Origin of the sequence: Streptomyces sp. NBC_01244, from assembly GCF_035987325.1 — a bacterium.
GTDB lineage: Bacteria > Actinomycetota > Actinomycetes > Streptomycetales > Streptomycetaceae > Streptomyces.
Genome location: NZ_CP108488.1, coordinates 1,435,287 through 1,492,040, shown reverse-complemented (window position 1 = coordinate 1,492,040; position 56,754 = coordinate 1,435,287). Strand labels below are relative to the sequence as shown.

Sequence of the window (56,754 nt, the reverse complement as noted above, 5' to 3'; positions counted from 1 at the left end):
CCTCCGTCAGCCGGGCGCGGCCCGTCTCGGTGAGGACGGCGTATATCCCCCGGACGTCGGAGGGGCAGGTGCGGCGGCGGACGAGGCCCGCCTTCTCCATCTGGGTGACCTGGTAGGTCAGGCCGCTCTTGGAGTTGACGAGCCCGTTGGCGAGCTCCGTCATGCGCAGTTCGCCCTCGGGCGCCCTGGCGAGTCGTACGAGGATCTCGTACTGCGGGTGGGAGAGTCCGGCATCGTCCTTGAGCTGCTGATCGAGGCGGCGGTTGACCAGGGCGGAAGCGGCCAGGAATCCCTCCCAGGCCCGCATTTCGCGGTCGTCCAGCCATTTCGTCTCAGCCATGGATCCAGGCTACACGTGGCGTTCCAATTTGAATCAGCGGCGCATGCCGGGCTAGGGTCGGCGGGAGTGGTTCGAATTTGAACAACCGACCCTCGGGCCGCCCGACCGGAAGGACCCCCCATGAGCCGCCCCACGACCAGCCCCTCCGTCACCACGCCGAAGCCGCGGTCCGGTGAACCGGCCGCGCCCCGCACGCGCCTCTCGGGCGCCCCGGCCCTCTCCACCCCCGCCCATGACGCCGGCCTGCTGCTCCTGCGCGTGGTCCTGGGCCTGACCATGGCCGGCCACGGCACCCAGAAGCTCTTCGGCTGGTTCGGTGGCGGCGGCATCAGCGGCACCGGGCAGTTCTTCACCGCCAGCGGCTACCCGGCGGGTGACGCCATGGCCGTCCTCGCCGGCCTGACCGAGACCCTCGGCGGACTCGGCCTCGTCCTCGGCCTGCTCACCCCGCTGGCGGGCGCCGCTCTGGTCGGCACCATGATCAACGCGATCGCCGTGCACGGCGCCGGCTCCTTCTTCGCCCCGCAGGGCGTCGAGTACGAGCTCCTGCTCGCCGCCGGCGCCGCCGCCCTCGCGCTCACCGGCCCCGGCCGGTACGCCGCCGACCGCTACCTGCCCGTCCTGCGCGGCCACCGACTCGCCCACGGCGCCCTCGCGGTCGCCCTCGGCGTCGTGACCGCGGGCGTGCTGCTCCTCGTACGGAACTGAGCCGCACCGGGGGCGGCTACGCGGGGACCCGTACGGGCTGATTGAGTGCAGGCATTCGGGGGAAAGTGCCCTAAATGACACAACCCATCGAAGACTACGCACTCATCGGCGACCTGATGACCAGTGGGCTGGTCGGCCGCGACGGGTCCATCGACTGGCTGTGCCTGCCGCGCTTCGACTCGGCCGCCTGTTTCGCCGCCCTCCTCGGCGACGAGGAGAACGGCCACTGGCGCATCGCCCCGGCCGCCGCCCCCGATGCCGCGCGCTGCGCCCGCCGCGCCTACGTCGACGGCACGCTCGTCCTGGAATCCTTCTGGGAAACCGAGGACGGCGCCTCGTTCAAGGTCATCGACTTCATGCCGCAGCGCGACACCGCGCCCGACCTGATGCGGATCGTCGAAGGCCTCACCGGCGAATCGACCGTGAGCAGCACCCTGCGCCTGCGCTTCGACTACGGGCACGTCGTGCCCTGGGTTCGGCGCGGCGGCAACCGCGAGGGCGACCGCGTCGCCGTCGCCGGGCCCGACGCCGCATGGCTGCGCAGCGAACCTTCCGTGCACACGTGGGGCGAGGCCATGAGCACCCGCTCCGAGTTCACCGTCGCCGCCGGCGAGCGCGTCGCCTTCGTGCTCACCTGGCACCCCTCGCACGAACCGCGCCCCGAGCCCCTGGACCCGTACGCCGCCCTGGAGCAGAGCCTCGCCGACTGGCGGGAATGGACCGCGCAGTGCACGTACGAGGGCCCCTACCGGGAAGCGGTGGTCCGCTCCCTGATCACCCTCAAGGCCCTCACCTACGCCCCGACCGGCGGAATCGCCGCCGCCGCGACCACCTCCCTGCCGGAGGAGCTCGGCGGCGTCCGCAACTGGGACTACCGCTACTGCTGGCTGCGCGACTCCACCCTCACCCTCGGCTCGCTGGTGGCCACCGGGTACCTCGACGAGGCCCGCGCCTGGCGGGAGTGGCTGCTGCGGGCCATCGCGGGCGACCCGGCCGACCTGCAGATCATGTACGGGATCGGCGGCGAGCGGCGCATCCCGGAGAGCGAGCTGCCCTGGCTGAAGGGGTACGCGGGCTCAGCGCCCGTCCGCGTGGGCAACGCGGCCGTCGACCAGCTCCAGCTCGACGTCTACGGAGAGGTCCTCGACTCCCTCTACGTGGCCCGCTCCGCCGGACTCCCCGCCGAATGGCACTCCTGGAAGATCCAGCTCGCGCTCCTCGACTTCCTGGAGCAGAACTGGCACCGCCCCGACGAGGGACTGTGGGAAGTGCGCGGCCCGCGCCGCCACTTCACGCACTCCAAGGTCATGGCCTGGGTCGCCGCCGACCGGGCGGTGCGCACCCTCGAACTCAACCCCAAACTCCCCGGCGACGTGCACCGCTGGCGCGCCATGAGGGAGGCGGTGCACCGCGACGTCTGCGAGAACGCCTACGACGCGGAGCGGCGCACCTTCACCCAGTACTACGGCTCCCGCGAACTGGACGCCGCCACCCTCCTCATCCCGCGCATCGGCTTCCTGCCGCCCGACGACCCCCGCGTCATCGGCACGGTCGACGCGGTGCGCGAGGAACTGGGCCGCAGCGGCCTGGTCCGCCGCTACAGCACCGAGGGGCTTTCGGTGGACGGCCTGCCCGGCGACGAAGGAGCCTTCCTCGCCTGCTCGTTCTGGCTGACCGACGCCCTGCACTTGACCGGCCGGGAGAAGGAGGCGCGGGAGCTCTTCGAGCGGCTGCTGGCCGTACGCAACGACGTGGGACTCCTCGCCGAGGAGTACGACCCCGTCTCCGGGCGCCAACTCGGCAACTTCCCCCAGGCGTTCAGCCACGTCGGCCTGGTGAACACCGCACTCACCCTGGGAGGTGAGAGCCGGGCGGTCGTGGCGGGGTGAAGGGGTTCCGGTCAGTCCGGGCGCAGCGCCCGGGCCAGCCGGCCGCGCAACCGCGCGAACTCGGGGGAGGCGCGCAACCCCGCGACGTCCGTGGCCGGATCGCGGGAGAGCGGCACCGGGAGGTCCGCCACCACCCGGCCGGGCCCCGCTGCCATCACCAGGACACGGGATCCCAGCAGCACCGCCTCCTCCACGGAGTGCGTCACGAACAGCACCGTCGTGCCGAGCCGCCCGGCCAGGGAGCGGACCTCCTCCTGGAGGCGCTCCCGGGTCAGCGCGTCCAGAGCGGCGAACGGCTCGTCCATCAGCAGCAGTTCGGGCTCCGCCGCCAGGGCGCGGGCCAGTGCCACCCGCTGCTGCTGGCCGCCGGACAGCTCCCAGGTGCGGCGGCCGGCCATGCCGGGCAGACCCACCCGGTCCAGCAACTCGGCGATCCGGCCCGGCCGCTGGGACCGCGGCACGCCGTGGCGGGCCAGCGCGAAGCCGAGGTTCCCGCCGACGGTGCGCCACGGGAACAGCCTCGGCTGCTGGAACACCACCCCCGCCCCCCTCCCCGGGCGCGGGGCGGAGCCCCGTACCAAAGCGGTGCCCGAGGCCGGACGGGCGAAGCCGGCGATCACCCGCAGCAGGGTGGTCTTGCCGCAGCCGGAGGGGCCGACGAGGACGACGAACTCGCCCGCGCGGACCCGTAGGTCCACCGCCTCGAGCACCGTCACGGGCTGCTTCGCGGGCCCGTAGCGACCGACACCCCGGAGAGGTCCACGGCGAGATCGCCATCGGCGGCACTGGCACCGGCACCGGCACCGGCACTGGTATTGGTATCGGCATCCGCGGCGGCGGTGCCGAAGGGGGGTTCAGTTCGCGGCACGGCCGAGCTCCTCCACCGCGAGGGCCCGGCCGAAGGCGGCCTCGTCCGCAACGGCGTCCACCTTCTTCTGCTCCTTCAGGAAGACGGCCGCGTCGTGCAGGGTCGCCGCCAGCTTCCCGGGGGCGCCGGGCGTACCCCCGCAGGGTCGCGATCTGAACGTCTTCCGCGTGCACCGCCGCTGGGGCATGGTCAACATTCCCAAGGTGGGCCGGGTCCGGTTCCGGTGGGCCAAGGACCTGCCCGTCGGCAAGCAGGCCGACGGGGAGAATCGGATCACTGGGGCCCGGCTGATCAAGGACGCGCTGGGCTGGCACGTCGCCTTCCGCGTCCAGAGTCTGGAGGCCAAGCCCCCCGCCCGCTTGAGGCCGGACGTCGGAATCGATCTTGGCGTCACGATTCCCATTGCCCTCTCCGACGGCGGGATCTACGAGCACGGCACGGCGAGTGGCTGACCGGCGAGGAGCGGGCGAAGCTCTTGCGCCTAGAGCAGCGTGCCGCCCAGCGCAGGGCGCACCGCAAGCCTGGTGAAGGCACCAGCGGCCGGCTGCGCCACACCTACGGTCAGATCGCTGGACTCCGCGCGAAAGCCAAGCGCCGGGCCCTGGACTGGCAGCATCAGACGACCACCGCCATCGCCCGCGCGTACGGCACGGTCGTGGTCGAAGCACTCACCATCACGAACATGGTCAAGTCGGCCAGGGGAACCGTCGAGGAGCCGGGCAGGAACGTCGCCGAGAAATCCGGGCTGAGTCGCTCGATCAGCGGCGAGGCGTGGGGCCGGACGGTCGCCATGCTGGCGTACAAGACCGCCCGGCACGGAGGTGCGTTGCACAAGGTCCCCGCCCCCGGCACTTCCCAACGCTGCTCCGCTTGCGGCTTGACCACGCCTGGGAGCCGGGAGTCGCAGGCCGTGTTCGTCTGCAAGAACGCGGACTGCGGGTGGTCGGGGAACGCCGATCACAACGCGGCCCTGAACGTCTTGCATCTGTACTGGATGGGCCTCGCGCTCATCCCGGCTGCCGGGAGGGCAGTCGTCAGGCGCGCCAAGCGCGTCAAGCCCGCTACCGGAAGGTGAGTGGGAGTCTGCCGGCATCAGCCGGAAGAGCACTTCAAGTGACGACGCGATACGAGGACGGGACGGGGCCATGAGGTGCATCCCCCGTCGGGTGTCCGGGCCTATCGACAAGCGGAGTCCGGATCGTGGGCGAAATCGTCCCGAATTCCGGGCAAGAGTGGGATCGGGGCGGCTACCGACGGCGGTTGAAGGGCAGTCGGCCGAGGACCACGGCCATTCCGCACGTGTCGGTGAGGGCGGAGAAGACCAGCCCGCCCGCGATCCCGGCGCTGAGGAGCTGGAACGCGGGGTGCACCAACAGGCCGAGGAGCAGGCCGAGGAGGACGATCGCGCCGGCGGTCAGCCGGACCTGACGCTCCATGGCCCAGACCCGGCGGGGTCCCTCGGCCGGGTACTCGAGCGGGTGCCCGTGCGCCGACCAGGAGGCGGTGCCGCCGGTCAGGCTGGTGGCGGCGATGCCGTGCCCCGCCATGGTCCGGACCGCGTTCTGCGAGCGGGTGCCCGAGGCGCACACCACCAGCAGCGGCTGGTCCTCTGCCGCCTGGCGGAGCTCGGGGAGGGAACGGCCGATCCGGTCGAGGGGGATGTTCAGCGCGCCGGGGAGGTGCCCGGAGGCGTACTCGCCCGGGGTGCGGACATCGACGATCCGGAACTCGGCGTGACGGGCGTGGGCCTGGCTGACGTCGAGGAGGGCGGGGCTGCTGCTCATGGGGAACGGGCTCCTTCGAGAGGCGGGGACCGGCGGGTGGGGTGCGGACGCGGTCTGCGGATGCGGAACTGCGGATGCGCGACGGTGCGGGCGGATGCGGGGGGACCGCGGGCGCGCGCAGGGGTGACGGGGGCATCGGCGCGGGCGGGGCGGCGGGCGGGTCGGGGCAGGCAGGCGTCAGCGGGGACAACAGGAGCGCGACAGGAGGCGCTGGGTGACGGCCATGGCGCGGAGCATAGACGAAGAAGCCGAGCGGGCAAGGCACCCGTTCCACCATTCGGGACGGGGTACGGGACTCAGCGCGGGAGGCCGGTCCCCGCCCGGGCATCCTCCCGGCGCCGGCGCACGATCCGGAGCCGTCGGCCGTCGCGGACTCCCGATCCGGACCCGGAGGGGCAGCCGGCAGGTACCCGTCCAGCTCCACGACCAGCGCCTCCAGTCCCGGATCCTGGCGTGACAGCAGGATCACCCGGACCTGGTCGACCAGCCCGGCTGCACCCTCGACGGGATGCTCGCGGAGTACGCCCTGCTCGACGAGGCGTGGGCGGTCCGTGTCCCGGACCACCTGACCTGGGAGGAGGCCGCGACCCTGCCGTGCGCCGCGGTCACCGCCTGGAACGCGCTCACCAGCCGCCGTACGGGAGTTGACCGACGGTGGCGCCGACCTGGTGGTGGAGACGGGTGGCCCGGACACCATCGAGCAGTCGATGCGCGCCAGTTCGCTCTACGGGCGGATCGCCCTGCTGATCACCGCCAGTGCCGCGAAGTCCGGCATGGAGATCTCGCACGCCGCGTACGCGGCCGGCCTCGCGACGATCCGGCGCGTGTTCGTCGGCAGCCGGACGCGGTTCGAGTCGATGAACCGGGCGGTCACGACCCACGGGCTGCGCCCCGTGATCGACCGGGTGCTCCCCTTCGAGGAGGCCCACGAGGCCTACCGCGGCTACGCCGAGGACGCGCCCTTCGGCAAGGTGGTCATCCGCGTCGCTCCCTGACCCCGTGTCCGGCCGTACGGAAAGAGGTGCGGGGCCACGGGAGGAGAACCCGTGGCCCCGCACCTCACCTCTGCCGGTCGACCGCTACACGGAGGCGGCCGCAGTCGTGGCCGGAGCCGGGTTCTCCTCGTCCACCGGGATGCTGACCAGCCAGCGGGTGTCCTTGTGCGGGCGCAGGTACAGCGCCCAGTACAGGGTGGCGACGGCGGTGATCCCGCCGGTCCACAGCAGGTACTGGGTCTCCTGCTGGGTGAGGATGTACGCGAACACCAGGATCAGCACGACCGGAACGGCGGGCCACAGCGGCATCCGCCAGGCGGCCGTCTCGCCGTGCGCCCCCCGGCGGCCGGCCAGTGCGGCCACGGCGACCAGCAGGTACATGCCGGTCACCGAGACGCCGGTGACCCCGTAGAGGGTGTCCAGGTTGACGAAGCACATTGCCGCGCCGGGGATGCCGACGAGCAGGGTGGCCACCCAGGGGGAGCCGAACCGGCCGAGCCGCGAGAGTGCGGAGTTGACGGGCGCGGGCCAGGCCTTGTCGCGGGCGGAGGCGAAGAGCACCCGGGAGTTCTGGATGACCATGACGATGCCCGCGTTGACGATGGCGAGGGCCACGCACAGGCTGACGAAGGTGCCGACGGCCGAGTTGGACCAGGCGGTCACCATGGTGCCGAGGTCGCCGGAGGTCAGCGCCTCCAGGTTCGGGGCGCCCAGGGTGATGGCGATGACGGGGACCAGGATGACGGCGGCGGAGATGGCGAGGGTGGCCAGCACGGTCCGCGGGACGTTGCGGCGCGGGTTCTCCAGCTCCTCCGAGAGGTAGACGGCCGTCGAGAAGCCCTGGGTGACGAAGAGGGCGATGGCGAGCCCGGAGACCACCATCATCGCGGTGACGGTGGAGGTCCCACCGCCCTCCGCCGCCACGGTGCCGTGCACGAGGGCGCCCGCGCCCCGCTCGCTGTGGGCGAAGCCGAGTACGGCGACGAGCCCGGCCGCCACGACCTCCAGGACGAGGAAGATGCCGGTGATCCAGGCGTTGGCCCGCAGGTCGAGGAGGCCGGCGAGGGTGGCGAGCAGCATCACGGCGGCGCCGGCGGCCGGGGCCGGCAGGTCGATGACGGGGGCGAGGTAGTCGGCGGTGCCCATGGCGATCACGGGCGGCACGATCATCACGACCAGCAGGGACAGGACGAAGACCAGCCAGCCGGCGAGCCGGCCGGACAGGGTGGACACCATCGCGTACTCGCCGCCGGCGCTGGGGATGAGGGTGCCCAACTCCGAGTAGCAGAACGCGACCCCGATGCAGAGCAGGGAGCCGATGGCGATGGTGAGCGCGGTCCAGGTACCGAGGCTGGAGAAGAGGTCCGGGACCACGACGAAGAGGGTCGAGGCCGGCGTCACGCACGAGAGGGTGAGCAGGGTTCCGCCGACGACGCCGATGGAACGCTTGAGCTTCTGGGGCACGGGACCGGTGGCGGGGGAGAGGGCCTGAGGGGCGCTGATCGTGTCAGACATCGGTGCGGTGTTCCGATCGGCAGATGCGGTGAGTGAGCGCGGGAGCGGTATCGCCTCCGGGGCGGTGGTGGGCACGTCTGGTTCGGTGGCTCCCGGGCCGAATGGAATCTCCGCGAGATCCGCAGGTCAAGACCTGTTAACCTGCGGATTTCGTCGTCCGGCGGCGGGTCGGCCGCCCTGCGCGTCATTAACGCCGTGTCAACGCTGCGCGATCACCGTGTGCGATAACCGCATGTGACCGCGGGTAAATTTCCCTCCGCTTTGCCCACCCGCCGCCCTCCCGTGTCACGGGTGGGCGGGGATCCGCTCCAGAACGCCGCCCGCGAAGACGTCGTAGAGCGGGAGCGTCTCCAGATGGACGTAGCCGATGTGGCAGTCGCAGACCGCCAGGGGGCAGGCGCGCGGGCGCAGCGCGGCCCGGTAGGAGCCGTCGTAGAGGTTGCCCAGCTCCGCCTTGACGAAGTGGCAGCGGCGGACCGTGCCGGCGCCGTCCACCGAGATCACCGAGGCGCCCGTGCGGCACGGCAGGCCCGCCGAGCGGTGCGGGTGGCGGCTGAACGGGAAGAGCGGGTCCAGGGCGGTCCAGTCGGCCGCCTCCGCATCGGTGTACGCGTGCCCCTCGGCCGCGTTGACCCACAGGTACACCTCGGGCGGCAGCGCGGCGCGCAACCGGCGGGCCTCCGCGAGGTGTTCCGGCAGGCCGACGACGCCCACGCTGAACCGCACCCCGGCGGCGGCCAGTTCCCGGCACTTGCCCAGGAAACGGTCGTACGGGGTCTGCCCCGGGTGGTACGTGCACCACAGCGCGAGCGTGTCCCGGTCGGCCTCGGCGGTCCAGCCGGTACGGCCGCTCAGGTTGGTCTGGATCGCGACCCGGCGCACGTGCGGCAGGTGCGACAGCTCCACCAGGGCGCGCCGGTACCAGGAACGGACCAGGCCCTCGCCCCACGGGGTGAACAGGACGGACAGCCGGTCGCCGGTGTTCCCGGCGGCCCAGCCGGTGAACCGTTCCAGGGCGGCCCGGTCGGCGGTCAGCAAGCCCCGGCTGTCGCGCCGCTTGGCGAACGGGCAGTAGGGGCAGTCGTAGTCGCAGGAGGACAGCGGGCCCCGGTAGAGCACGGTCAGGTCCATCGGCGGCCACACGGCCTGACCTGCGGCCCCCGTCACTTGCGCGCGTACGCGGCCATCGAGGCCCGTACGTCCGCCGAGAACAGGGCCGGGCCCGCCGCGTCCGAGTGCGCCAGCCCCTCCGGGGTCAGCCGCAGCAGCTCCGCGTCGTCCACGAGCCAGCCGCGGTCGGCGAAGGCCGCCAGCTCCGCCGGGAAGTCCTCCCGGGGACCGCTCCCGAACCGCTCCCGGTACTCGCTCACCGGCATCCCGCGCGCCTGGAGCAGGGACTGCAGCAGGTGCCGGCGCCGGGCCTCCTCCGCGTCGATCCACCGGCCGTGTTCGGCCCGAGCGAAGTCCGCCTCCGGGCGGCGCACGTAGTCGTCGATGATGCCGCGGATCTCGCTCATGCCGACCGCGTAGTCGAAGGAGTAGTGCAGCTCGGACGTGTAGGAGCGGGCCCCGCAGCCGAGGCCGATCATGCCGTCGGTCTGGCAGGCGCCCGGTTCGATGTCCTGGTCGGCGCCCTCGGCGGGCGCGTCCGCCCGGCGGAACATCCGCATCGACACCTGCTCGTACCCGGCGGCCAGCAGGTGGTCCCGGCCGGCCCGGTACAGCCGCAGCCGCTGCTCGTCCCATCCGGCGGAGGAGGCATCGGCGGGCCTGCGCCCCAGGCCCGTCAGGGGGCGCACGTACAGCGGGTAGAGGTAGAGCTCCTCCGGGCGCCAGGCGAGGGCCGCGTCCAGCGAGTAGCGCCAGCTCTCCTCCGTCTGACCGTCTATGCCGTAGATCAAGTCGATGTTCAGGACCGGTATCGCCGCGTCCCGGATCCCCGACAGGGCCGCCTCCACCTCCGCCCGCTTCTGCGGACGCACGGCGGAACGCGCCTCGTCGGGCACGAAGCTCTGCACGCCCAGGCTCAGCCGGGTCGTGCCCCGGTCGGCCAGCACGGCGAGCCGGTCCGCCGTCGCCGTGGCCGGCGAGGCCTCCACCGACAGCGGCACCGCCCGCAGATCGGCGCCCGCGGCCTTCTCCGCGATGTCGCAGAGCCGTTCCAGCTCGGACGCCGTCAGGAAGGTCGGCGTCCCGCCGCCGAAGGCCGCCGCCGCGAACCGTACGGGCTCCGCGTCGCCCAGCGCCTCCCGGACCGCCCTCGCCTGCCGCTCCAGCGCGTCGAGATAGGCCGTGGTCAGCCCCTGCGGCGCGCCGATCCGGGTGAAGAGGTTGCAGAACCCGCAGCGCACCTCGCAGAAGGGGACGTGGAGGTAGAGCGAGAGGGCGTCCCTGGGCTGGTCCGCCCACAGCGCGCTCAGCTCCGGTCGCTCGGGCAGCGGCCGGTACGCCGTCTTGTGCGGGTAGGCGTAGACGTAACTCTCGTAGGGGGTGGCGCCGTCTATGGGGGACATGGAGGTCATCGGGGGCCGGGCTCCTCGTGGTTCAGGTGGAACTGTGCGTACGGGACCGTCCAGACCGCCTCGTGGGCGAGCCGGTGCCCCGTGTACCCGTCGTCCCCGTACGTGGTCCCGTGGTCGGAGCAGACGATCGCGAAGCAGCGGCGCCGCGACCGCATCGTGTCGAAGAGCCTCCCGATGTGCCGGTCGACGTACTCCAGCGCGGCCGCGTGCGTCTCCCACGAGTCCCCGTCCGCCGCGGTCGTCCCGGGGGAGTGGAACCAGTTCGGCTGGTGCATCGCCGACACGTTCAGGAAGAGGAACAGCCGCCGCTCGTACGGCAGTCCGGCCACGACCCGCTCGGCGCGGGACACCTGGGCCTCGAAGGAGATCGGCGACGCCACCCCGAACTCCGGTTCCCAGTGCGACTCCTGGAACATCCCGGGCAGTACGGAGCCCAGCGCGGAAGCCGTGTTGAAGAAGCCGACGCCCCCCACGCACACGGTCCGATAGCCCGCCCCGGCCAGCCCCGACACCAGGTCCGGGGTGTCGAACACCCAGGTGCGCCCGCCGGTGGTCTCACTGCCGGGGAACCGGGCGGCGAACAGCCGCGGATGCGGGCCCGGCCCGTCGGGGGTGGGCAGGAAGCCCGCGAACATGGCCTGGTGGGAGGCGTAGGTGAAACTCCCCGGCGCGTGGCGCCGCTCCCACACCCCGCCGGGCAGGTGCGCGGCGAGGTTCGGGATCCGTCCCTCCGCGGCCAGCCGCGCGGCCACGTCGTGGCGCAGCGTGTCGAGGGTGACGAGCAGCAGGTCGTCGCAGCCGACGACCTCGTTCATGTCAGGGGCGGACGGGGGCGTGTGCATGCTGTTCCTGTCGTACGGCGGCCACTTGGGCCGCATAAGTGTCCTGGCCTTCGGCGGGCGAGCCGGGCAGCCCCGTCAGCCGGGGCAGCAGGTCCCCGAAGGCGTTGACCTCGCCCACGGCGAAGCTCCGCCAGCCGAGGGCGGGCAGCAGATCGACCCCGACGCACAGCGTGCGCGGGAAGGCGGCCGCGGCCCGCTCGCCGACGGCGAGCGCGTCCCTCTCCCAACTGCCGCCCGCCGCCGTCACGGCGGCCACGGCCGCGTCGAGATCGCCGCGGGCACCGCCGAGGTGCAGGTTCGTGAGCGGACCGGCGGCCGTGCGGACCACGGCGTGGGTGGCCCGGCCCGCTATGACGACCACCCGCAGATCGGCGGAGCGCCCCTGCTGGGAAGCCTTCGGCAGCCACCGCTCGATGTGCAGGCCGTCGGGGGCCAGGGCGTCGACGATGGCGCCGATCTCCCGCTCGTCCTCGTACCGGCGCAGGCGCAGCGAGTTGTGCAGCGCCCCCGAAGGGGCCCGGTCCACGGAGGTGGTCGCGCGGATCCGGCCGCCCGCGCCGGTCTCCACGGCGAGCACCCCGGAAGCCGAGGAACCGTGCGCGAGCTTCACGAACGCCCGGCGGTAGCCGGGGAGGGCGAGCACCGCCCGGACCTCCTCCCAGCCGCGCACCGGGCCGCGGACGGCGTCCGGGCCCGAGGTCGGGGAGGCCGGCAGGGGGACCCCGGCGGCCGCCAGCACCCCGTGGCAGAGCCGCTTGTCGAACAGCACCCCGAGGTCATCGGGGTCGCTCGTCAGCGTGCCGCCGGCCGACCGCACCGCCTGCGCCACCGCGTGCACCGCCCCGGTGAAGCGGCGGTACCAGCGCCCGGTGCCCTCGACCCGGGTGGCGTCGGCGGCCCCGCGCAGCAACCGTTCCACCTCGGGATCCTCGCCGGGGGAATCGATCCGTACGCACTCGCCCGCCCGGAAGACGGCCCGGCCGGTCAGCACTTCCCGCCACGGAACCACCCGTGCCGCGGGCAGCCCGGCGGCGCGCAGGGCTTCCTGGAAGAGGGCGATCCGGCGGTTGCCCGGATTGCCGACGACGGCGAAGGCCGCGGGAGCGGTACGCGTCACTCCGCGACCGCGACGTAGCGGTACTCGGCCTCGTCATCGACGTCCGCGGTCTGCGGGTCGCCCAGATCCACCTCCACGCCGTGGGGGGCGAGCGCCGCGCTCAGCCGCTCCCGAAGCGGTTCGCCGACGTAGTGGTGGTGCAGGTCGAGCTTGGTGAGGTGGGTGAGGGGGCGCCCCGCCAGCAGAGCCTCGACGCCCTCGTCGGTCAGGACGCCCATGGAGAGGTCCAGCACCTCCAGCCGCTCCACGACGGGAGCGGTGGCGAGCGCCGCCGCGACGGCGTCCTGGATCTCGCTGTTGCGCAGCGCGAGCCGGCGCAGGGCGGGCAGCCGCTCGCCGCTCAGGAACGGCTCCAGGTCGCCCACTTCGGCATCCCCGCCGTATCCGGGGGTGCCCAGCCACAGGTCGAGCTCGGTGAGAGCGGGGAACCCGCTCCGCGCGACCCCGGCCACCACCTCCTTCGGGAGCCCGCCGGCCTCCAGGCGCAGCACGCGCAGCGCCCCGTGCTCCACGGGCGGGAAGACCAGCCCCTCGCCGCCGCGCACCGCGAACTCCTCCAGCGCGGGATACGCCGGCAGCAGCGGGCCCACGTCCGATTGCTGGATCCAGGAGATCTCGCACTCCTCGAAGGTGATGTCGCCGACGAACAGCGCCCGCAGGGCGGGGAACTCCGGAGCGGCTTCGACCAGCGCCTCGACGATCACGGCGCTGGACGTCTCGTACGCCTCGGCCCAGCCGCCCACGATCAGGGCCCGTACCAGCCGGGTGTCCACGGATGCGGTGAACCGGGCGAAGGCCTGCGGCCATTCCTCCTCGGCCCCGTAGGTATCCACCGAGATCCGCCAGGCCACGGCCCCGGCCTCCGGCAGCTCGCGCGTGTCCTTCGCCCCCGGGAAGCCGAAGGCCGGCAGGCCGCCCAGCTCGCTCAGGTGATCCCCGATGGTCATGTGCGCTGCTCCTGACGGTGTGGTGGGAGGTGGCCCGGCCGTACGTATCGTCCGACAGCAGTTCTACCAAGCCCCACCGACAGCGCCCGCCGGCTCAGGGCCACCCGGCTGCCCGCATCCGGGGCATCCGGGTCTGCCACATCCGCAGGGTGTCGCACGTCCCGGGGCAGCCGCAGGCGCCCTCGGCGAGGAGCTCGGCGCGCAGTGCCGCCGAGGCGCCGGGGTGGTGGACGGCGTGGCCGCGCACGAAGAAGCCGCCCACGAAGTAGGTGGGCGGCCCGCCCCGCAGGCTCGCGGCCTCCACCCGCTCCTGAACGACCATGGAACGGAGCACCGCGTCGTCCGCCGCCGGGTTCAGCAGGACGCACCACCGCAGGTTGAGTTCCTCGTCGCGGGACAGCCGGAGCAGGGCGTCGGGCGGAGTCGCGAAGTTCATGGCCGTGTAAAGCCGCACGGGGGTGATCTCGTCCGAGGCGAGCTCGCGCAGCCGGTCCGCCGGGGTGCGCCGGTCGCGGGCTTCCTTGACTCGGGCGTAGCCGAGCATCCGCTCCGCCGGGGTGCGGAGTTTCCAAGGGGTCATGCCCCCGATCCTGCCACGGGCCGAGGGGCCCGTACGGGGGAGGGGCGCCCGGTGCTTGAACCGTGCCCTCTGCCGGAGGGCGCCCGGTGCTTGAACCGTGGCCTCCGCTGAAGGGCGCCCTCTGCTGAAGGGCGCCCGCCCCGGCTTCCGTCAGCGCTTGCGGTAGCCGCGCGCGTCCTCGGCGGCGGCCAGGACGGCATCGAGGTCTCCGCCGATCGCCGAGGTCAGCGTGATGGCCACGGCGCCCTCCAGGAACGGCGCGTCCACGATCCGCGCGCCTTCGGGCAGTTGCGAGGGCTCCTCGCCGAGCAGGGCGTTCACCGTCAGCACCGCACTGCCCATGTCGCACAGCACGGCCACGCCCCGGCCCTCGTCCACCGACCGGGCGGCGGCCGTGATCAGCTCCGCGCTGGTGCCGATCCCGCCGTCGGGGGTGCCGCCCGCCACCGCCAGCGGAGCCGGCTCCACCGAGCCGATCAGCGCGCCCGCCAGCGCGGCCACGGACTCCGCGACCGCCTTGCTGTGCGAGACGAGCACGATGCCGACGCGGCCGGTACGGGTCTTCGGTGCCTGCCGCTCCACCGGCTCCGCGGCCACGGCTGGCTCCTCGGGGGCGAGTTCCGCCTCGGGCGCGTCCACCGCGGTGCGCAGCGCCTCCATGAGCAGGGCCACGGAGTTGGCACCGGCGTCCTGGTGGCCCACGCTGCGCTCGCCGAGGTAACTGGCCCGGCCCTTGCGGGCTTCGAGCGGCTCGGTGGCGTCGGCGCCCGCGCGGGCCGCCCGTACGGCCTCGTCCAGGGCCTCGCGCAGCGGCCGGTCCGCCCCGGCGGCTTCGGCCAGCGCCGTCACCGCGGGAGCCAGGGCGTCCACCAGGGTGGCGTCGCCGAGCTCGGCGCCGCCCAGCTTCTGCACCGACTTCAGCCCGGCGCCGAGCGCGGCCCCCAGCTCCGCCACGGTCGGCGCCCCGGTGTCGCCGAGCACCTTGCCCGTGCGGCGCAGCGCGGTGCCGAACAGCGGGCCGGAGGCGCCGCCCACGGTGTTCGTCAAGGTGGTGCCGGCCAGCGTCAGCAGCGCCCCCGGGGTGGCGGGCCGCTGCTCGGCCACGGCCGCGCCGACGGCGCCGAAGCCCCGTACGAGATTGGCCCCGTGGTCCCCGTCTCCGATGACCGCGTCCAGCTCGGTGAGGCGCGCGCTGTCCCGCCGTACGAGCCGGTTGGTCTCGGAGATCCAGCGGCGGAAGTAGGCGGTGTCCATGGCGGTGTCCATGGGGGTGTCCAGCGCGGCGGCCGGGGTCGTGGAGGGCGTGGAGGTGGTCGGGCTGGCGGGCGTGGCGGTCATGGAGAAGAGCTCCTGGAAAGTGTCGGGAGGGGAAGAGCGGGCGGGGTCAGCAGCCCCAGCGCAGGGACGGGGTGTCCACCGGCGCGTCCCACAGGCGCAGCAGCTCCTCGTCGGCGCGGCACAGGGTGAGGGTGCAGCCGGCCATGTCCAGGCTGGTGACGTAGTTGCCGACGAGGGACCGGGCCACGGTGATCCCGCGCTCGCCGAGCACCCGCTCGACCTCCGCGCGCATGATGTACAGCTCTACGGGCGGGGTCCCGCCCAGGCCGTTGACGAGGAGGATGACGGGTGCGTCGGCCGCCTCCGGGAGGTCGTCGAGGATGGCGTCGAGCATCGCCCCGGCGGTCTCGGCGGCCGTCATGATCTTCCGGCGCTCGCGGCCGGGCTCGCCGTGGATGCCGATGCCCAGCTCGATCTCGTCCTCGCCGAGCGTGAAGTTGGGGCTGCCCTTGGCGGGGGTGGTGCAGGAGGTCAGGGCGACGCCGTAACTGCGCGCGTTCGCGTTGACCTTGCGGGCGACCGCGGCCACCTCGGCGAGCGGAGCGCCCTCCTCGGCGAGCGCACCCGCGATCTTCTCCACGAACAGGGTGGCGCCGGTGCCGCGGCGGCCGGGCCCGTGCTCGGTCCGGGCGACGGCCACGTCGTCGTCCACGACGACCTGCTCGACCTTGACGCCCTCGTCCTCGCAGTCCTCCGCCGCCATCGTGAAGTTGAGGATGTCGCCCGTGTAGTTCTTCACGATGTGCAGGACGCCCGCACCCGCGTCGACCGCGCAGGTGGCGGCCGCGATGGTGTCCGGCACCGGGGAGGTGAACACCGGGCCGGCCACGGCCGCCGCCAGCATGCCGCGCCCGACGAACCCGGCGTGCAGCGGCTCGTGCCCGCTTCCGCCGCCCGACAGCAGCGCGACCCTCCCGGCCGGCTCCCCGGCCGCACCGGCGGCCCGCGTGACGATGCCCTTCTCCGCCTCGACGCGGAGCCCCGGGTGAGCGGCGGCCATTCCGCGCAGTGCGTCGGAGACGACACTTTCGGGGGAATTGATGAGCTTCTTCACGGGGGCCTCTTTCCTTGAAACGGGAACGCGGAACGGGGAACTCGTCACGCCGGTCCGGAGCGGAAATTGGAATTGCGGGACGGCATTAACTCGGCGCCGTCGCCGATCCGCCACCGCTTCCGGGGCACTTGGCTGGAACTTTACCCCGGTGAACCTGCGGAACAGGTCGGGTCCTTGGTCCCGGATCGGGGCGCGGAAGGGCCTGTCCACAAGGGGGGCCGTGCATATCTCGGACGCAGTCGAAATCCGTGATAGGGATGAATAAGCAAGCGCAAATGAATTCGCAATGAGGAGGATTCACGTGAAGACCGTCGGTACGCGCATGATGATCAGCCCGCCCAAGTACGTGCAGGGCGCCGGGGCGATGAACGACCTGGGCGAGCACACGGCCCGCCTCGGGACGAACGCCGTGGTCCTCGCCGACAAGGGCGTCTGGGGCTTCGTGGACGCGGCCGTCACCGCTTCCCTCTCCGGAGCCGGGGTCAAGCTGACCAAGGAGGTCTTCGGCGGGCTCTGCACCCAGAAGGAGATCGACCGGGTCGCCGAGGCCGCCCGGGCCGCCGGCGCGGACGTCGTCATCGGCATCGGCGGCGGCACCGCCATCGACACGGCGAAGGCCGTGGGACACGCGCTCGGCGACATCGCCGTCGTCTCCGCGCCCACGGTGGCCTCCACCGACGCGCCGACCAGCGCGCTCGCCGTGATCTACACCGAGGGCGGCGCCTTCGAGCGCTACTCCTTCTTCCAGCGCAACCCCAACCTGGTCCTCGTCGACACCGCGCTCGTCGCGGGTGCGCCGAGCCGTTTCATCGTCTCCGGCATGGGCGACGCGCTCGCCACCTGGTACGAGGCCCGGGTCTGCGTCGCCGCGAACCGGGTCGCCATGGCCGGCGGTCTCGCCACCGAGGCCTCGCTCGCGCTCGCCCGGCTGTGCTGGGAGACCCTCATGGAGTACGGCCCCCAGGCCCGGCTGGCCGCCGAGGCGCACGTGGTCACCCCGGCCCTGGAGAAGGTCACCGAGGCCAACACGCTGCTCTCCGGCCTCGGTTTCGAGTCCTGCGGCCTCGCCGCCGCCCACGGCATCCACAACGGGCTGACCGTCTCGCACAAGGTGCACGGCATGATGCACGGCGAGAAGGTCAACATCGGCACCCTGGCCCAGCTGGTCCTGGAAGGCGCCCCGACCGACGAGCTCGACACCTACCTGCGCTTCAGCCGGGAGGTCGGCCTGCCGACCACCCTCGCCGAGATCGGCCTCGGCGAACCGGACCGCGAGGAGCTCCTCGCCATCGGGCGCGCGGCCACCGCGGAGGGCGAGACCACGCACAACATGCCCTTCCCGGTGACCCCGGAGATGGTCGCCGACGCCCTGATCGCGGGCGACTCGTACGCCCGCGCCTACGCCAAGAGGTAGCGGCAGCAGTCAGGACGCGGGCGGCCCAGGGGCAGCCCGCGTCCTACGGGGCCGTCCTACGGGGCCGTCCTACGGGGCCGTCCTACGGGGCCGTCCTACGGGGCTCCGCGCGCGGGCCGTCCCCCGCGCCGCGGGCCTCGTCGGGGACGGCCCGGTCCGGGTCCAGGCGGTCGGCGTCCGGGCGGTCAGGGGCCGGATGGTCCGGGGCCGGGCGGTCCGCGTGCGCCCGGTCCGGGGTGGCCACCTCCGGGACGGACGTGCGGGACGCCAGGAGCAGGGCGATGTCGTCCGGCCGGTCGGCGGAATGCCCCGCCTCGGAGACCAGCCGGTCCGCCGTCTCGGTCAGCGGACCGGGACCGGCGGCCGCCAGCGCGGCCCGCAGCTGCTCCACTCCCACGTCGATGTCCGCGCCCGGGCTCTCCACCAGCCCGTCGGTGTACAGGGCGAGCACCGCCCCCGGCTCGATCCGCAGCCGGGTCACCGGATACACCGCCTCGGCGTCGACGCCGAGCACCGTCCCGCCCGCGAGGTCCAGCACCTCCGTCCGGCCGCCCGGATGCCGCAGCAGCGGCTGGGGATGCCCGGCCCGGACGGCGAGGGCGAGGCCCGACGCCGGGTCGAGCAGGACGTAGCAACAGCTGGCGAACTGGCCCGGGTCGAGGTCGATGAGCAGCTCGTTCGTGCCGCGCATCACCTGCTCCGGTGTATTGCCGCCGAGCGTGAAAGCCCGTACGGCGCTGCGTAGCTGGCCCATCGTGGCCGCGGCCGCCACCCCGTGCCCCTGGACGTCGCCGATGATCAGCGCGAGCCGTCCGCCGCCCGCCTCGATGACGTCGTACCAGTCGCCGCCGACGTCCATCCCGGCGGTGCCGGGGAGGTACCGCCCCACCGTGGCCACGTTCTCGCGCACCGGCAGCCGGTGCGGGAGCAGCGCCGCCTGGAGCCCGCGGGCCAGCGCCGACTCGCTGTCGTAGCGCCGGGCCCGCTCCAGTGCCTGGGCGATCAGCCCGGCCAGCGCCGTGAGCACCGTGCGCTCCTCCGGGCTGAACCCGCGCGGGGCGTCGAAGCCGAGGATGCACGAGCCGACCGGCCGGCCCGAGGCGATCAGGGGAAGGAAGGCCCGGGCGCCGACATGGGCGTCCAGTTCGATCCCCGGATAGGCGGCGGCCAAGTGCTGCATGGACTCGAAGAACAGGGGGCGGCCCGAGGTGAGCGTCTCCACCCCGGGCAGCCGGACATCCAGTGCCACCCCGTCGAACCGGTCGAGGAACCCCTTGGGGAAGCCGGTCTCCCACGCCAGGTGCAGATGCCCCTCACCGAGCAGGTAGATCGCCAACTGCCGCCCGCCGAAGGCCGGGAGCAGTTCGTCGGTGACCACCATCGACACCTGGCGGGCCGTCACCGCCTCGGTCAGCGCGATCGCCAGTGCCACCGGCCGGTACAGGGCCGAAGCCCGGTCGGCGGGTGAACCCAGGCCCGGGGACCCGAGCCCCGAGCCGGGCCGCACCACCGACTCCGGCGCGTAGGTGGGTGGTTCGGACCCGGAGATGGTGACGGTGACCCCGTCGATCCCGGGGTGCAGGCCCACCGACAGCCAGTGCGGGGAGGGCTCGGGTCCGCGCCGGGAGGCCTGGAAGTGCACCGGGGCGGGGGCGAGGAACACGGCCCGGAAGTGGTCCTCGTAGGCGGGGTGTCCGAGCCAGGGCAGTGCCTCCCACAGCATCCGCCCGGAGAGTTCCGCCCCGTCGGAGCCGAGCAGGGTCGTGGCGGCGGAGCGGGCGACGGCGTTGGTGAAGCCGATCACGCCCTGCCGGTCCACGGACAGGACGGCCAGGTCCAGCCGGTCCACGGCGGCGCGGGCGCCGGTGGCGGGGCTTTCGGTGGGGCCGTGCGGTGCGTCGCCCGCCGGGGTGCCCGCCGGGACCGGCCCGGGGAAACACACCGGGTCGCCCTCCCAGGCCACCGTGGCGCCGCCCGCGGCGAGCGCGGCCAGTTCCCCGGCCAGCCGGGTGGCCACCGCGCGCAGCCGCTTCCGGTCGCCGGGCCCGACCGGGACCCCGGGGGTCGCGGGGCGCAGCACGAAGAGGACGCCGTAGCGCTCGCGGCCGCGGGCCACGGGCTCGTAGAGCGAGCCGAAGGGGAACGGCAGCCCGGCCATCAGCTGGGGGAAGCGCCGCATCGCCGATTCCGCGTCGGGCAGGTGTACCGACTGCCCGGAGCGGTGGGCCTCGGCGACGGGGTAGGGGCGGTTCACGTGCATCCGCCACCAGGGGCGGAACAGGGGACCCGGGAGCCCGGTCACGGCAGCCATCAGCATGAGCCCCTCGGTGCCGGAGCGCAGGTAGACGCCGCCCGCGTACCCGCCGGCGGCCCCCACGGCATCGAGAGCGGCCCGCGCGAGCGCCTGGGCCGTGGCGTCGGTGACGGGGCCGCCGGTGTCCGGTCTGGCCGTCACCCCTCCAGAATGCACTCGGGCCGGTGCTTCCGCACACCCCGCGGACCCTCGCCTTCGCCGCCACATCCGTTTATCGGACGCGTGACGGCGGAATTCGGAATTCCGTGCCCTGAATGGCGGAAGGGATCATGCCGGGTTAGCGTCGGCTGATGATCGCTCTCGTGGCACATGACCAGAGGAAGAATGACCTGCTGAATTGGGTGCGGCGCAATCACCGTGCCGTGACCCGGCACGGACTGGTGGGAACCAGCTCCACCGCACGACTGCTCAGATCGGAACTCGGCTTGCAGATCAGGTCGGTTGAGTCCGGACCGCACGGCGGAGACCAGCAGATCGGCTCGATGGTGATTTCGGGCGACGTCACGTCGCTCGTATTCTTCTGGGACCCCTTGTGGGCCGCTCCGCACGTGCACGACGTACTCGCCCTCGTACGAATTGCAGTGCTCCGCAATATCCCCGTCGCATTGAATCCGGCCAGCGCGGAGGCCATGTCCGAGGACGGATTCTCCTTCGACGGCCGCTCCGTCCAGCCGGTCGCGGCGGGCGCCCGCTCCCACTGACCGGCAGCGCCCGGGCAGCGGGGCGGTGTCCGGCCCCGGCGGGACCGCCCCGGACTCGGCCGATCGGCTGACGCCCGGGCGGGAAGTGCGGGCTGAAAGTCCCCGCCGGTCAGGGACTTCGTCCGGCCTTCGAACCTCCTCGAACTGCTTAGGTTTGCCTTAGTGGAGTCGAACAAGGAGGTCCGGTGCCGTCGCTCAATGACAGCCGTCCAGGGACGACCGTACGCATCACCGGGATCGACCCCGGTCAGGCCGGCGGGAGCCGGCGCCGGCTCCTGGAGTTCGGCTTCGTGCCGGGCGCGGACGTCACCGTGATCGCCCGGGGCGCCACCGGAGGCCTGCTCGTCGGGCTCGGGGACACCCGGGTCGCGCTGGACACCCGTACCGCCGGCGGGCTGAGGTGCGCCGGATGAGCTGTCACGCCACCGGCGCCGGGGCGACCGCCACGGCGGAGCGGCGGACCGGTACGCCGTTCGTCGCCCTCGTCGGCAATCCCAACGTCGGCAAGTCGACCCTCTTCAACGCCCTCACCGGCGCCCATCAGCGCGTCGGCAACTGGCCGGGCAAGACCGTCTCCGTCGCCCAGGGCGACTGGCGCACCGCGGGCGGCCGCCCCCTGCGGGTCGCCGACCTGCCCGGCTCCTACAGCCTGCTGCCCGACTCCCCGGACGAGGCGCTGGTGCGCGACGTACTGACCGCGCCGGCCGGGGAGCGGCCCGACGCCGTGGTCTTCGCCCTCGACGCGGCCAACCCGGCCCGCAACCTGTACCTGCTCTCGCAGATCCTCGACACCGACATCCCCGTCGTGATCGCGCTCACCATGACCGACGTCGCCGCCCGCCGCGGAACGCCCCCCGGCCCGGACGCGCTGGCCCGCGAGCTCGCGCTGCCCGTCGTACGGGTGGAAGGACGCTCCGGGACCGGGCTGGACCTGCTCGCCGAAGCGGTGGGCGACGCCCTGGACGCCGTACGCCCAGGTCAGGGGCGGACCTCCGGCTGGGCGGCCGGCTCGCCCGTGGCAGCCGAACTGGCGGCGCTGGCCGATGCGGCCTCCGGGCTGACCCCGCACCCCGCGCGCTGGCTGGCCGTCAGCCTGCTCTGCGGGGAGGAACCGCCCGAGGTCCCGGCGGCGCTGGCCGAACGGGCCCGGGAGGCAGCACACCGCCTCGCGGCGGCGGCGGAGGCCGCCGGGGAGGCCGCCGGGGAGGGCGCCGGGGAGGGCGATACCGACGCCGAACTCCTCGTCGCCGAGGCCCGCTACGCCTGGGCGCACGCCGTCATCGAACGCGCCGCGCCCCGCCCCGCCGGGGCCCGGCCCACCCTCACCGACCGGGTGGACCGGCTGCTGCTCTCCCGCGGCTTCGGCGTCCCCTTCTTCCTCGCCGTCATGTGGGGCGTCTTCCAGGCCACCACCGTGCTGGCCAAACCCCTCCAGGACGGCCTCGGCGACTTCGTCTCCGGACCCGTCAGCGCAGGCGCCGACCGGCTGCTGGAAGCCGTCCACGCGCCCGGCTGGCTGACCGGACTGCTGGTCGACGGCCTGATCAACGGGGTGGGCCAGCTGCTCACCTTCGTCCCGCTGATGATCATCATGTTCCTGCTGCTGGCCCTGCTGGAGGACTCCGGCTACTTCGCCCGCGCCGCCTTCGTCGCCGACCGCCTGATGCGGACCCTGAGGCTGCCCGGCCGCGCCTTCCTGCCGCTCGTCGTCGGCTTCGGCTGCAACGTCCCCGCCCTCGCCGGCACCCGGATCCTCAGCCGCCGCTCGCACCGGCTGCTCGTCGGCCTGCTCATCCCGTACATGAGCTGCACCGCCCGCCTCGCCGTCTACGTGATGATCGCGGGCGTCTTCTTCGGCTCGAACTCCGGCACCGTCGTCTTCTTCCTCTACGTCGCCTCCGTGCTGCTGGTCGTCTGCATGGGCCTGATCCTGCGGCCCCTGCTGTTCCGGGACATGAAGGACGAACCGCTCGTCCTGGAACTGCCCCCGTACCGGCTGCCCACCCTGCGGGTCACCGGCGCCCAGGTCTGGCAGAAGCTCGCCGCGTTCCTGCGCACCGCAGGCGGCCTCATCGTCGCGACCGCGGCCGCCGTCTGGCTCCTCATGGCGATCCCGGCCGCGGCCGGCCACGGAGGCTTCGGCAAGGTCGACGTCGAGCAGAGCGTGTTCGGTACGGTCACCCGCGCCACGGCGCCCCTCGTGGCCCCGGCCGGCTTCGGCGACTGGCACGCCACGGCGGCGCTCGGCACCGGCCTGATCGCCAAGGAGGGCGTGATCTCCACCCTCGCCCAGACCTACTCGGCCGAGGAGGACGGTGACCCCAAGCTCACCGCGAGCCTGCACGCCACCTTCGAGGAATCCTCCGGCGGGCACCAACGGGCGGCCGCGCTCGCCTTCCTGGTCTTCATCCTCGCCTACACCCCCTGCTTCGCCACCCTGGCCGCGCAGCGGGCCGAGATCGGCACCCGGCTGACCGTCATCGGCTTCGGCATCCAACTGGCGGCGGCCTGGCTGCTCGCCGTCGGCGTCTTCCAGATCGCGAGGCTGGTGTGGTGAGCGGGACCGGAGCGGGCAGTGGGCCCGGCGCAGGCTGTGGGCCCGGCGCAGGCAGCGGCCCCGGCATGCTGCGCCGCCTGCTGCGCGCCTTCGAGGAGGCGCCCCCCGGGGAGGGGCTCGCGCAGATCGCCGACCGGCTGGGCATCGACCGGGCCGAGGCGGCCGACCTCGCCGCGTACTGGGTCCGCAAGGGCCGGCTGCGCCGCGAGGAGATCGGCGGCCGCGACTGCGGAGGCTGCCGGGCCGCCACCCGCGGCTGCACGGCATGCCCCGGCGGCGACGCACCGCCCGCTTCCAACCGCCCGGTACTGGTCGCGCTGGCTCCCGTACGCCCCCCCGCGGCCGGGGCCGCGGCACACCTGGTAGCGCCGGCGCAGGCCCGGCACCGGGCCCGGTGCCGCTTCGCGTACGACCACGTCACCGCGGTCATCAGGGCCGGTATGGCGAACAGCGGGGCGAAAACGAAGGCCCATGCCGGCCCGGGACCGGGCGGCCGCGCTTCATCCGTGGCGGCGGACCGTATCCGCCCCGCGGATGAGGGCGCATCCGCCGGGGGAGGACCCGAGGAGGGGGCCGGAGCCGCACGCGCGGTGGCCGCCGCGTGCCCCCAGGGCACAAGGGCGCGGCCCCGTACGTCGTACGACTGATCCGAACGCCTCCCCCGTCCGGGGGAGGTACGGGGCGGGGACCGACGGCCACGGTCCGGTGGCGGGCAGGCTTTCGGACATGCGACAGCAGTACGACACGTCAACGCCCCCGCCGGCCTTCTCGGTCGCCGATGCCTTCACCCTGAGCACGGCCCTCGACGCCCTCGGCGGCGTCCGCGGCCTCGACACCCTCGACATGGCCTGTGGTCACGGGAGCACCACCCGGCTGCTGGCGAGCGGCGGGGCCCGCAGGACGGTGGGCGTCGACAGCTGCCCCGAGCGGATCCGCCGGGCCCGGGAGACCGGCGCGGGCCTCGCGCACCGCGTCGAGTACGTCGTCGCGGACGCGGCGGCCGACATGCCGGCCCTGGGACCGTTCGACCTGGCCACCGCCGTGTACCTGTTCAACCAGGCTCACGACCGGGCGGCCCTGCACGCCATGTTCCGCGCCGTACGCGCCAACCTGCGCCCCGGCGGGCGGCTCCTCGCCATCGTGCCGAACCCGGGGGCCTTCCCGTACGCGGACTGGGAGCCGTACGGGATCAGCGTCGTCGAGCGCGCTCCCGGCGGGGACGCCCCGCTGCTGCGGGCGCGGCTGGAGACCGACCCGCCGGTCCCGTTCGAATGCCGCGAGTGGGCCCACGCCGACTTCGCGGAAGCCGCCGCCGACGCCGGCTTCGCCACCGTGACCTGGCAGCCGACCCGGACCCCGCCCGCCTGCGCGACCCGGGACGAGACCTACTGGGCCCGCTACCGCACGGCGCCCGTCGGCTCCCTGATGAACTGTGTGGCCTGAGGCTCCTCAGGGGCCGGCAGGAGGCGGTGGCGGCTCAGGACTCCGCCGCCGCCGCGCGGACCAGCTCCACGATCCGGTCGCGGGCCGCCCTGCCCTCCGGGACCGGCAGCAGCGGGTAGTCGTGCGGCAGCCCCGGCTCCTCGATGAACTCCACCTCGGCGCCGGCCGCCCGCGCCTTGGCCAGCAGTTCGCGGCTGTCGGTCGACAGGACGTCCCGGGTGCCCGTGAAGACCGTCAGCGGGGCCAGCCCCGCGAACGACCCGTGCAGCGGGCTCACCCGGGGATCGTCGGCCGCCAGGTTGCCCGCGTACAAGCGTCCGGCCTCCCGCAGGCCCGGGCGGGCCAGCATCGGGTCGCCCGCCTCGATGGCCGCCTGGTCGGGATGGCTCATGGACACGTCCAGCCAGGGCGAGATCAACACGATCCGGGACGGCTGCGCCCCGTTGCGGTCGCGCAGCCGCTGTGCCGCGGCCAGCGCCAGCCCGGCGCCCGCCGAATCGCCGAGGAGCACCGTGCCGCCCGCGCCCCCGCTCGCGATCAGGCCGCTGAGCAGATCGGCGGCGACCGGGACGGTCCGGTCGGCGGTTCCGCGCGGGGCCAGGATGTACGCCGGTACGACCACCCGGGCCTGCGCCTGCGTGACCAGGGTCCGGATCAGCGACCAGTGCGCCCGGACCAGTTCGTTGATGTACCCGCCGCCGTGCACGTACAGCACCCGGGCGGCCGGTTCCACGCCGAGCGGCGAGACCTCGTACACCGGCCAGGCCCCCACGAAGGTCCGCGAGACCTCTGCCACCCGGCCCAGCGAACGCGGGGGAAGGTGCGACGCCGGGCGCCGCATCGATTCCGCCACCCGGGTACGGACCGCCTCGGCGCTCCCGAACCGTCTTCGCCGCCCCGCCGCGATCAGCGCGGCCGAAAGCGCTCTGCTGCGCAGACTCGGCACGCCCCTCACCTCCCCATTCCCGGCCCGGCCCACTCCCCGGCCCCTGCCCGTCACCTGAGGAGCATAGGCGTGAAGCTGGGCTGTGGACCCGCTTAAGAAATCCTCGATGGACTGATCACCCGCAGGTCGGCAGATTGGTGTCGTCCGACGCTGCCCGGCCCGCACGCCCCGTAGCGCTCCCCTCCGCATGCCTGGAGCCACCCCCATGAAGGCACTCGTCAAGCACAAGGCCGAGCCCGGGCTGTGGCTGATGGACGTTCCCGAGCCCGAGTACGGCCCCGGCGACGTGCTGATCAGGGTGCTGCGCACCGGCATCTGCGGGACGGACCTGCACATCCGCAACTGGGACGGCTGGGCGCAGGGCGCCGTCAAGACCCCGCTCGTGCTCGGTCACGAGTTCGTCGGAGAGGTGGCCGCGCTCGGCGCGGGCGTCACCGGCATCGAGGTCGGCGCGCTGGTCAGCGGCGAGGGCCACCTGGTGTGCGGGACGTGTCGCAACTGTCTGGCCGGGCGCCGCCACCTGTGCCGCAGCACGATCGGGCTCGGAGTGGGGCGCGACGGCGCCTTCGCCGAGTACGTGGTGCTGCCCGCGCAGAACGTGTGGGTGCACCGGACGAAGGTGGACCTCGATGTCGCGGCGATCTTCGACCCGTTCGGCAACGCCGTGCACACCGCGCTCTCCTTCCCGCTGGTCGGCGAGGACGTACTGATCACCGGCGCGGGCCCGATCGGGATCATGGCGGCGGCCGTGGCCCGGCACGCGGGAGCGCGCAACGTGGTCATCACCGACGTCAGCCCGGAGCGTCTGGAGATCGCCCGCAAGGCCGGTGCCACCCTCGCGCTCGACGTCTCGAAGGCGACCATCGCCGACGCGCAGGCCCAGCTGGGCCTGCGCGAGGGCTTCGACATCGGCCTGGAGATGTCCGGCCGCGGCGAGGCCATGCGCGACATGATCGACAACATGACGCACGGCGGCCGGATCGCCATGCTGGGCCTGCCGGCGCAGGAGTTCGCCGTCGACTGGGCCAAGGTCGTCACCTCGATGATCACCATCAAGGGCATCTACGGCCGCGAGATGTTCGAGACCTGGTACGCGATGACCGTGCTGCTGGAAGGCGGGCTCGACCTCAGCCCCGTCATCACCGGCCGGTACGCCTTCGGGGACTTCGAGGCCGCGTTCGACGAGGCCGCGACCGCGCGCAGCGGCAAGATCATCCTGGACTGGACCCAGGCGTAGCGACCCGGGCGCCGGCGCCCGGGCGTCCAGCCCCACACACCATTTCCCTCCGGCCGGGCCCCGCACCACCCTCCCCCCTCCGCGGGGCCCGGCCCCCCTCCCTTCGCCGCACCAGGAGAAAGAGAGCACCGCACATGTTCGAGACCGTCCGCGCGGACCTCCGTACGACCCTCGATGAGATCCGCGCCGCGGGTCTGCACAAGCCCGAGCGCGTCATCGGCACCCCGCAGAACGCCGCCGTCGCGGTGACCTCGGGCGGCGCCGCTGGTGAGGTCCTCAACTTCTGCGCCAACAACTACCTCGGCCTCGCCGACCACCCCGAGGTGGTCACCGCGGCGAAGGAGGCCCTGGACCGCTGGGGCTACGGAATGGCCTCCGTGCGCTTCATCTGCGGTACGCAGGAGGTGCACAAGGAGCTGGAGGCGAGGCTCTCCGCCTTCCTCGGCCAGGAGGACACGATCCTCTACTCCTCCTGCTTCGACGCCAACGGCGGAGTCTTCGAGACCATCCTCGGCCCCGAGGACGCGGTGATCTCCGACGCCCTCAACCACGCCTCGATCATCGACGGCATCCGCCTCTCCAAGGCCCGCCGCTTCCGCTACGCCAACCGCGACATGGCGGAGCTGGAGACCCGGCTCAAGGAGGCCACCGAGGGCGGCGCCCGCCGCAAGCTGATCGTCACCGACGGCGTGTTCTCCATGGACGGCTACGTCGCCCCGCTCGCCGGGATCTGCGACCTCGCGGAGCGCTACGACGCCATGGTCATGGTCGACGACTCGCACGCCGTCGGCTTCGTCGGCCCCGGTGGCCGCGGCACCCCCGAACTGCACGGGGTCATGGACCGCGTGGACATCATCACCGGCACCCTCGGCAAGGCGCTGGGCGGAGCCTCCGGCGGCTACGTCGCGGCGCGCGCCGAGATCGTGGAACTGCTGCGCCAGCGCTCGCGCCCGTACCTCTTCTCCAACTCCCTCGCCCCGGTCATCGCGGCGGCCTCCCTCAAGGTCCTGGACCTGCTGGAGTCGGCCGACGACCTGCGCGAGCGGCTCGCCGCCAACACCGCGCTCTTCCGTACGAAGATGACCGAGGCGGGCTTCGAGATCCTGCCCGGCGACCACGCCATCGCCCCCGTGATGATCGGCGACGCGGCGGAGGCGGCCAAGATGGCGGAACTCCTGCTGGAGCGCGGGGTCTACGTGATCGGCTTCTCCTACCCGGTGGTGCCGATGGGCGCCGCGCGGATCCGCGTCCAGCTCTCGGCCGCGCACTCCACGGCCGACGTGGAACGCGCGATCGCGGCGTTCATCGACGCGCGGGCTGCCCTGACGGGCGCCGAGAACTGAGCCCGGTCCGGCCCCCGTGCGCAGCAAATCCAGCCGTCCGGCGTTTGAGGACCGGGTCTGGGGCGGAGCCCCAGGACGGGTCCGGGCAGAGCCCGGGGAACGGGCGAAGGGCGGGTAGGGGACAGCACCCCGCGCGGTCCGGGCCACGCACCCGGCCGGAGGGCGTGACCCCCGACTCGGTTCACACCGGATCGGGCCCCTCCCGCCCGTTCGGTCGGCCCGGCAGGGCCCCGCGGCCTGCGAGAATGGCAGCGTGATCGACCCACGGAGGCTGCGCATCCTGCGGGCCGTCGCGGACCACCGTACGGTGACCGCCGCGGCCGCAGCCCTCTACCTCACCCCCTCCGCCGTCTCCCAGCAGCTCGCGGCGCTGGAGCAGGAGACCGGGCATGCCCTGCTGACCCGCAGCGGCCGGGGCGTCCGGCTCACCGCGGCAGGGCAGATCCTGCTCGGGCACGCCCACGAGGTGCTCGCACAGCTGGAGCGGGCGGAAGCGGAACTCGCCGCCTACGCGGGCGGCTCGGCGGGCGAGGTCACCGTGGCCGCCTTCGCCACCGGCATCGCCGAGGTACTGGCCCCCGCCATCACCCGGCTCGCCGCGGACCACCCCGGGATCCGGCTGCGCGTACGCGACGCGGAGGGCGACCAGAGCCTGCTGCTCCTGCTCGACGGGGAGGCGGACCTGGCGCTGGCCGTGGAGTACCGGGGAGCCCCGGGCGCCGACGACGGCCGGCTGTCCGTGCTCCCGCTCTACGCCGAGCCCTTCGACGCGGTCCTCCCGGCCGGACACCCGCTCGGGGACCTGCCCGAGGTGTCCCTGGCCGACCTCTCCGATGCGGACTGGGTGGGCCAGTACCCCGGCAACCCCTGCCACGACGTGATGCTCCTCGCCTGCGAACTGGCAGGGTTCCAGCCCCGGTTGGTGCACTCCTCCGACGACTTCCGGGCCGTGGTGGCCCTGGTCGGCGCCGGCGCCGGAGTGGCTCTCGTGCCGCGCTCGGCGCTGCGCGGCATGGACCTCAAGGAGGTCCGGGTCCGCCCGGTGTCCGGTCCCGCGCCCACCCGCCGCGTCTTCGCCGCCACCCGGCGCGGCGCCGAGGCGCACCCGCTGATCGCCCCGGTCCTGGCGGCCCTGACCCGTGAGGCGGACCGGCTCCCGGAACACTGACCGAGGGAGTCCCGGGCCTAACCGACGGCCCCACCGAAGGCCTGCTCGAGGGCCTGCTCGAGGACCGGCCCGGCGCCCTGCCCGACCGTGAAGACGGCGCCGGGCGCGGCGTGGTCCACGGGCCCGGAGTAGCGTGCGCCGGCGCGGGACACCGCCTCGGCCGGATCCATGTCCCGGCCGACGTGTGTGAGGACCAGCCGCCCGGCGCGGGCCGCGCGGGCGGTGTCCCCGGCCTCCTCGGGGGTGTGGTGCACCGGTTCGCCGTCCGCCGGGTGCGCCGAGCTGTCGGCCTCGCAGAGCAGGAGCGTGCAGTCCTCGGCGAACCGGGTCAGGGCCGAACAGGGCGCCGTGTCCCCGGAGTACACGAGGGACCGGCCCCCCGACTCGGCGCGCAGCGCGAAGGCGGGCATGCCGTGGGACACCGCCCGGCTGGTGAGGCCGAGGGCTCCGGCCCGCGCGCGGTGGCCGTCGTAGAGCTCGTGGACCTCGAAGGCCGCCTCGACCGGGCTGCGGTCCGGGCCGTTGGTGAGGAACCCCGCCAGCCGGTCGGCGATGCCGGGCGGCCCGTAGAGGGGGAGCGGCGCGGGCCGCCGTACGTCGGCGTACAGCAGGCCGTAGTACGCGGTCAGCAGGTCGGCCGTGTGGTCGGCGTGCAGGTGCGAGATCCATATCGCGTCGAGCTCACCGAGTCCGACGTGCCGTTGCAGCGGTCCCAGGGTTCCGCTGCCCGCGTCGACCCAGACCCGGGCGCCGCCGCTTTCGAGCAGGTAGCCGGAGCAGGGGTTGTCGGCGCGGGGGTAGGGCGTCGCGCTGCCCAGGACGGTGAGCCGGAGAAGATCGTCTGCCATCCGGGGAGTCTAGGGCGCCCCGGATGGGCAGCCCCGGGCCGGGCCGACCGCGCCCCGGCTGACCGTGCCCGGCCGACCGCCCCCGGCCGTGTGCTCAGGCGCGGATGACCTCCACGCCCGCCGCCTCGAAGGCCTCGGCCACCGACGGGGACAGGCCGGTGTCCGTGACCAGCACGTCCACGGCGTCGGTCGAGACGATGCGGGCGAAGGCGCGGACGCCCAGCTTGCTCGAGTCGGCCGCGATCACCACGCGGCGGGCGCGCTCGCAGAGCAGCCGGTTCATGGCGGCCTCGTCCTCGTGCCGGGTTGCGGCCCCGTCGGCCGGGTCGAAGGCGTCCACGCCGACGACGGCGGTGTCCACGGAGAGCTGCCCGAGCACCTCCATGGCGAGGGGACCCGTGAGCTCGTAGGACTGGGGCCGGGCCACGCCGCCGGTGAGCACGATCTTGAACTGCGGTCTGATGACCAGCTCGCCGGCGATGTTCAGCGCGTTGGTGACCACGGTGAGGGCGGGAGAGCCGGTGGCGAGGTCGGGGCGGGCGGCCAGCGCCCGCGCCACCTCGGTGGTCGTGGTGCCGCCGGTCAGGCCGATCACCTCGCCCGGGACGATCAGCGCCGCGACGGTCTCGCTGATGCGGCTCTTCTCGGCGGCCCGGCGCGAGGTCCGGTAGCGCAGCGGGAGTTCGTACGAGACCCCGTGCAGGACCGCTCCGCCTCGCGTGCGAACCAGCAGCTGCTGCTCGGCGAGCTGGTCGAGATCGCGCCGGATGGTGGCGGCGGACACGCCGAGGGCCTCGGCGGCGGGCTCCACTTCCAGCTCGCCCCGCTCCACCAGCAGGTCCAGCAGTGTCTGCCAGCGTTCCTTGCGGGTCATCGGCCGCCCTTTCGGTCTCGTCTTCGGTCGTGTCTTCGATCGCGTCTGCGGTGGTCGCTTCGCTGTTCGCTTCGACGCCCACTCTTGGCCTACGCGTCGAGATTAACGCAAGGGATCATCCCTGAGATGCTTGAAGTTGCGTGAAAGAGCCCACTATCTTGCAGGAACACGCATTCAGGGGTGCACGCACCGCGCTAGGGAGCCGCCATGAGCCATGTCGCGTACGAGTTGGGCACGCAGCCCGCATGCTGGGAGCGGGCCGCCGAACTGGCCCCGGATCACCGGGCGGTGCTGCCGCGGCCGGGGGAGCGTACCGCGATCGTCGGATGCGGGACCTCGTACTACATGGCCCAGGCCGCCGCCGTGTTGCGCGAGGAGGCCGGGCAGGGCGAGACCGACGCCTTCCCCGCCTCGGAGTTCCCCCGCCACCGGCGCTACGACCGGGTCGTCGCGCTGACCCGGTCCGGAACCACCACCGAGGTCCTCGACCTGCTGGCGGGGCTCCGGGACGCGGGCGTGCCCACCACCGCCGTCATCGGGGACCCCGCCACCCCCGTCATCACCCTCGCCGACGACCTCGTCGTACTCGACTTCGCCGACGAGCAGTCCGTCGTCCAGACCCGCTTCGCCACCACTGCCCTCACCCTGCTGCGCGCCCACGTGGGCCTGCACAGCCCGTCCGTCGTCGCCGACGCGCGCGCCGCCCTCGCCGACCCGCTCCCCGCGGAGCTCGAGACCCGGGGTCAGTTCACCTTCCTCGGGCGCGGCTGGAGCGTCGGACTCGCCAACGAGGCCGCGCTGAAGATGCGCGAAGCCGCCCTGGCCTGGGCCGAGTCCTACCCGGCCATGGAATACCGGCACGGCCCCATCAGCGTCTCGGCGCCCGGCACCGCCACCTGGTCGCTCGGCGACGCGCCCGAAGGGCTCGCCGAACAGGTCCGGGGGACCGGAGCCCAGTGGGTGGCCGGGCACCTCGACCCGCTCGCCGAGCTGGTCCGCGTCCACCGCCTGGCCGTCGCCGTCGCCGCCCACCAGGGGCTGGACCCGGACGCGCCGCGCAATCTGACCCGGTCCGTCATCCTCACCACGGGCGAGGAGGCCGTCCGATGAGCCTGGTCCCCGCCGGCGGGCTCGTCCTGGAGGCCGCCGCCCAGGGCCGCGCCGTCGCCGCCTTCAACATCATCACGCTGGAGCACGCCGAGGCGGTCGTCGCGGGCGCCGAATCGGCCGGACTGCCCGTGGTCCTCCAGCTCAGCGAGAACGCCGTCAAATTCCGGGGCGGAGCACTGCTGCCGATCAGCCGGGCGGCCGTGGCCGTCGCGGAGGCCGCCGGGGTCCCGGTCGGTCTGCACCTGGACCACGTCAAGAGCTCCGAACTGCTGCGGCAGGCCGTGGACGCCGGATTCAGCTCGGTCATGTACGACGCCGCACACCTCTCCTACGCCGAGAACCTCGAGGCCACCCGCTCCGCCGCCGACTGGGCCCACGTCAACGGGCTCTGGATCGAGGCCGAACTGGGCGAGGTCGGCGGGAAGAACGGGGCCGCGCCACTGGACCCGCACGCACCCGGCGCCCGTACCGACCCGGACGAGGCGCGGCGGTTCGTCGCCGACTCCGGGGTGGACGCGCTGGCCGTCGCCATCGGCAGCAGCCACGCCATGACCAGCCGGACCGCGGCCCTGGACCACGTGCTGCTCGGCCGCCTCGCGAAGACGGTCGACGTGCCGCTGGTGCTGCACGGCTCCTCCGGTCTGCCGGACACGGAGCTCGCCGCGGCCGTCGCCGGCGGCATCCGCAAGGTCAACATCGGCACCGCGCTCAACGTGGCGATGACCGAAGCGATCCGCACCCATCTGACCCCCGCGGATCCCCGCCCGTATCTGACCGCCGCACGGGAGGCGATGACGGCGACGGCCGCCGCTATGATCAGCGCCCTGAACTGACGGGAACGGGTACTGGGGGGACTTTGATGAGCACACAGCGGGGCCTTGGCAGCAGACGGCGGCTCCTTCTGGGACTGGGGGCCCCGCTGCTGCTCGGCGCGGCGGGGCTCGGCTACGCGATGTGGCCCGAGGAGGAGAACGCGGAGAAGGCCCGCACCGATCTGGCCCCGCTCAACCGGCGCTTCTGGACGGCGCTGGGCGACGTGTCCGACGCGCACTGGCTGGGCTACTCCATCGACGAGCACGAGTCTGAGTCCAACAGCGCCCGGTCGGTCCCGAGCCCGGATTCCCGGATGCGGCTGGTCGGGGTCGCGCACCTCAAGCAGGGCACGGCGAACCGCATCATGAGCGACCCCGCCCACCACTTCGAGGTCGGGCCGCTGGTCGGGCCGCCCGCCGCGCTGAAACCGTACATCCCCTCCAGCGCGGGCTGGAAGCAGAGCGTGACGTACGACAAGGTCGCCCTGGAGGAAGGCCTGGACGTGATCCCGTCGGGCACCTTCCGCTTCGACGGCATCCGCGACCTCGTCTACTTCGACTACGTCTTCCTCTACACCTGAGCGGCGGCCCGCGGGAGTCCTCCCACTCAGTGGGAGGACGGCCGCGGCGGCATTGAAGCTGCGGCCCGGGCGGTGTTTCGTCGGATGCCGGAGCAGAGCAGGCGCCGCCGAGGGAAGGCCACCGCACATGCCGCAGCACCAGCCGCAGCCGTATCTCCCGCACCGTTTCGGGGTGTTCCTCGCGCCCTACCACCGGCCCGACGGCGACCCCGCGTTCCAGCTGCGCCGGGACCTCGACCTCGCCGCCGACCTCGACCGGCTCGGCTACGAGGAGCTGTGGGCCGGCGAACACCACTCCGCCGGATACGAGATCATCGCCTCGCCCGAGGTGTTCCTCGCCGCGGCCGCCGAACGCACCGGCAGGATCATGCTCGGCACCGGGGTCAACTCCCTGCCCTACCACCAGCCGTTGATCCTCGCCGACCGGATCTGCCAGCTCGACCAGCAGTCCCGGGGGCGCGCCATGCTCGGCGTCGGACCGGGTCAACTGCCCTCCGACGCCTTCATGATGGGTGTCGATCCGCTCCAATCCCGCACGATGACGGCCGACTCGCTCGACGCCGTCGTGCGGCTGCTGCGCGGGGAGACGGTCACGGCCGCCACCGACTGGTTCGCCCTGGAGGAGGCCCGGCTCCAGCTCGGGCCCTACCGGGGCCGGGAACTGGACGTGGCCGTCGCCTCCGCCGTGTCACCGACCGGGGCGGTGCTCGCAGGGCGCCACGGGGTCGGGATGCTCTCGCTCGCCGCCGCCGACCCCACCGGGTACGCGGTGCTCGACGCCAACTGGGCCGCCCACGAGCGGGCCTGCGGCGAGGCCGGCCGCCACGCCGACCGCTCCACCTGGCGGCTGGTCACCCCGGTGCACCTGGCCGAAACCCGCGAACAGGCCCTGCGCGAAGCCGAGTACGGCACGCCCGGCATCGTGGACTACATCGAGAAGCTGAGCGGGACCCGCCTCGACGGCTGCGCCACCCCGGCCGGCGCCGTCGAACGGTGGACCACCGAAGGGCTGCCCACCTTCGGCCGGGCCGTCATCGGCGCCCCCGAGGACGCCGTGCGGCGGATCGAGCAACTCGCCGAGAAGACGGGCGGCTTCGGTACCTTCCTGATCCTGCGGCTGGACCTCGCCGAGCCCGCGGCCGCCCTGCGCAGCCTGGAGCTCTTCGCCGAGCGGGTCGTCCCCCGGCTCACGGGCCACACCGAGGCCCGGCGCGCCAGCCTGGAGTGGGCCGGGCGCAACAGCGAACGGTTCATCGGGGCGATGCGCAGGTCCACGATGGAAGCCATCGCCCGGAAGGGGGAGGTCCGTTGAGGGCCGCGGTGCTCGAAGACGGCACGTTCCGGGTACGGGAGCACCCGGATCCGCTGCCCGGCCCCGGGCAGGCGCTCGTGGAAACCGCCGCCTGCGGCATCTGCGGCTCCGACCTGAGCGCGGTGGCGGACACCGAGGAGTTCCTGCGGGCCTCCCGGGACAGCGGCACGACCAGCTTCCTCTTCGACCCGGACCGCCCGCTGGTGATGGGCCACGAGTTCTCCGGCCGGGTCCTCTCCTACGGCCCGGGCGCGACCGGCCCCGAGCCGGGCACCGGGGTCGTCGGGCTGCCCTGGGCGGTCGACCCGGGCGGGGTCGTGCGGACCGTGGGCTACAGCAATGCCTTCCCCGGCGGATTCGGCGAGCGGATCGTCGTACAGGCGCAGGCCTTGCTGCCCGTCCCGCCATCCCTGGACCTCGCCCTCGCCGCCCTCACCGAGCCGCTGGCCGTCGGCTTCGGAAACATCGCGCGGAGCGGGGCGGGGAAGGACACCCCGGCCGTGGTCATCGGCTGCGGCCCGGTCGGCCTCGGAGCCGTCGCCGCGCTGCTGGAGCGGGGCGCCGGACCGGTAGTGGCCTCCGACCCGTCGGCTCTGCGGCGGTCGGCCGCCCTGCGGCTCGGCGCACACGCGGTGGTGGACCCGGCCGAGCGGGACCCCGTACGCCTCTGCGCGGAACTCGCGGGAGCCCGCCCGCGGCCCACCGTGGTCGTGAACTGCGTGGGCGTACCCGGCATGCTGAACCAGCTCCTGCACACCGTCCCGCGCGGCACCGAGATCCTGCAGATCGGCGGGGTGATGACCGAGGACCTGATCCGCCCGGTGGTCGGCATCTACAAGGACGTCACGATCCGCATGTGCATGGCCTACCCGCCCGAGGAGTTCGGCGCCACCCTCGCCCGCCTCGCCGACGGCCGCATCGACCCCGCGTCCCTGGTCACCGGAGAAGCGGGCTTCGGCGGACTCGACGCGGCCTTCGCCTCCCTGCGGAAGCCGGAGGCGCACATCAAGGTCCTGATCCGGCCGGGGCGGGACGGAATCGGGGTCGTGACCTGCTGACCGCCCGCTGACCGCCCGCTGACCGGCCGTTCGCCGCCGCCGACTTCCCGCTGACCCTTCCGGATTCTTGGAACAGGTTCTAGTCTGCCCCCGCGGCGGCGGCGGACGGCCGCGCGACCTTGAGCCACGAGAGACCCGGAGGGGCCGTGCACCTCGAATACACGCCTGAGCAGCAGCGGTTGCGCACCGAGCTGCGCGCCTACTTCGCCGAACTGATCCCGGACGACGTCTACGCGCGGTACGAGGACCCGGCCGAGCAGAAGCGCTTCTACCGGGAGACCATCCGCCGGCTCGGCGCCGACGGCTGGCTGGGCGTCGGCTGGCCCAAGGAGTACGGCGGGCGCGGGATGTCGCCCATGGACCAGTTCATCTTCTTCGACGAGGCCGCCCAGGCCGTCGTACCGCTGCCGCTGATGGCCCTCAACACCGTCGGGCCGACCATCATGCAGTTCGGCACCGACGAGCAGAAGGCGTACTTCCTGCCCAAGATCCTCGCGGGCGAGATCGACTTCGCCATCGGCTACAGCGAGCCCGACGCCGGCACGGACCTCGCCGCCCTCAAGTGCAAGGCCGTCCGCGAGGGCGACGAGGAGACCGGCACCTACGTCGTCGACGGGCAGAAGATCTGGACCACCAACGGCGACACCGCCGACTGGGTCTGGCTCGCCGTCCGCACCGACCCGGACGCCCCCGCCCACAAGGGCATCACCATGCTCCTGCTGCCGACCTCCGACCCCGGATACTCCTGCACCCTCATCAACACCCTGGCCTCGCACGACACCACCGCGAGCTACTACGAGAACATCCGGGTGCCCGCGAGCCGCCGCGTGGGCCAGGAGAACAAGGGCTGGCGGCTGATCACCAACCAGCTCAACCACGAGCGCGTCACCCTCGCCGCCCACGGCACCATGGCCATCCGTGCCCTGCACGACGTCCAGCGATGGGCCGCCGAGACCAAGCTCGCCGACGGCCGCCGCGTCATCGACCTCTCCTGGGTCCGCGGGCGCCTGGCCCGCACCCACGCCCGCCTCGACGCGATGAAGCTGCTGAACTGGCAGATGGTCAACGCCGTCCAGGACGGCAACCTCACCCCGCAGGACGCCTCCGCCGTCAAGGTCTACGGCTCCGAGGCGCGCAGGGACGCGTACGCCTGGCTGATGGAGGTGGTCGGTGCGGCCGGCTCCCTGAAGGACGGCTCCGCGGGCGCGGTCCTGCACGGCGAACTGGAGCGCGGCTACCGCAGCGCGGTCATCTTCACCTTCGGCGGCGGCAACAACGAGATCCAGCGCGAGATCATCTCGTGGATCGGCCTCGGCATGCCGAGGGTGCGCCGCTGACCGGCTGCGACGAGGTTCCCGGTCGGTGCGTGGCCGCGCCTGCGGCAGGAGGCCCGGTGCGGCCCGCGGGCCGCCGGTGGCCGGGGCGCGTCACGGGGCGACCGTGCGCGCGGACGCCAGGGCTTCGGCGGGCAGGCCCGCCGCGAGCGCCCCGCGCGTCGCCCGTGCCATGTCCCGGCAGGGCGCACCGGCCCGCGCATCGTTCGTGCAGGGTAAGCCCGAACTGCCCTGGTGAGAGCCGGGCGTTGACGTCAAGCGCCGGCTGACTGCCGAACAGGACGCGAAGGCTCTCAGGCAACGGATCGCGTGCCGGCGCCGGGCGCCTCCGTGGGGACGCAGGCGAGGCCGCGCACGGTGGTGAGTTCGCCGAAGCCGAGGGACTCGAGGAAGTGGGTGTCGGCGGTCACGTGTCCGTCGGGCAGGCCCTCGTCCCTCAAGGCCTGCCGCAGTAGGTCGAGTACCTGCTCCCGGAGCGTGTTCATGCTTCCCCCTGATGGACGGATCGACCGGGGAGAGCGCTCTCCCGTGGCGGGAACCTAGCGCGTGTTCTCGGCCGGGGTCAAGGAAGGGAATGAGCGGCTATCGGGCAACTCGCCCGTAGGGAAACCGAGTTTCCCCACGTCACGCGGCTGCGCCCCCGGCCGGACACCGGACTCGCCGTAGGTGTGGAACGGGCCCCGTCCGCCGAGGTTGCCCGGGGCTCGATTCGGCGATGTTGCGCCAAGGCGTTCCCTCACGGGTTGGCCTGGGCTAGCTTCTGACCTCAACTCACCCCACCCCCCTCTCACTTCACCCATCCCAGCTTCGGGCGGATCGTTATGAGTCGTTCCATCGCGTTGCGCGATGTCAGCAAGACGTACGGGCGCAACTCCTTTGCCGTCGAGCGTGTCTCCCTGACCGTCGAGCCGGGCGAGTTCCTGGTTCTGCTGGGCCCCTCGGGCTGCGGCAAGTCCACTGTCCTGCGGATGATCGCGGGGCTGGAGGACATCACCGAGGGCGCGCTGTTCCTCGACGGCGCGTACGCCAACCACATGCCGCCGAGCGAGCGGGACATCGCGATGGTGTTCCAGAGCTTCGCGCTGTATCCGAACATGACGGGCCGGGCCAACATCGGTTTCCCGCTGAAGCTGCGCGACCCCCGCGGGGATCACGAGCCGCAGGTGGAGGCCACCGCCCGGATGCTCGGCATCGAGGACCTCCTCGACCGGTTCCCCGGACAGCTTTCGGGCGGCGAGCGCCAGCGGGTCGCGATGGGCCGGGCCATCTCCCGCAAGCCGTCGGTGTTCCTGATGGACGAGCCGCTCTCCAGCCTGGACTCGAAGCTGCGCGGCCATCTGCGGGCCGAGATAGCCCGGTTGACCTCCGAGCTGGGTGTCACCACCGTCTATGTGACGCACGATCAGTCCGAGGCCATGTCGCTGGGACACCGGGTGGCGGTCATGCGGGGCGGTGTGCTGCAGCAGGTCAGCTCACCTCGGGACACCTACGCCCTGCCGGCGAACGTGTTCGTGGCAGCGTTCATCGGAACACCCCGCATCAGCCTGCTCCAGGCCGTGGTCCACGCGCCGCTGGGCGCGGGCATGTGGGTCGACCTGGGACGGCACCGGCTCACCCTTCCCCAGCCCCTCAGCACGGATCACCAGCTGCTGCGGATCCAGCAGGGCCGCCCCGTCATCGTCGGCCTGCGGTCGGAGGCGGTCAGGATCGCCCCGCCCAGCCAGGCACGGCCCGGCGAGGTGGCGATGACGGGCATCGTCGAGCACGTCGAGTACCAGGGGCACGAGGCGCTGGTGCACGTGGACACGGGCTCGCGCCCCGCGGTGGTGGCGGACCTGGAGTCGGCGCGGCACCCGGCCGCTCCCGGGCGCGCCGGCCTCAGGCGGCAGCGGAGTGGCCTCGGACGGCTCAGGGACCGGGCCGTGGAACGGCTGTCCGGGTCGGTGGCGGTCCTGGAGGCGCCGCCGCAATCCGCTCAGGGGCCGGACGCGGGGGCCGATCCGCAGCGGCTGGGGGCGGTGCGCAGCGACCTCGTGGTGCGCACGGGGCCGCACGTCCGGGTGCGGGTGGGGGCCCAGATCCCGCTGCTGGTCGACCTCGGGCAGCTGTACGTCTTCGACCATGCGGGGCGCCGGGTGTCTCCGGCCGGGGAGGGGCTCGCGCCTCTGGAGAGGTAGTTTCCCTCGCGCAGGCCGGCCCACCTCGCGGAGTGCGGGGTGGCCCGGTGGTTCAGTGCGCCGCACGCTCCTGCAGCGTGGTGCGCCAGGCCGGAAGCGGCTCCTCGCGTTCGGGTTCCGTGCCGTGGCCGCCCCGCGCGAAGAAGTCGGCGAGCGGCAGGATTCCCGCGCCGACGGTGACGGCGTCGGGGCCGAAGGTTCCCAGGTCGATGCGGACGTTGGCGGCCGGATACGACAGGGCGTAGGAGGTGGCGTAGGACCGTACGGAGTCCAGGAAGCGGGTGCCGAGCTGCAGGCCGGCCCAGCCGCCGACGAGGATGCGTTCGGGCTGGAAGAGGTTGATCAGGTCGGAGAATCCCGCGCCGAGGTACTCGGCGGTCTCCTCCAGGACGGCCAGGGCCGTCGTGTCGGCCCGCGCATCGGCGCCGTCGGGGCCCGGCGCCGGGTAGGCAGCGGCCAGCATCGCGGTCAGGGCGGTCTCCTCGTCGGCGGCGGCCGGCGGGCGCCCACCGGCCTCGACCCAGCGTTCCAGGAGGGCTTCGGCCCCCGCGTACGCCTCCAGGCAGCCCTGGGCGCCGCAGCGGCAGCGGCGCCCGCGGACGCGTACGGTCAGGTGGCCCCACTCGATGGCGCGGCCGGTGCGGGTGTCCTCGCTGACCACGCAGGCGCCGACACCCGAGCCGAAGAGCACGACGACCGCGTTGCGTGCCCCGCGGCCCGCGCCGAACCACATTTCGGCCTGGCCGAGGGTTTTGGCCCCGTTGTCGATGTAGTAGGGGACGGTTTCGGGCAGGAGCCGGGAGTCGCGCAGCATCCGCTCCAGGGGGACGGCGTCCCAGCCGATGGTCTGGCCGTGGACGACGGCGCCGTCCGCGGTCCTGGCGACGATGCCGGGCACGCCGATGCCGACGCCGAGCAGCCGCTCGGGTGCGATGGCGGCCGCCTGCAGTACCTCGGCGATGCCCTCGCGGAGGTGTCGCACGACGACGGCGACGTCGTAGCGGTCGATGCGGCGGGGCCCCGCCGCATCCAGGGGACGCTCCACGCGTGCGAGCTCGGTCAGGGTCAGGTCGAAGAGCTCGATGCGGATGCGGGTCTCGCCGACGTCCACGCCGATCATGTAGCCGCTGGTCGGGCTGACGCGGAGCAGGGTCCTGGGGCGTCCGCCGGCCGACTCGACGCTCCCGGCTTCCTCCACCAGGCCGTCGTTGACCAGCTCGGCGACCACGTTGCTGATGGATCCGGAGCTCAGCCCCGTGGCGGGACCCAGCGAGAAGCGGCTCAGGGGACCGTCGAAATACAACCGTTGCAGAACGGCGGTCCGGTTCTCCCGACGCAGGTCACGCACTGTTCGGCCGCTACGTACTCGCACTCTGTCCCCTGTCTTCGATGCCCATAACTGCAAGATACCTGCGTGAACGCTCTTGACGAGTCCTTCGCTTGAGGTTTAACTCACATCCTAAATTAAGCCATGTGGTTTTGGGGGCGAACCGCGGAACGTCCGCCCCCCACCCCGCAGTCGGCATCCCGTTCCTTCCTGAAAGGCCCATGGAGCCATGCGCAGAATCAGAGTCGCAGCGGTAGGCGCCGTCACCCTCTCCCTCGTCCTCGGGGCGGCTGCCTGCGGCGGTGGCGGCTCCACCGACGGGGGCGGGTCCAACGAGCAGCCGAAGACGCTGACCTACTGGGCCTCCAACCAGGGATCGAGCCTCGAGGTCGACAAGCAGGTCCTCCAGCCCGAGCTCGACAAGTTCGAGAAGCAGACGGGCATCAAGGTCAAGCTCGAGGTCGTGCCGTGGGGCGACCTGCTCAACCGCATCCTGACCGCGACCACCTCCGGTCAGGGCCCCGACGTCCTGAACATCGGCAACACCTGGAGCGCCTCACTGCAGGCCAGCGGCGCACTGCTCCCGTGGGACGCCAAGAACTTCGAGAAGATCGGCGGCAAGGACCGGTTCGTGGAGTCGGCGCTCGGCTCCACCGGCGTCCAGGGACAGGACCCGGCGGCCGTCCCGCTGTACTCCATGGCCTACGCGCTCTACTACAACAAGAAGGCCTTCGCCGACGCGGGCGTCACCAAGCCGCCGACCACCTGGGACGAGGTGGTCGCCACGGGCAAGCAGCTGACCAAGGACGGCAAGGCCGGGCTGGGCGTCGAGGGCTCCAACCTGTCGAACAACATCCACCAGGTCTTCGTCCTGGGCAAGCAGCACGGCGCCGACTTCTTCACCGCGGACGGCAAGGCCGACTTCACCTCCGACGGCGCCGTCAAGGCCGTCAAGCAGTACGTCGACCTGATGGCAGACGCGCAGATCGTGGCCAAGGGCAACGCCGAGTACTCCCAGAACCAGTCGCTGAGCGACTTCGCCAAGGGCAAGACCGCCATGGTGCTGTGGCAGACCGCGTCGGCCACCTTCGCCGCGCAGGGCATGAAGGAGGACGAGTGGGGCGTCGTCCCCGCGCCCGTGCAGTCCGGCGCGCCGGGACAGGGCACCTCCACCAACTCGATGGTCGCCGGCATCAACATGGCCGTCTTCAAGAACACCAAGAACCTCGACGGCGCCACGAAGTTCGTGAACTTCATGACCGGTGACGAGGAGCAGAAGGTCCTCAACAAGGCCTACGGCTCCATCCCGCCGGTCAAGTCCGCGCAGACGGACCCCGCCTTCAACACCCCCGGTCTGTCCGTCCTGCGCGACACCCTCGCCAAGAGCGCCTCCGCCCTGCCGCAGGTCCCCGAGGAGTCGCAGTTCGAGACGGTGGTGGGCACCGCGGTCAAGGAGCTCTTCGCCGACGCGGCGGCCGGCCGTCCGGTGACGCCGGAGTCGGTGAAGGCCAAGCTCGAGAAGGCCCAGCAGCAGATGCCCAAGAAGTAGGCACGGATACCTCATGACCACCACCGCCCCCCCGCGCACGGGCAAGCGGACGGTACGGAAGAACCACCCCGGAGCGGCGCCGCGCACCCGCCGCTCCGGGCGGCTCCGCCGCATCTCCCTGCCGTACCTGCTGCTGCTCCCCGCACTCGTCCTCGAGCTCCTGGTCCACCTGATCCCGATGGTCATCGGCATCGTGGTCAGCTTCAAGGAACTCACCCAGTTCTACCTCCGCGACTGGGGCAACGCGCCCTGGGCCGGCCTGGACAACTACTCCCTGACCGTCGACTTCGACGCACCGGTCGGCGAGGCACTGCTGAGCTCCTTCCTCACCACGTGCCTGTTCACCTTCTTCTCCGTGGGACTGTGCTGGCTGATCGGCACGGCGGCCGCGATCTTCATGCAGGAGACGTTCAAGGGCCGGGGCATCCTGCGCACCATCTTCCTGGTGCCGTACGCGCTGCCCGTCTACGCCGCCGTCATCACCTGGGCCTTCATGTTCCAGCGCGACAACGGCCTGGTGAACCACGTCATCCACGACCAGCTCGGTCTCACCGACAGCCCGCCGTTCTGGCTCATCGGCGACAACGCCTTCGTCACCCTGCTGGTCGTCTCGGTCTGGAAAGGCTGGCCCTTCGCCTTCCTCATCATGATGGCCGGCCTGCAGAACATCCCCCGCGAGATCTACGAGGCCGCGGCCCTGGACGGAGCGGGAGTCTGGCAGCAGATCCGCCGCATCACGCTCCCCTCGCTGCGCCCGGTCAACCAGGTCCTGATCCTGGTGCTGTTCCTGTGGACGTTCAACGACTTCAACACGCCGTTCGTCCTGTTCGGCAAATCGGCGCCGGCCTCGGCCGACCTCATCTCCATCCACATCTACCAGTCCTCGTTCCAGACCTGGAACTTCGGCACCGGTTCGGCGATGTCCGTCCTGCTGCTGCTGTTCCTGCTCGTGGTGACCGGCCTCTACCTCCTGTTCACCTCCCGAGGAAGGAGCGCCACCGATGCCTAAGCACACTCAGGCGGTGCAGTCCCGGTCGCCCATGGCGCCCCCCAAGTCGTTCCTCGTGAGCCGGCTGGTGTTCCTGACGCTCCTCACCGGGTTCGTCCTGCTGCCGGTGTACGTCATGATCTCCAGCTCCCTGAAGCCGCTGCAGGACGTGTCGGGGAAGTTCCAGTGGATCCCCTCGGGCCTGACCGTCCAGCCGTACTTCGACATCTGGAAGACCGTCCCCCTCGGCGACTACTTCATGAACTCGCTGATCGTGGCCGGGGCGGCGACCGTCTTCTCCGTCGTCATCGCGATCTTCGCGGCCTACGCCGTCAGCCGCTACTCCTTCCGCGGCAAGCGGGTCTTCACCGTCACGGTGCTGTCGACGCAGATGTTCCCCGGCATCCTCTTCCTGCTGCCGCTGTTCCTCATCTACGTCAACATCGGCAACGCCACCGGGATCGCGCTGTTCGGCTCGCGCGCCGGGCTGATCCTCACCTACCTGACGTTCTCGCTGCCCTTCTCGATCTGGATGCTGATCGGATACTTCGACTCGGTCCCCAGGGACCTCGACGAAGCCGCCAAGGTCGACGGCTGCGGTCCGCTCGGCGCGCTGTTCCGCGTCATCGTGCCCGCCGCGATCCCCGGCATCGTCGCCGTCGCCGTCTACGCCTTCATGACCGCCTGGGGCGAAGTGCTGTTCGCCTCGGTCATGACCAACGACGCGACCCGCACCCTCGCGGTGGGCCTGCAGGGCTACTCGACCCAGAACGACGTGTACTGGAACCAGGTCATGGCCGCCTCGCTCGTCGTGAGCCTGCCCGTCGTCGGCGGCTTCCTCCTCCTCCAGCGCTACCTCGTCACCGGGCTGACCGCCGGCGCCGTCAAGTAGCCCCCTCCCATTGATCTTCGAAAGGCTTGCTGTGTCGGATTCCATTGACCTCGGCGCCTTCCCTCAGGACTTCGCCTGGGGCACGGCCACTTCCGCGTACCAGATAGAGGGAGCGGTCAAGGAGGACGGCCGCGGGCCGTCCATCTGGGACACGTTCTCCCATACGCCCGGCAAGGTCGACAACGGCGACACCGGTGACGAGGCCTGCGACCACTACCACCGGTGGCCCGAGGACATCTCCCTCATGAAGCAGTTGGGCACCAACGCCTACCGCATGTCGATCGCCTGGCCGCGCATCGTCCCCGACGGCTCCGGACCGGTCAACGCCAGAGGCCTCGACTTCTACGACAAGGTGATCGACGGGCTCCTGGAAGCCGGCATCACCCCCTCGGTGACCCTCTACCACTGGGACCTTCCCCAGGCCCTGCAGGACCGCGGCGGCTGGACCGTCCGCGAGACCGCCGAACACCTGGCCACTTACACCTCCGCCGTCGCGCAGCGGCTCGGCGACCGCGTCACCCAGTGGGCCACCCTCAACGAACCGCTCTGCTCGGGCTGGATCGGCCACCTGGAAGGCCGGATGGCCCCCGGTCTGACCGACCTGACCGCCGCCGTCCGCGCCTCCTACCACCTCCTGCTGGGCCACGGCCTGGCCACCCAGGCCATCCGTGCCGCAGCACCCGGCGCGCAGATCGGCCTCGTCACCAACCACTCCACGGTGGTACCCGCCACGGACGACCACGAGGACCTCGCCGCCGCCGTCCGCATGGACGGACACACCAACCGCTGGTGGCTCGACCCGGTCTACGGACGCGGCTTCCCCGCCGACATGCGGGCGCTGTACGGCGTGGAGCTGCCCGAGCGCCCCGGCGACCTGGAGACCATCGCCGCGCCCCTCGACTGGCACGGCCTCAACTACTACTTCCCCGCCACCGTCGCCAACGACGCCACCGGTCCGGTCCCCTTCGCCCGCGAGGTCCGCCTCCCGGACGTACCGCGCACCGGCCTGGACTGGCAGATCGACGCCAACGGCATCGAATCCCTGCTGCTGCGCCTCACCAACGACTACGGGGTGCGGAAGCTCTACGTCACCGAGAACGGCTCCGCGTTCCCCGACACCGTCGGCCCCGACGGCGCGGTCGACGACCCCGAGCGCACCGCCTACCTCGAGCAGCACCTGGCAGCCTGTGCCCGCGCCGTCCGCCAGGGCGCTCCGCTGGCCGGCTACTACGCCTGGTCCCTGCTGGACAACTTCGAGTGGGCCTACGGCTACGACAAGCGCTTCGGCCTCGTCCACGTCGACTACGAGACCCAGAAGCGCACCGTCAAGTCCAGCGGCCGCCGCTACGCGGACATCGTCCGCAGCCACGGCCGGCTCCACGCGTAATCCGGCGGCCGGGCCGTCTCTTTCGGATCTTGCCCGGCCCGGCGCCGGGGGACGGAGCATCCGGAACTTACCCTGTCATATGCCTACCGGCCTGCGTGTTCCGCTGCCTATGGTGTGGCTCCGGACCATCCCGGGCCCGGCACCCTCCCGGCTCCCCACGGGAGGGCTGCCGTGCGTCCGGGTTCAGCCCGGCCCCTGTACGGCCTGTACGTGCCCGCCCTGGTCCACGGTGAGCGCGACCCGCTCGACCTTGCTCATCGCGGCGACCGCCAGCCACACGATGCCCCACAGCAGACAGGTGAACACGGTCAGGACGGCGTGCAGCACGTGGTTCACCTGTTCCCCGCGGACCAGCACGGCCTGGGTGGGGGAGCGCGACTCCACGCGCCACCCGTTGGCGATGTACTGGTTGACCGCCCAGTCGAGGATCATCGTCCGGTGGTTGTCGTCGACGGGCCGGCCCGTCGGAGGGTGGAGAAGGCTCTGCGGCGGCTCCAGTGGTACGCCCCACTGCCGCCATGCGTCACGCTCCGGCATCCGGCTCGCCTCCCCAGACCGCCGGCCCGCCGCCACGCCACGTGATCGGCGGCCAGTCCTCCTCGTCGAGCCAGCCCGCCCGCCGCAGGAACTCGGCCACATCGGACATGCCATGGGCCACGCCGAGTGGCGCATCGCTGCCGTGCACGTGGGCGGTCACCCGTCGGCCGCCCGTGGGGGCGACGGGGTGGACGGTGACCTGTGCCTGGTCGGCCATGCATCAAGCGTGCGCGGACCCGGTCGGTTCAGCACGCCGAGCGTCCCGCCGTACGCGCCGTACGCGCCGTACGGGCAGGCCCCGCGCGCCGCGCGGCACCGGGAGCCGGGCCGGATCGCGTAGCACCGCGCCCCAGGCCCCCGCCTCATGCGCCCCATCCTCCGGACTGGGGTCCGTCCTCTCGTACCCGCACCCCTCGCTACTTAATGAAAGACGAAAGAAAAGTCGTCAAGCTCCTTGACCGGTCGATCGCGTTACGGGCAAGGTCTGGAGAGCGCTCTCCCGTTTCAGGTTCGTTAAAGGAGCACCGATGCCCACTGGCATACCCGTCGATGCGTCGCCACGCAGACGACGTCCAGTTTCCACCCGGAGGGGGATCGCCGGGGCGGTCACGACCGCCCTCTTCGGCAGCCTGCTCGCGCTGGCGCCGGCGGCCCCCGCCGCCTCGGCCGAGCCGCCACTGCTCTCCCAGGGCAAGTCGGTCACGGCCTCCAGCCAGGAGCACTACGGCACCCCGGCAGCCGACGCCGTCGACGGCGACAACGGCTCCCGGTGGTCCAGCGCGGCCTCCGACGCCCAGTGGCTGCAGGTCGACCTCGGCGCCGCGACCGCGCTGAGCAAGGTCGTCCTGCAGTGGGAGGCCGCCTACGCGAAGGCCTACCGGATCGAACTGTCGACCAACGGCACCGACTGGTCCACGGCCCATTCCACGGCCACCGGCTCCGGCGGCACCGAAACCGTGAGCATCACCGGGACCGCCCGCTACGTCCGCATGCAGGGCGTCACCCGGGCCACCGGCTACGGCTACTCGCTGTGGGAGTTCAAGGTGTTCGGTACCACCGGGGGCGACGGCGGCGGCCCGACCCTGCCGGGCGGCGGCGACCTGGGCCCCAACGTGCACGTCATCGACCCCGCGACCCCCGGTATCCAGGACAAGCTGGACCAGGTCTTCCGCGAGCAGGAGTCGGCGCAGTTCGGCAGCGGCCGGCACGCCTTCCTGTTCAAGCCGGGCACGTACGACAACATCAACGCCCAGATCGGCTTCTACACCCAGATCGCCGGCCTCGGCCTGAACCCGGACGACACCACCTTCAACGGCGACGTGACCGTGGACGCCGGCTGGTTCGGCGGCAACGCCACCCAGAACTTCTGGCGCGCCGCCGAGAACTTCGCCGTCAAGCCGGTCAGCGGCACCAACCGCTGGGCGGTGTCCCAGGCGGCCTCCTTCCGCCGGATGCACGTCAAGGGCGACCTCAACCTCGCCCCCGCCGGGTACGGCTGGGCCAGTGGCGGCTACATCGCCGACAGCAAGGTCGACGGCACGGTCGGCCCGTACTCGCAGCAGCAGTGGTACACCCGCGACAGCACCATCGGCGGCTGGACCAACGGCGTGTGGAACATGACCTTCTCCGGCGTCGAGGGCGCTCCCGCCAACTCCTTCCCGGAGCCCCGCTACACCACCCTCGACACCACCCCCGTCTCACGGGAGAAGCCCTTCCTCTACCTGGACGGGAACGAGTACAAGGTCTTCGCGCCGGCCAAGCGCACCAACGCGCGCGGTACCACCTGGGCGAGCGGCGCGCCCCAGGGCGAGTCGGTCCCGCTGAGCAAGTTCTACGTGGTCAAGCCCGGAGCGACGGCCGCCACCATCAACAGCGCGCTCGCCCAGGGCCTGCACCTGCTGTTCACGCCCGGCATCTACCACGTCGACCAGACCATCAACGTCAACCGGCCCGGCACGATCGTGCTGGGCCTGGGCCTGGCCACCGTCATCCCGGACAACGGGGTGACCGCCATGAAGGTGGCCGACGTGGACGGGGTCCGGCTCGCCGGCTTCCTCATCGATGCCGGACCGGTCAACTCCCCGACCCTCCTGGAAGTCGGTCCGGCCGGTGCCTCCGCCGACCACGCCGCGAACCCGACGACCGTCCAGGACGTCTACATCCGCGTCGGCGGGGCGGGCGCGGGCAAGGCGACCACCAGCATGGTCGTCAACAGCGACGACACCATCGTCGACCACACCTGGGTGTGGCGCGCCGACCACGGCGAGGGCGTGGGCTGGGAGACCAACCGCGCCGACTACGGGGTGCGGGTCACGGGTGACGATGTCCTGGCCACGGGCCTGTTCGTCGAGCACTTCAACAAGTACGACGTGGAGTGGTTCGGCGAGCGAGGAAAGACGATCTTCTACCAGAACGAGAAGGCGTACGACGCCCCGAACCAGGCCGCCGTCCAGAACGGCGCCACCAAGGGCTACGCCGCCTACCGGGTCGACGACTCGGTGACCACGCACGAAGCCTGGGGCCTCGGCAGCTACTGCAACTACAACGTGGATCCGAACATCCGCCAGGACCACGGGTTCAAGGCCCCCGTGAAGCCGGGCGTCACGTTCCACAGCCTCCTGACGGTGTCGCTCGGCGGCAACGGCCACTACGAGCACGTCATCAACGACACCGGGGCATCCACCGTTCCCGCGGGCACCTCGACGGTCCCCTCGACGGTGGTCTCCTTCCCCTGAGCCGCCGTCCCTCCCCGCCGGTTGCGCCGACCCACGGAGCCGGCCCCAACTCCCCGGGCCCGGTTTCCGCCCTGCCGCCGCGGCCCGGGGCACCACCGCTCCACCGGCTCCGCCGACCCACGGAGCCGGGCTCAACTCCCCTGGGCCGGGTGAACCGACCTCCGCGCCCCGGCCCAGGGGCCCTTGAGCACACATCGACCAGCCCGGCATTCCCGGCCGGAGCGAGGCCCGAGCACCTGGCAGGGCCGTGCCCGTCGACACAGAGAGCGCTGTCGCGCGGGCGAGGCGCCCCCCCACGGGAGAGCTGGTCAGTTCCCACCGCCATTGACACCAGGAGCCGCAATGTCGACCCGTCCCCCCTCCACAGGCACCCCACCCCGCCGCACGCGCGCCGCGTCCGCCCTCGTCGCACTCGGAGCCCTGTTCGCCTCTTCCCTCACGCTGGTCTCCGCCCCCACCGCGGGCGCCGCGGAAACCCTGCTCTCCCAGGGCAAGCCGGCCACCGCCTCCTCCCAGGAGGGCGAGGGCTACTCCGCGGCCGCCGCCTTCGACGGGAACCTCACCGGCACCCGCTGGGCCAGCCATTGGCGCGACGCCGAATGGATCCAGGTCGACCTCGGCGCCGGCCGCAGCCTCAGCCGTGTCGTCCTCACCTGGGAGGGCGCCTTCGGCAAGAACTACGACATCCAGGTCTCGGACGACGGAACGAACTGGCGCACCGCCAAATCCGTCACCGGCAGTGACGGCGGCACCGACGAGATCGCCGTCTCCGGCAGCGGCCGCTACGTACGGATGAACGGCCTGGTCCGCTCCGGCGGCTACGGCTACTCCCTCTGGGAGTTCCAGGTCTACGGCACCACCTCGGCGGAACCCCCGGCCCAGGGCGCGGTGCGCGTGGCCGGCTCCCAGGGCAACTGGCAACTGACCGTCGGAGGGCAGCCGTACACCGTCAAGGGCCTCACCTGGGGCCCGTCCTTCGCCGACGCCCCGAAGTACATGCCCGACGTGAAGTCGATGGGCGTCAACACCATCCGCACCTGGGGCACCGACGCGTCGAGCAAGCCCCTGCTCGACACGGCCGCGGCGAACGGCGTCCGCGTCATCAACGGGTTCTGGCTGCAGCCCGGCGGCGGTCCCGGCTCGGGCGGCTGCGTCAACTACGTGACCGACGCGGCGTACAAGAGCAACATGCTGACCGAGTTCGCGAAGTGGGTGGACACCTACAAGTCGCACCCGGCCACGCTCATGTGGAACGTCGGCAACGAATCCGTGCTCGGCCTGCAGAACTGCTACAGCGGCACCGAGCTGGAGGCGCAGCGCAACGCCTACACCACGTTCGTCAACGACGTGGCCAAGAAGATCCACACCATCGACCCGGACCACCCGGTCACCTCGACCGACGCCTGGACGGGCGCGTGGCCGTACTACAAGCGCAACGCCCCGGACCTCGACCTGTACTCGATGAACTCCTACGGCGACATCTGCGGGGTCAGGCAGGACTGGGTGGACGGCGGCTACAACAAGCCCTACATCATCACCGAGACGGGCCCGGCCGGCGAGTGGGAGGTGCCGAACGACGCGAACGGCATCCCCGATCAGAAGACCGACGTCCAGACCGCCGAGGGCTACACCACCGCCTGGAACTGCATCACCGGTCACCAGGGCGTGGCCCTGGGCGCCACGATGTTCCACTACGGCATCGAGCACGACTTCGGGGGCATCTGGTTCAACCTGCTGCCCGACGGGCTCAAGCGGCTGTCGTACTACGCGGTGAAGAAGGCCTACACCGGGTCGACCGCGGGTGACAACACGCCGCCGGTCATCAGCAACATGGTCGTCGACCAGGCCGCGCAGGCGCCGGCCGGCGGGGAGTTCACCGTCCGAGCCAACGTCAGTGACGCGCAGAACGACCCCCTGACGTACAAGATCTTCCTCAGCGGCAACTACGCGAACGGCGACAAGCGCTTGGTCGAGGCGCAGTGGCGCGCGACGGGCAACGGGACCTTCGCGGTCACCGCTCCCGAGAAGCTCGGTGTCTGGAAGGTCTACATCCAGGCCGAGGACGGCCGCGGCAACGCGGGCATCGAGACCAAGTCGGTGAAGGTCGTCGCCCCGCCGGTGAGCGGCACCAACGTGGCGCTGAACAAGCCGACCACCGCCTCCTCCTTCCAGGCCCAGTACGGGGACTGCCCCTGCGCGCCGGCCAACGCGACGGACGGCAAGGCCGGCACCCGCTGGGCCAGCGACTGGAGCGACCCGCAGTGGATCCGGGTGGACCTCGGAGCCTCCACCGCGATCCGCACCCTGCAGCTGGTCTGGGACCCGGCGTACGCCAAGTCCTACGAGGTGCACGTCTCCGACGACGGCGCCAACTGGCGCACCGTCCACACCACCACGACCGGCAACGGCGACATCGACACGATCAGCGTGTCGGCGAACGCCCGCCTCGTGCGGCTGAACCTGACCGCACGCGGCACCGGCTGGGGCTACTCCCTCCACGAGTTCGGCGTCTACAGCTGACCCGGTGACGGTGCGTCCCCTACGGATCTCCGCGCTGCTCCTGACCGGAACCACGCGGGCCGCGGCGCGGTACTGAACGCGGAGTACCGGCTGCCCTGACCCGGCCGGCCCTCCGTACGGGCCCGGCTCGCCCCGTCTTCACGACGGGGCGAGCCGGGTCTTCCGTCATGTCAAAAGTGTGGACTCAAAGGGGACTTGACGGTGCGTGCGGGACACACACAGGCTTGGAGAGCGCTCTCCCATAGGTGAGGAGCGGATCACGTGAATGGGGTGGGGATGAGCGAGGACATGCTCGATCGACTGGTGGAGAAGCTCGACCTCGTGCAGAAGGTGCGGCTGCTGTCCGGGGCCACGACATGGCGGACGGCCGGCGAGCCGGCCATCGGCTTGCGCGAGATGGTGACCTCCGACGGCCCCGCCGGGGTGCGGGGCGAAGCCTGGGACGAGCGGCTCACCTCTGCCCTGCTGCCCTCGGCGTCCGCGATCGGCGCACTGTGGGACGAGGGCCTGACCGAGGAACTGGGGGGTCTGCTCGCCTCCGAAGCGGTCCGCAAAGGGGTCGACGTCGTCCTCGCGCCGACGCTCAATCTGCACCGCACTCCGCTGGGAGGCCGGCACTTCGAGTGCTTCTCGGAGGATCCCGTACTGACGGGCCGCACGGGCGCGGCGCTGATCCGGGGCATCCAGGCGGCCGGGGTGGCGGCCACGGCCAAGCACTACGTGGCCAACGACTCGGAGACGGGGCGGATGCACGTGGACGTGCGGGCTTCCGAGCGGGTGCTGCGCGAGGTGTATCTGGCGCCGTTCGAGGCAGCTGTCGAGGCGGGCGTGTGGCTGGTGATGGCCGGGTACAACGGCGTGAACGGCGCGACCATGACGGCCAATCCGCTGCTCGCCGAACCGCTGAAGGGCGACTGGGGCTTCGACGGGGTGGTGGTTTCCGACTGGGGCGCCCTGCGTTCGACCAGGGAACCGGCGCTCGCCGCACTGGACCTGGCCATGCCGGGACCACAGGGCCCGTGGGAGGTGCTGCTCGTCCAGGCCGTGGAGGACGGCCACGTCCCCGAGGCGGCCGTCGACGAGAAGGTGCGGCGCCTGCTGAGGCTGGCCCTGCGGGTGGGGGCCCTGGAATCGAACCGGCGCCCGAGTGCCCCCGCGTTCGGGTCGGATGAGACCCGGACACTGCTGCGCCGAACCGTGGCCGCGGGATCCGTGCTGTTGACCAATCGCGGGGTGCTTCCGCTCGCCCCGGCCTCCGTGCGGAAGGTCGCCGTCATCGGCGTGCACGCCGGCTCCCCGCGGGTGCAGGGCGGAGGCAGCGCGGGAGTCTTCCCCGCGCGGGTGGTCACTCCCCTCGACGGGATTCGCGCCCGGCTGGACGGTCTGGCCCAGGTCGTGCACGTGCCCGGTCCGGGGCTGGGCGTTCCCCCCGCGCCCCTCGGTACCGGCTGGTGCAGCGACCCGCGATCGGGGAAGCCCGGTGTACTGGTCCGCCTCCTGGACGAGGCGGGACGCGAGCTCCACGCGGAACACCGGTTGTCCGGAACGCAGTTGGAGCCGCCCGTGGTTCCCGCCGCGCGGACGGTGGAGATCAGCGCGCTCCTGAGGCCGCCGGCGACGGGGGAATGGACCTTCGCCGTCGCGGGCTTCGGCCGCATGAGCCTCGCCCTCGGCGGCCGGACCGTGCTGGACGGGGAGTTCCCGTGCACCACCGACGACCCGGCCATCGTCCACGTGAACCCGCCGCGCCACGCGGTGCGGGCGACCGTGGACTCGACGGAACCCGTTCTTCTGACGGCCCGGCGCGAACTGGTCCCCGGAGCCGGGCGCGCCACGATCGTCGCGGCGGCGCCCCCGGAGCCCGACGCGGCGGCCGCGCTCGCGGAAGCGGTCCGGGCGGCCCGCGACGCGGACGCCGTGATCGTGGTCGTCGGCACCACCGAGCACACCGAGACCGAGGGCCACGATCGCGGCGACCTCTGCCTGGGCGGCCACCAGGACGCGCTGGTCCGCGCCGTGGCAGCCGTCAACCCGCGCACGATCGCGGTGGTCAACAGCGGCGGCCCGGTAGAACTGCCCTGGCGCGACGAGGTGGGTGCGGTCCTGCTCACCTGGTTCCCCGGACAAGAGGCGGGATCCGGGCTCGCCGACGTCCTGTTCGGGGACGCCGAGCCCGGCGGCCGCCTCCCCACCACCTGGGCGGCCTCCTTGGCCGACGCACCCGTCACCCACGCCCGACCCGTCGACGGCCGGCTCGCCTACGACGACGGCATCCACATCGGACACCGGGCCTGGCTCCGCACCGGAAAGGAGCCCGCCTACTGGTTCGGCCACGGCCTCGGCTACACCGGCTGGGAGTACGAGGCGATTCACGCCCCGGACGAAGCGGTGGCGGGCTCCCCGTTCACGGTCCGGGTACAGGTACGCAACACGGGCAGCCGGCCCGGCCGTGAGGTCGTGCAGGTATACCTCGCCCGCCCGCAATCCACCGTCGAGCGGCCCGCCCGCTGGTTCGCCGGCTACGCCGCGGTCCACGCGGAACCGGGCGCCTCGGTGATCGCCGCAGTGCGGGTTCCGGCGCACGCGCTGCGGCACTGGTCCGATACCGAGAAGGCCTGGCGCACGGAGCCCGGGACGTACCAGATCATGGTGGGCCGCTCGGCCGGCGACCTGGCGTGGGAAGGGGCGCTGACCCTCAGGGCGGTCTAGTGCTCTGACCGCGCAGGTTCACCGGGTTGCCGGGCAGTGGATGAAGGCGCCGGTCATCCTTGCTGCTCTACGGTGAAGTCCATGGAGCTGACGGCGAAGATGATCACGATTGACTGTGCGGAACCCCGGGAGCTCGCCGACTGGTGGGCGGTGGTTCTGGGAGCGGAAGTTGCCCAGGACTTCGGTGAGTTCGTCATCCTCGCGGCCCGTCCTCTCGTCCTGGGGTTCCAGCGTGTGCCCGAGGAGAAGCCGGGCAAGAACCGTGTCCATGTCGACTTCTCCTCTCCGGACCGCGAGGCCGATGTGGACCGGCTGGTGAAGCTGGGGGCGAGGGTCGTCGGCGAGCACACCGCGCCGGGCCTTGCGTGGACCACGCTGCAGGACCCCGCGGGCAACGAGTTCTGCGTCTCCGGCTGACCCTTCCGGCCGCGAGGTCAGAGCGCTAGGCCGTGGCGGAAGAGGTGCTGGTCTCGGCGTGTCGTGCTTCCATCGCGGCGATCACGCGCTGCCGGGCCGGCCGCCGGGCCTGCCTGAGCTTCGCGTCGGCCAGGAGGAGGGGGACGTACCAGAGCCAGCCCCACACGCTGTAGGACAACGCCCCGCTCAGTACCAGTGCCTTGCCTCGGGCGACCCGGGCGGCGCCGGCTCGGCGATCCGCTCCCTGAGCGGACCCGCCTTGCCGCCACGGCGCGGATGCGTCCAGTTGTCGGCCCGCAGGCAGAGCTCCAGGTACGAGACGAGCAGTCCGAGGTCGTCGGGCCACCGCGCGAGCCCCGCCGTGTAGGCGGCCTCCGCCTCCGCGTCGTGGTCGTCCTCGTCCTCCGCGGCGTGCGCGAGTCCGAGCCACCGGTAGAGCGCCGGGTCGGATCCCAGCTCGGACAGGCCGGATTCGGCCACGCTCCGGACCTTGGCGAAGCCACCCACCGCGAAGAGTTCCTCGCAGCGTACGGCGTGGTCGTCGGGTGTCATGTTTCCCGTCCCAGTCGATCAGTACGGTCACTTTCAGCCACACGAACCCGCTGGTCAAGGGTCAGACCTGGCCGGCTCCGCCGTCCACGAAGAGTTCGATCCCGGTGATGAAGCTGCTCTCCCCCGAGGCCAGGAACAGGGCCGCCGCGGCCACCTCCTCGGGGTGCCCGGCCCGGCCGAGCGGGACCCCGGCGGTCGCCCGCTCGCGCACGTGCGCCGGGGCGCCGGCCAGGGCCGGGGTGTCGATCGGGCCCGGGCTGAGGGTGTTGACCCGGATGGAGCGCCCCGCGAGTTCCAGTGCCAGGGTGCGCGCGAGGGACCGTACGGCCGCCTTCGTGGCGGCGTACACCCCGTACCGCGTGGACGCGGAGGAGCCGGCGGCCGAGCCCAGCAGGATGACCGAGGCGCCGTCGCGCAGCAGCGGCAGGGCTCGTTGGACGGTGAAGAAGGCGCCCCGGAAGTTGAGGTCCGAGGTGGCGTCGAACTGCTCCTCGGTGAACTCGGCGAATCCGCCGGCCGGCCCGCCGCCCGCGTTCACGACCAGCACGTCGATCGCCTCGCAGCCCGCGGCCGCGACCGCCGCGTAGAGCCGGTCCAGGTCCGCGACGCGGGACGCGTCACCACGGACGGCCACCGCGGCCGGGCCCAGGTCACGGACCGCCGCGGCGAGTTCCTCCGGCCGCCGCCCGGTGACGAAGACCCGGGCGCCCTCCTCCACGAAGCGCCGGGCCGTCGCCAGACCGATGCCGGACGAGCCGCCCGTGACGACGGCGGTCTGTCCTTCAAGCCGTCCCGTGCATCCCGTGCATCCCGTGCATCTCGTACATCCCGTAGATCCCGGACGTCCTGTGCTTCGCGTACGTCCTGTGCGTCCCGTCCGCATGACCGTGCCTCCGCGTCCCGAGGGGGAGGCGGGTGCGGTCCGCCGGCGGGAAATCCTAGTGGCGCGCGCGGGCGTGCGCGCGGTAGTTCGGTGGAATGCCGGACCCGCGCGCCCCGCACGGTGTACCGGGGCGGGCGACGGGGGAGGAGCGGGGCATGGACGAGAACGCGGGCCCCGATCCGGGGCTCTACGGCCCCGGCTCCGTGACCTGGCAGTGCCACGGCGACCCGGTCATGTGGATCGCCGGGGTCCGCGCGCTCTACCTCCAGGCCCTGCACCCGCGCGCGGTCCGCGGGGTCATGGAGAACAGCTCGGCCTTCAGCGGGGAGCACGGCGGGGGCGACGCCTGGGGACGCCTGCTGCGCACCGCCGACTTCGTCGGCACCGTCACCTACGGCACCACCGACGCCGCGGAGCGGGCCGGCGCCCGCGTCCGCAAGATCCACACCATGCTGTCGGCCACGGATCCGGCCACCGGCGCACGGTTCCGCGTGGACGAGCCCGAGCTGCTGCTCTGGATCCACTGCGCC

50 protein-coding genes and 3 pseudogenes (2 of these 53 running past the window's edge) are annotated in these 56,754 nt (G+C 72.5%); 29 read left to right on the top strand and 24 right to left on the bottom strand.

The genetic code is table 11. From position 1 onward, the window contains the following. Positions 1–340, bottom strand: partial view of a MarR family winged helix-turn-helix transcriptional regulator gene (locus OG247_RS06375; RefSeq protein WP_327251295.1) — the 5' portion only. 125 nt of this gene lie to the left of the window's left edge; the window shows 340 of its 465 coding nt (coding positions 1–340); the start codon lies at positions 338–340; its stop codon lies beyond the left edge, outside the window. A gap of 120 nt (positions 341–460) precedes the next feature. On the opposite strand from OG247_RS06375, the gene OG247_RS06370 reads away from it, so the two are divergent. Together OG247_RS06370 and OG247_RS06365 are read left to right on the top strand one after the other, a co-directional pair. Then, a complete protein-coding gene (locus OG247_RS06370) occupies positions 461–1,048 on the top strand; it encodes a DoxX family protein (protein WP_327251294.1) in 588 nt (195 codons plus the stop codon). A gap of 74 nt (positions 1,049–1,122) precedes the next feature. Beyond that, the gene (locus OG247_RS06365; RefSeq protein WP_327251293.1) at positions 1,123–2,937 is read left to right on the top strand and encodes a glycoside hydrolase family 15 protein; all 1,815 of its coding nucleotides are present in this window, start codon (positions 1,123–1,125) and stop codon (positions 2,935–2,937) included. An 11-nt stretch (positions 2,938–2,948) separates the two neighbouring features. Here OG247_RS06365 and OG247_RS06360 read toward each other — a convergent pair. After that, a pseudogene (locus OG247_RS06360) lies at positions 2,949–3,677 on the bottom strand (ABC transporter ATP-binding protein); the annotation flags it as partial. 114 nt (positions 3,678–3,791) lie between these two features. Beyond that, positions 3,792–3,992 carry a hypothetical protein gene (locus OG247_RS06355; protein ID WP_327251291.1) on the bottom strand — a complete coding sequence of 67 codons (201 nt, stop codon included), beginning with the start codon at positions 3,990–3,992 and terminating at the stop codon, positions 3,792–3,794. Here OG247_RS06355 and OG247_RS06350 point away from each other — a divergent pair. Then, a pseudogene (locus OG247_RS06350) lies at positions 3,958–4,880 on the top strand (RNA-guided endonuclease InsQ/TnpB family protein). The gene OG247_RS06355 and the pseudogene OG247_RS06350 overlap by 35 nt on opposite strands. 172 nt (positions 4,881–5,052) lie before the next feature. On the opposite strand, the gene OG247_RS06345 reads toward OG247_RS06350, so the two are convergent. After that, a complete protein-coding gene (locus tag OG247_RS06345; RefSeq protein ID WP_327251290.1) occupies positions 5,053–5,589 on the bottom strand; it encodes a rhodanese-like domain-containing protein in 537 nt (178 codons plus the stop codon). Positions 5,590–6,233: 644 nt separating this feature from the next. Here OG247_RS06345 and OG247_RS06340 point away from each other — a divergent pair. Continuing rightward, on the top strand, positions 6,234–6,584 hold the full coding sequence (locus OG247_RS06340) for a zinc-binding dehydrogenase (protein ID WP_327251289.1): 351 nt from the start codon (positions 6,234–6,236) through the stop codon (positions 6,582–6,584). A gap of 84 nt (positions 6,585–6,668) precedes the next feature. Here the strand turns inward: OG247_RS06340 and OG247_RS06335 are convergent, their stop codons facing one another. The 9 genes from OG247_RS06335 to dhaK all read right to left on the bottom strand — a co-directional run bounded on the left by OG247_RS06335 (position 6,669) and on the right by dhaK (position 16,499). Further along, positions 6,669–8,099 carry an APC family permease gene (locus OG247_RS06335; protein ID WP_327251288.1) on the bottom strand — a complete coding sequence of 477 codons (1,431 nt, stop codon included), beginning with the start codon at positions 8,097–8,099 and terminating at the stop codon, positions 6,669–6,671. Positions 8,100–8,384: 285 nt separating this feature from the next. After that, a complete protein-coding gene (locus tag OG247_RS06330) occupies positions 8,385–9,230 on the bottom strand; it encodes an STM4011 family radical SAM protein (RefSeq protein WP_327257358.1) in 846 nt (281 codons plus the stop codon). A gap of 32 nt (positions 9,231–9,262) precedes the next feature. Beyond that, positions 9,263–10,621: an STM4012 family radical SAM protein gene (locus OG247_RS06325; protein WP_327251287.1), complete on the bottom strand. Its 1,359-nt coding sequence runs from the start codon at positions 10,619–10,621 to the stop codon at positions 9,263–9,265. Beyond that, entirely contained in the window at positions 10,618–11,436 is an 819-nt protein-coding gene (locus OG247_RS06320) for an STM4013/SEN3800 family hydrolase (RefSeq protein WP_327257357.1), read from the bottom strand. Before OG247_RS06320 ends, OG247_RS06325 begins: the two co-directional genes overlap by 4 nt. A 1-nt stretch (position 11,437) precedes the next feature. After that, positions 11,438–12,580 (bottom strand): STM4014 family protein, encoded by a 1,143-nt coding sequence (locus OG247_RS06315; protein ID WP_327251286.1) that lies wholly within the window; start codon positions 12,578–12,580, stop codon positions 11,438–11,440. Further along, a complete protein-coding gene (locus OG247_RS06310) occupies positions 12,577–13,527 on the bottom strand; it encodes an STM4015 family protein (RefSeq protein WP_327251285.1) in 951 nt (316 codons plus the stop codon). The genes OG247_RS06315 and OG247_RS06310 overlap by 4 nt, the downstream gene beginning before the upstream one ends. A gap of 94 nt (positions 13,528–13,621) precedes the next feature. Beyond that, the gene (locus OG247_RS06305; RefSeq protein ID WP_327251284.1) at positions 13,622–14,107 is read right to left on the bottom strand and encodes a hypothetical protein; all 486 of its coding nucleotides are present in this window, start codon (positions 14,105–14,107) and stop codon (positions 13,622–13,624) included. Between the two features lie 150 nt (positions 14,108–14,257). Beyond that, complete coding sequence (dhaL, locus tag OG247_RS44770; protein ID WP_442813229.1) at positions 14,258–15,445, bottom strand: dihydroxyacetone kinase subunit DhaL; 1,188 nt, start codon at positions 15,443–15,445, stop codon at positions 14,258–14,260. A gap of 46 nt (positions 15,446–15,491) precedes the next feature. Then, complete coding sequence (gene dhaK, locus OG247_RS06290; RefSeq protein WP_327251283.1) at positions 15,492–16,499, bottom strand: dihydroxyacetone kinase subunit DhaK; 1,008 nt, start codon at positions 16,497–16,499, stop codon at positions 15,492–15,494. Between the two features lie 301 nt (positions 16,500–16,800). Between dhaK and OG247_RS06285 the strand changes: the two genes are divergently transcribed. Beyond that, entirely contained in the window at positions 16,801–17,913 is a 1,113-nt protein-coding gene (locus OG247_RS06285) for a glycerol dehydrogenase (RefSeq protein WP_327251282.1), read from the top strand. A gap of 82 nt (positions 17,914–17,995) precedes the next feature. Here OG247_RS06285 and OG247_RS06280 read toward each other — a convergent pair whose 3' ends face one another. Continuing rightward, positions 17,996–20,434, bottom strand: coding sequence for a SpoIIE family protein phosphatase (locus OG247_RS06280; RefSeq protein ID WP_327251281.1), 2,439 nt, complete (start codon positions 20,432–20,434; stop codon positions 17,996–17,998). Positions 20,435–20,517: 83 nt separating this feature from the next. Between OG247_RS06280 and OG247_RS06275 the strand changes: the two genes are divergently transcribed. The 5 genes from OG247_RS06275 to OG247_RS06255 all read left to right on the top strand — a co-directional run bounded on the left by OG247_RS06275 (position 20,518) and on the right by OG247_RS06255 (position 24,928). Further along, on the top strand, positions 20,518–20,928 hold the full coding sequence (locus OG247_RS06275) for a methylglyoxal synthase (protein ID WP_327251280.1): 411 nt from the start codon (positions 20,518–20,520) through the stop codon (positions 20,926–20,928). 185 nt (positions 20,929–21,113) lie between these two features. Then, positions 21,114–21,341, top strand: a complete 228-nt coding sequence (locus OG247_RS06270; RefSeq protein WP_327251279.1) for a FeoA family protein — start codon at positions 21,114–21,116, stop codon at positions 21,339–21,341. After that, positions 21,338–23,485, top strand: a complete 2,148-nt coding sequence (gene feoB / locus OG247_RS06265) for a ferrous iron transport protein B (protein WP_327251278.1) — start codon at positions 21,338–21,340, stop codon at positions 23,483–23,485. Before OG247_RS06270 ends, feoB begins: the two co-directional genes overlap by 4 nt. Then, positions 23,482–24,132 (top strand): helix-turn-helix domain-containing protein, encoded by a 651-nt coding sequence (locus tag OG247_RS06260; protein ID WP_327251277.1) that lies wholly within the window; start codon positions 23,482–23,484, stop codon positions 24,130–24,132. The genes feoB and OG247_RS06260 overlap by 4 nt, the downstream gene beginning before the upstream one ends. A 79-nt stretch (positions 24,133–24,211) precedes the next feature. Next, positions 24,212–24,928, top strand: coding sequence for a class I SAM-dependent methyltransferase (locus tag OG247_RS06255; RefSeq protein WP_327251276.1), 717 nt, complete (start codon positions 24,212–24,214; stop codon positions 24,926–24,928). 34 nt (positions 24,929–24,962) lie between these two features. Here OG247_RS06255 and OG247_RS06250 read toward each other — a convergent pair whose 3' ends face one another. Further along, the gene (locus tag OG247_RS06250) at positions 24,963–25,874 is read right to left on the bottom strand and encodes an alpha/beta hydrolase fold domain-containing protein (protein ID WP_327251275.1); all 912 of its coding nucleotides are present in this window, start codon (positions 25,872–25,874) and stop codon (positions 24,963–24,965) included. Positions 25,875–26,079: 205 nt separating this feature from the next. On the opposite strand from OG247_RS06250, the gene tdh reads away from it, so the two are divergent. The 3 genes from tdh to OG247_RS06235 all read left to right on the top strand — a co-directional run bounded on the left by tdh (position 26,080) and on the right by OG247_RS06235 (position 29,622). Beyond that, positions 26,080–27,111 carry an L-threonine 3-dehydrogenase gene (gene tdh / locus OG247_RS06245; protein WP_327251274.1) on the top strand — a complete coding sequence of 344 codons (1,032 nt, stop codon included), beginning with the start codon at positions 26,080–26,082 and terminating at the stop codon, positions 27,109–27,111. Between the two features lie 134 nt (positions 27,112–27,245). Continuing rightward, entirely contained in the window at positions 27,246–28,454 is a 1,209-nt protein-coding gene (locus tag OG247_RS06240; RefSeq protein ID WP_327251273.1) for a glycine C-acetyltransferase, read from the top strand. Positions 28,455–28,707: 253 nt separating this feature from the next. Then, the gene (locus tag OG247_RS06235; RefSeq protein WP_327251272.1) at positions 28,708–29,622 is read left to right on the top strand and encodes a LysR family transcriptional regulator; all 915 of its coding nucleotides are present in this window, start codon (positions 28,708–28,710) and stop codon (positions 29,620–29,622) included. A gap of 17 nt (positions 29,623–29,639) precedes the next feature. Here OG247_RS06235 and OG247_RS06230 read toward each other — a convergent pair whose 3' ends face one another. Next, positions 29,640–30,470: an MBL fold metallo-hydrolase gene (locus OG247_RS06230; protein WP_327251271.1), complete on the bottom strand. Its 831-nt coding sequence runs from the start codon at positions 30,468–30,470 to the stop codon at positions 29,640–29,642. Positions 30,471–30,564: 94 nt separating this feature from the next. Continuing rightward, entirely contained in the window at positions 30,565–31,344 is a 780-nt protein-coding gene (locus tag OG247_RS06225) for a DeoR/GlpR family DNA-binding transcription regulator (RefSeq protein ID WP_243340861.1), read from the bottom strand. 207 nt (positions 31,345–31,551) lie between these two features. Between OG247_RS06225 and OG247_RS06220 the strand changes: the two genes are divergently transcribed. The 6 genes from OG247_RS06220 (at position 31,552) to OG247_RS06195 (ending at position 37,554) form a co-directional block, all read left to right on the top strand. Next, positions 31,552–32,454, top strand: a complete 903-nt coding sequence (locus OG247_RS06220; RefSeq protein WP_327251270.1) for an SIS domain-containing protein — start codon at positions 31,552–31,554, stop codon at positions 32,452–32,454. Beyond that, the gene (locus OG247_RS06215; RefSeq protein ID WP_327251269.1) at positions 32,451–33,287 is read left to right on the top strand and encodes a class II fructose-bisphosphate aldolase; all 837 of its coding nucleotides are present in this window, start codon (positions 32,451–32,453) and stop codon (positions 33,285–33,287) included. Before OG247_RS06220 ends, OG247_RS06215 begins: the two co-directional genes overlap by 4 nt. A gap of 26 nt (positions 33,288–33,313) precedes the next feature. Continuing rightward, the gene (locus tag OG247_RS06210; protein WP_327251268.1) at positions 33,314–33,847 is read left to right on the top strand and encodes a hypothetical protein; all 534 of its coding nucleotides are present in this window, start codon (positions 33,314–33,316) and stop codon (positions 33,845–33,847) included. 127 nt (positions 33,848–33,974) lie between these two features. Then, positions 33,975–35,159 (top strand): LLM class flavin-dependent oxidoreductase, encoded by a 1,185-nt coding sequence (locus OG247_RS06205; RefSeq protein WP_327251267.1) that lies wholly within the window; start codon positions 33,975–33,977, stop codon positions 35,157–35,159. Further along, positions 35,156–36,217: a zinc-binding dehydrogenase gene (locus tag OG247_RS06200; protein ID WP_327251266.1), complete on the top strand. Its 1,062-nt coding sequence runs from the start codon at positions 35,156–35,158 to the stop codon at positions 36,215–36,217. Before OG247_RS06205 ends, OG247_RS06200 begins: the two co-directional genes overlap by 4 nt. Before the next feature lie 146 nt (positions 36,218–36,363). After that, on the top strand, positions 36,364–37,554 hold the full coding sequence (locus tag OG247_RS06195; RefSeq protein ID WP_327251265.1) for an acyl-CoA dehydrogenase family protein: 1,191 nt from the start codon (positions 36,364–36,366) through the stop codon (positions 37,552–37,554). 290 nt (positions 37,555–37,844) lie between these two features. Here OG247_RS06195 and OG247_RS06190 read toward each other — a convergent pair whose 3' ends face one another. Then, positions 37,845–38,036, bottom strand: a complete 192-nt coding sequence (locus OG247_RS06190) for a hypothetical protein (RefSeq protein ID WP_327251264.1) — start codon at positions 38,034–38,036, stop codon at positions 37,845–37,847. A gap of 336 nt (positions 38,037–38,372) precedes the next feature. Here OG247_RS06190 and OG247_RS06185 point away from each other — a divergent pair, with 336 nt between their 5' ends. Continuing rightward, positions 38,373–39,728, top strand: a complete 1,356-nt coding sequence (locus OG247_RS06185) for an ABC transporter ATP-binding protein (protein ID WP_327251263.1) — start codon at positions 38,373–38,375, stop codon at positions 39,726–39,728. A 52-nt stretch (positions 39,729–39,780) separates the two neighbouring features. Here the strand turns inward: OG247_RS06185 and OG247_RS06180 are convergent, their stop codons facing one another. Further along, positions 39,781–41,100: an ROK family protein gene (locus OG247_RS06180; RefSeq protein WP_327251262.1), complete on the bottom strand. Its 1,320-nt coding sequence runs from the start codon at positions 41,098–41,100 to the stop codon at positions 39,781–39,783. Positions 41,101–41,284: 184 nt separating this feature from the next. Between OG247_RS06180 and OG247_RS06175 the strand changes: the two genes are divergently transcribed. Genes OG247_RS06175 through OG247_RS06160 form a run of 4 tightly spaced genes read left to right on the top strand, consistent with a single transcriptional unit; the run spans position 41,285 to position 45,871 of the window. Next, positions 41,285–42,604 (top strand): ABC transporter substrate-binding protein, encoded by a 1,320-nt coding sequence (locus OG247_RS06175; RefSeq protein ID WP_327251261.1) that lies wholly within the window; start codon positions 41,285–41,287, stop codon positions 42,602–42,604. Positions 42,605–42,617: 13 nt separating this feature from the next. Beyond that, complete coding sequence (locus OG247_RS06170) at positions 42,618–43,613, top strand: carbohydrate ABC transporter permease (RefSeq protein ID WP_327251260.1); 996 nt, start codon at positions 42,618–42,620, stop codon at positions 43,611–43,613. Between the two features lie 31 nt (positions 43,614–43,644). Next, a complete protein-coding gene (locus OG247_RS06165; protein WP_327257355.1) occupies positions 43,645–44,484 on the top strand; it encodes a carbohydrate ABC transporter permease in 840 nt (279 codons plus the stop codon). Positions 44,485–44,515: 31 nt separating this feature from the next. After that, entirely contained in the window at positions 44,516–45,871 is a 1,356-nt protein-coding gene (locus OG247_RS06160) for a GH1 family beta-glucosidase (RefSeq protein ID WP_327251259.1), read from the top strand. Positions 45,872–46,054: 183 nt separating this feature from the next. On the opposite strand, the gene OG247_RS06155 is transcribed toward OG247_RS06160, so the two are convergent. Continuing rightward, entirely contained in the window at positions 46,055–46,408 is a 354-nt protein-coding gene (locus tag OG247_RS06155; protein ID WP_327251258.1) for a hypothetical protein, read from the bottom strand. Further along, a complete protein-coding gene (locus OG247_RS06150; RefSeq protein ID WP_327251257.1) occupies positions 46,395–46,625 on the bottom strand; it encodes a hypothetical protein in 231 nt (76 codons plus the stop codon). The genes OG247_RS06155 and OG247_RS06150 overlap by 14 nt, the downstream gene beginning before the upstream one ends. A 310-nt stretch (positions 46,626–46,935) precedes the next feature. Between OG247_RS06150 and OG247_RS06145 the strand changes: the two genes are divergently transcribed. From OG247_RS06145 to OG247_RS06130, 4 genes are all read left to right on the top strand, one after another. Then, the gene (locus tag OG247_RS06145) at positions 46,936–49,143 is read left to right on the top strand and encodes a discoidin domain-containing protein (protein ID WP_327251256.1); all 2,208 of its coding nucleotides are present in this window, start codon (positions 46,936–46,938) and stop codon (positions 49,141–49,143) included. Positions 49,144–49,485: 342 nt separating this feature from the next. Beyond that, positions 49,486–51,663, top strand: a complete 2,178-nt coding sequence (locus OG247_RS06140) for a discoidin domain-containing protein (RefSeq protein ID WP_327251255.1) — start codon at positions 49,486–49,488, stop codon at positions 51,661–51,663. 276 nt (positions 51,664–51,939) lie between these two features. Then, positions 51,940–54,372: a glycoside hydrolase family 3 C-terminal domain-containing protein gene (locus OG247_RS06135; protein WP_327251254.1), complete on the top strand. Its 2,433-nt coding sequence runs from the start codon at positions 51,940–51,942 to the stop codon at positions 54,370–54,372. An 81-nt stretch (positions 54,373–54,453) separates the two neighbouring features. Further along, on the top strand, positions 54,454–54,789 hold the full coding sequence (locus tag OG247_RS06130) for a VOC family protein (protein WP_327251253.1): 336 nt from the start codon (positions 54,454–54,456) through the stop codon (positions 54,787–54,789). A 25-nt stretch (positions 54,790–54,814) separates the two neighbouring features. Here the strand turns inward: OG247_RS06130 and OG247_RS06125 are convergent, their stop codons facing one another. The 3 genes and pseudogenes from OG247_RS06125 to OG247_RS06115 all read right to left on the bottom strand — a co-directional run. Next, on the bottom strand, positions 54,815–54,967 hold the full coding sequence (locus OG247_RS06125) for a hypothetical protein (protein ID WP_327251252.1): 153 nt from the start codon (positions 54,965–54,967) through the stop codon (positions 54,815–54,817). A gap of 8 nt (positions 54,968–54,975) precedes the next feature. Then, complete coding sequence (locus OG247_RS06120; protein ID WP_327251251.1) at positions 54,976–55,341, bottom strand: hypothetical protein; 366 nt, start codon at positions 55,339–55,341, stop codon at positions 54,976–54,978. Between the two features lie 61 nt (positions 55,342–55,402). Further along, positions 55,403–56,134 (bottom strand): annotated as a pseudogene (locus OG247_RS06115) (SDR family oxidoreductase); the annotation flags it as partial. 245 nt (positions 56,135–56,379) lie between these two features. On the opposite strand from OG247_RS06115, the gene OG247_RS06110 reads away from it, so the two are divergent. Next, positions 56,380–56,754 carry the beginning of an oxygenase MpaB family protein gene (locus OG247_RS06110; RefSeq protein ID WP_327251250.1) on the top strand. Its footprint extends 534 nt past the window's final position, so 375 of the gene's 909 nt are visible here — the first part of the coding sequence; the start codon lies at positions 56,380–56,382; its stop codon lies beyond the right edge, outside the window.

Bases quoted from the DNA above. Each gene is read 5' to 3' on its own strand.
- OG247_RS06370 (WP_327251294.1), top strand. From the start codon at position 461: ATGAGCCGCCCCACGACCAGCCCCTCCGTCACCACGCCGAAGCCGCGG.
- OG247_RS06365 (WP_327251293.1), top strand. From the start codon at position 1,123: ATGACACAACCCATCGAAGACTACGCACTCATCGGCGACCTGATGACC.
- OG247_RS06355 (WP_327251291.1), bottom strand. From the start codon at position 3,992: ATGCCCCAGCGGCGGTGCACGCGGAAGACGTTCAGATCGCGACCCTGC.
- OG247_RS06345 (WP_327251290.1), bottom strand. From the start codon at position 5,589: ATGAGCAGCAGCCCCGCCCTCCTCGACGTCAGCCAGGCCCACGCCCGT.
- OG247_RS06335 (WP_327251288.1), bottom strand. From the start codon at position 8,099: ATGTCTGACACGATCAGCGCCCCTCAGGCCCTCTCCCCCGCCACCGGT.
- OG247_RS06330 (WP_327257358.1), bottom strand. From the start codon at position 9,230: ATGGACCTGACCGTGCTCTACCGGGGCCCGCTGTCCTCCTGCGACTAC.
- OG247_RS06325 (WP_327251287.1), bottom strand. From the start codon at position 10,621: ATGACCTCCATGTCCCCCATAGACGGCGCCACCCCCTACGAGAGTTAC.
- OG247_RS06320 (WP_327257357.1), bottom strand. From the start codon at position 11,436: ATGAACGAGGTCGTCGGCTGCGACGACCTGCTGCTCGTCACCCTCGAC.
- OG247_RS06310 (WP_327251285.1), bottom strand. From the start codon at position 13,527: ATGACCATCGGGGATCACCTGAGCGAGCTGGGCGGCCTGCCGGCCTTC.
- OG247_RS06305 (WP_327251284.1), bottom strand. From the start codon at position 14,107: ATGACCCCTTGGAAACTCCGCACCCCGGCGGAGCGGATGCTCGGCTAC.
- dhaL (WP_442813229.1), bottom strand. From the start codon at position 15,445: ATGACCGCCACGCCCGCCAGCCCGACCACCTCCACGCCCTCCACGACC.
- OG247_RS06280 (WP_327251281.1), bottom strand. From the start codon at position 20,434: ATGTGGCGGCGAAGGCGAGGGTCCGCGGGGTGTGCGGAAGCACCGGCC.
- OG247_RS06275 (WP_327251280.1), top strand. From the start codon at position 20,518: ATGATCGCTCTCGTGGCACATGACCAGAGGAAGAATGACCTGCTGAAT.
- feoB (WP_327251278.1), top strand. From the start codon at position 21,338: ATGAGCTGTCACGCCACCGGCGCCGGGGCGACCGCCACGGCGGAGCGG.
- OG247_RS06255 (WP_327251276.1), top strand. From the start codon at position 24,212: ATGCGACAGCAGTACGACACGTCAACGCCCCCGCCGGCCTTCTCGGTC.
- tdh (WP_327251274.1), top strand. From the start codon at position 26,080: ATGAAGGCACTCGTCAAGCACAAGGCCGAGCCCGGGCTGTGGCTGATG.
- OG247_RS06240 (WP_327251273.1), top strand. From the start codon at position 27,246: ATGTTCGAGACCGTCCGCGCGGACCTCCGTACGACCCTCGATGAGATC.
- OG247_RS06230 (WP_327251271.1), bottom strand. From the start codon at position 30,470: ATGGCAGACGATCTTCTCCGGCTCACCGTCCTGGGCAGCGCGACGCCC.
- OG247_RS06225 (WP_243340861.1), bottom strand. From the start codon at position 31,344: ATGACCCGCAAGGAACGCTGGCAGACACTGCTGGACCTGCTGGTGGAG.
- OG247_RS06220 (WP_327251270.1), top strand. From the start codon at position 31,552: ATGAGCCATGTCGCGTACGAGTTGGGCACGCAGCCCGCATGCTGGGAG.
- OG247_RS06215 (WP_327251269.1), top strand. From the start codon at position 32,451: ATGAGCCTGGTCCCCGCCGGCGGGCTCGTCCTGGAGGCCGCCGCCCAG.
- OG247_RS06210 (WP_327251268.1), top strand. From the start codon at position 33,314: ATGAGCACACAGCGGGGCCTTGGCAGCAGACGGCGGCTCCTTCTGGGA.
- OG247_RS06205 (WP_327251267.1), top strand. From the start codon at position 33,975: ATGCCGCAGCACCAGCCGCAGCCGTATCTCCCGCACCGTTTCGGGGTG.
- OG247_RS06190 (WP_327251264.1), bottom strand. From the start codon at position 38,036: ATGAACACGCTCCGGGAGCAGGTACTCGACCTACTGCGGCAGGCCTTG.
- OG247_RS06185 (WP_327251263.1), top strand. From the start codon at position 38,373: ATGAGTCGTTCCATCGCGTTGCGCGATGTCAGCAAGACGTACGGGCGC.
- OG247_RS06175 (WP_327251261.1), top strand. From the start codon at position 41,285: ATGCGCAGAATCAGAGTCGCAGCGGTAGGCGCCGTCACCCTCTCCCTC.
- OG247_RS06170 (WP_327251260.1), top strand. From the start codon at position 42,618: ATGACCACCACCGCCCCCCCGCGCACGGGCAAGCGGACGGTACGGAAG.
- OG247_RS06165 (WP_327257355.1), top strand. From the start codon at position 43,645: ATGGCGCCCCCCAAGTCGTTCCTCGTGAGCCGGCTGGTGTTCCTGACG.
- OG247_RS06155 (WP_327251258.1), bottom strand. From the start codon at position 46,408: ATGCCGGAGCGTGACGCATGGCGGCAGTGGGGCGTACCACTGGAGCCG.
- OG247_RS06150 (WP_327251257.1), bottom strand. From the start codon at position 46,625: ATGGCCGACCAGGCACAGGTCACCGTCCACCCCGTCGCCCCCACGGGC.
- OG247_RS06145 (WP_327251256.1), top strand. From the start codon at position 46,936: ATGCCCACTGGCATACCCGTCGATGCGTCGCCACGCAGACGACGTCCA.
- OG247_RS06140 (WP_327251255.1), top strand. From the start codon at position 49,486: ATGTCGACCCGTCCCCCCTCCACAGGCACCCCACCCCGCCGCACGCGC.
- OG247_RS06135 (WP_327251254.1), top strand. From the start codon at position 51,940: ATGAGCGAGGACATGCTCGATCGACTGGTGGAGAAGCTCGACCTCGTG.
- OG247_RS06130 (WP_327251253.1), top strand. From the start codon at position 54,454: ATGGAGCTGACGGCGAAGATGATCACGATTGACTGTGCGGAACCCCGG.
- OG247_RS06120 (WP_327251251.1), bottom strand. From the start codon at position 55,341: ATGACACCCGACGACCACGCCGTACGCTGCGAGGAACTCTTCGCGGTG.